This window comes from Bacillus sp. FSL K6-2841 (assembly GCF_037976435.1).
Taxonomy (GTDB): Bacteria; Bacillota; Bacilli; order Bacillales; family Bacillaceae; genus Bacillus; species Bacillus pumilus.
Window position 1 is genome coordinate 574,187 of sequence record NZ_CP150266.1, and the last position, 56,190, is coordinate 630,376.

A 56,190-nucleotide genomic window follows, 5' to 3' on the forward strand; every position below is an offset into this window, starting at 1 on the left:
TGTCCCCTTTTCTCATCGAACATACCGTATACATTGTCAGTGAATGTTTGACGAATATTGCCAAGCATGCCAAAGCAAGTAAAGTCGAATTGGTGATGGAGCAAAAAGGTGATCACATCTTCTTGCATATCAAAGACAATGGAGTGGGTTTTGATGAGAAAAAACAAGAATCCACTTCCGGGCATTACGGTCTAATTGGTATGTCAGAACGTGCCCGACTGCTTGATGCACAGCTGCGCTTAAAAAGTGAAAAAAATGAAGGTACACAAGTGACGGTAACGATACCTTTGAAAAAGGAGTAAAAACAATGTCTTATCAAATTGTGATTGTCGATGATCATTTTGTTGTTAGAGAAGGGTTAAAATTAATTCTTGAGACAGATCAACGATTTGATGTTGTTGGTGAAGCAGAGGATGGGGCAAAGGGATTAGATGTCTTGAAAGAGAAGGCTCCAGACCTTGTATTACTTGACCTCAACATGCCTAACATGAGTGGGCTTGAGATGCTAAAAGAGATGCAGTCTCTTCAGTTAAAAGTACCGGTCCTCATTCTCACTACCTATAACGAAGAGAAATTAATGATTGAAGGGCTGCAACTTGGAGCAAAGGGCTATCTTTTAAAGGATGCCAGCAGGGAAAATTTATTTTATACAATTGAAGCAGCTATCAGAGGAGATATTCTTCTTCAAGCAAACGTCGCAGCTAAGGTATTTGAATCAACAGAGCATCAAGTGACTCCAAACCATTTGAAAAAAGAATTAAACATGCTGACTGAAAAAGAGATGCTTGTCTTGCAAGCAGTGGCTAGAGGATTTCGAAGTAAGGAAATTGCATTTGATATGGGGATTTCCGAGAGAACTGTCAAAGCTCATTTAACAAATATTTATCAAAAGCTGGAGGTCACTTCAAGAGCGGAAGCAATTAAAGCAGCAGTAGAATTAGGGATGATCCATTTTTAGAGAGAGCGAATGATCATATGAGATGATGACAAGAAACATTGCTCTGTTAAGTTTCAGCGTCAAGTGATTTATTATCTCTTCCAATGCGGTTTCAATATGTGTAGGGAAATGAACTCTGCCTACATAAGTAATGGTACGATCTTTGACACGGGCGCTTGGCAGCATAAAAATATACATGTCCCATTTTTATTCGCAGGTAGGCTTACCTCTGATTTGGAAGGGGAAGGCGACAGAAGAGATAGCAGCAGAATAATGAATGAAGAAGTAAGAGACCTTTTAAACGAGGTCTCTTTTTTTAAGACTGCGGCTTCAGGTGATTTAATGCCTGTGCGATGTGGATGGTTGATGACGTTTACTTATGTCACAATCTTTTCTTGATTCTAAATAAAACAAAGCCTCATTCATAAACCTCCTTTCACAATGAGCATAGCAATAGAAGAAAGCGAATGATAAAGAATTTTATTTGTTGCAATGAGTCACTGCATGTCCTGAGCTTTATATATAATGGAAGGAAAGAACATGAGCGCAGCTGGCATGTCAGCATATGATCAGGAGTTGCCTTGAAAATAAGAGGACACCGCATTGGGATTGCGATGTCCAACACCTAACTTCAATCAAATTAGCAGAAAAGCTAGGTTTCCAGCGGACAAAAACCTATCGATTGTTTTACAGCTCATGATGCGAATGTTTTAAGATACCAAGCATCCATTGCAGAATGCTCAGAGCCTTCAATCGGCTCTGTGAGAAGAGAAAAGCCATATCGCTGATAAAGGCCTGTAGCCGCAGTTAATTCTCGGCGGGTTTCTAAATAACATGCTTCATAGTATGTAGAGGCATATTGCAGCGCTGTATCCATCAGTTTTTTGCCCGCACCTTTTCCTTGTGCCTTTGGACTCAAATAAAGCTTTTGTAATTCACATATGCCGTTTGTAAATGGAGCAATGCCTACGCCGCCCACAATATCGCCATTCTCTTCAGCAATCCAATAGGCTGCATGAGTCAATGATTGATAGTATTCGAACAGCTGGTCAAGATGAGGATCAGTGTAGGCTGTTCCTTCTATCGCCAGATTCGCCGATTCTAGTGACTGACGGATAATTGCTGCGATATACGGGTTGTCTTTTTGCTCAATGGGTCTAATGTTCATTGGAAGTACCTCCATCGTCATAAAATAAAAAAGAGAAAGTGAGTTGAAACAATATGTTTTGGCTGCAAACCGCTATTTTTACAATTGTTGTATTGTGTCTCTCATGGTGGGCAGGGAAAAGAGGTAGAAGCCGTCATGCGGGGCTGATCCTCCCTATATGCTTCATTCTATTTGGATTGGTTTTATTAATATCCAGTTTCTTCATTGGCAGATGGGAAGGCATGGCGCTTAGTATATCCAGCCTCTCTATCATTCTCTCTTCCATGATTTGTTTGATCATCGCCACAGTGATTCAATTTTTTAAAAAAGATGTCCCTTCTTAAGCAGGGGCATCTCCACTGTTCATCTGATTGTATTCTTCACGAAGGATGCCCATGATGATGACATCTGAGTAGGTACCGTTGAAATAGAGTGCTTGGCGCCTTTTTCCTTCATATTGAAATCCTGCTTTCTCATAGCTTCTAAAGGCTCTCGGATTGTGGGAAAAGACCTCGAGCTCAAGACGGTTGAGTTCTAACGTATCAAAGGCGAATGCTTGAACCATTTGGACAGCTTCAGTGCCATAGCCTTTTTGGAAATGTTCTGGCCCATGAAGCGCAATGCGGAAGCTTGCCGTATGATTGATTGGATCAATATCCACAATCGCCGCATCCCCAATCATTTCTTGCGTGTCTAACAGACAAATGGCGAAATCTCGCCTGCTATCATCTTGTAAAAATCGGGTGTAGGCTGAACGAATTTCTTCTAGTGTGAACATTTTTCGTGTGCCAGTCATGTAAAGTGTTTCTGCATGCTGGCATCCTTTTTGAATCCCCGGATAATCCTGTTCTTCAATCGGTCTCAAAAATAAGCGGGTCATGACGGATCACCCTCCTCTATATATCGAGATATTTCAATTAAATTCAGATCAGGATCACGGATATAAACAGATTCAACCGGACCTAATGTGCCTGTGCGCCTGACTGGTCCCTCTTCAATAGGAATCACTAGCTTGCGAAGATGCAGCAGCAAACGGTCCATATCTAAATCGGTGATAAAGCACAAATCACTAGAGCCTGGAAGTGGATGAGCCGCTGCCCGCTCCTCTTCATGACCAGCTTCATGAAGATTGATCATCTGTAAACCAAAACGAAGCGCTTTACGGCCTTCTCCAAAGGTTTCTTCCTTCATTCCTAATACGTTTGTATAAAAGCGAATGGTGTCCTCTATATGTTGTACAGTCAACACGATATGATCAAGTCGTCGTATCATCAGTCTCTCCTCCAAGTATGATCATTGATTGAACTGATTTTATTATATCATTCCCTGAAGAGGATACCTTATTGAATCACGGTTTTATAACTCCAGCTTTGTAAGGACATTTCTTTTCCGCGCAATACCCTTTCATCAAACTCCACCCATCCATTTTTTCGGTAGAAATGACGGTTCGCTTCATTGTGTGTAATCAGCGTGAACAGGCCGCCGCCTTGTCGGGCGATAAAGGGAAAAAGACATTGCTTTAACATACGGCTTCCAAGTTTTTTTCCTTGCTGGTTTTTTGCGACGACAAGTGCTTCTAAATACCAAAAAGGCTTCTTTAAGGAAGAACACGCTTTTTTGGCCTCCTTTAACATACGAAACACATGCTGAATTGCCGGTATACCGCCAGTGAAGAGGAGCTTTAACCCGCCTGACAACACATAATCCATGAGACCTGGTTCAGGAAGACGTGGATGCTTTAACAGAGCGGCAGACACAATATGACCGTTCTTCACTCCGACTAAACAGATTTGATGCTGGAAATAAACCTTTGTGTTAACCAAATGCAGCTCGCGAGCGAAAGCGGAGCGCTTTGATACCTTTTCACATAATAAATCAAAAAATGAATAATCCCGAAATGAATCTTCTAACAGATCTGCCACTTTCGGCAGTTCGTCCTCTCTAGCAAGTCTGAAATGAACCATGTGCTGGTCCTCCTTTTTTGAACAGATATAGATTATTGAACATGTGTTGATTATAATAAGAAGTAAACAATACGAACATCGGCAATGAATGATGACCTGTTCATAAATAGACATCGTGTGCCTGATTGTTCAAAAATGGAGGATATCTCATGCAGGATAGACGAACAATCAAAACAAAAAGAGCCATTCGGGAAAGCTTTCTTGAGCTATTAAAAGAAAAAGAAGTGCAGCAAATAACGGTATCAGAGCTCTCAAGGAAAGCAGATTTAGGCAGGGGAACCTTTTACTTGCACTATCAAGATGTGTTTGATTTATACGAACAGCTGGAGAAAGAACTATTCGATCAGCTTGGCGGGTTATATGATGAAACCTTTCCGAGTCAAGACCCTCTTGATATGCTTTCCTTTTTAAACAAAACGACAGAGTACTTGAAAGAGAATCAATATATGTTGACGTTATTTGTAAAACCCAATGGTCCAACGACCAACCAATTCAAAGCGTTTTTTAAAGAAAAAATCATGAAAGAGTGGCAGCTTGTAGAGCGGCCCATTACAGAGAAAGAACAAATTGAAGCTTCTTTTGTCGTGTCTGGTGTTGTTGGCGTACTTGAAGAATGGATTCATGAAGACATGTTAATTGATGCCGGAAAGCTAGCGCACAAATTATATGAGCTGCTCGTCAAAGTGGAGCATGAATCGTAAAAGGGAGAAAGCCATATAGCATTTGTCTTTCCTATCTGATAAAATCAATATAGAACATATGTACTTATTCAGGTGAGGAGTGATGAGATTGAGTCAGAAAAGGAAGCTGCTTTTTTATGGGGCAATGAGTATCGATGGCTATTTAGCGAGAGAGGATCATCGGCTCGATTGGTTAATAGGGACGGAAGGCGAAGAAGATACGAACTATGATGACTTTTATGCGTCAGTCGATACGCTGATCATGGGGCGCAATACATATGAACAGGTTCTTCAGCTGTCACCAGATGAGTTTCCTTATGAAGGAAAGACTTGTTATATCATGTCACGTACTTTACAAGACAGTCTGAAAGGAACTCACATCATTCGCGAAGATATCCTATCATTTGTGAAAAAATTAAAAAATGAAACAGGTCAGCATATCTGGATTGTAGGCGGCGGGGAGCTGCTTCAGTCTTTCATAAGAGAAGGATTGGTTGATGAGCTTTACCTTCAAATCGTACCTGTCATGATTGGGAGAGGCATTCCTCTGTTTTCCCCATCGGATATGGAATCCAAGTTTTCATTAAAAGAAGTACGACAATATAAGCAGATAGCTGAAATGCATTTTGTCTTAAAAGAAGAGGATCACTGACATGAGGTGGTCTTTTTTTTATGAAACAAACTCGTTGACAATAAAATATCCTAGTGTTAGGATAAATTTATCCTAGTTTTAGGATTTCTTGAAAAAGGAGTAGTTGCCATGGTGCAGCATGAACATGAATTAGACTTAAGGCTATTCCGCGTATGGATGAAAGCCTATCAAGCTCTTTTTACAAATATTCAAAGAGACATTGAACGTTATGATATCGGATTTGAAAACTTTCAGATCCTTGAATTGCTCTATAGTAAGGGGCCGCATCCCGTCCAAAAAATCAGCGACATCCTGTCAATCCCAAGTGGAAGCATGACTTATGTCGTGAACAAACTAGAAAAACAAGGGCTTGTGAAAAGGCAATGTGCCCCCTCTGATAAACGTGTATTTCATGTATTGCTGACGGAAAAAGGGAAGCAATTGTTTGACGACATTTTTCCTAAGCACACAGATGTCATTTCACAAAACCTATCCTTTATTGAAAAAGAAGAAAAAGAACAGCTCATTGAATTACTAAAAAAAGTCGGTTTAGGTGCAAAACAACTTCACGAAAAGGGGAAACAAGATGACACTCAGCTTTGATACATTGGTACGTGAAAGACGATCTGCATCAAATTTTTTGCCAAATATCTCGATTTCGAGAGAAGAACTTAACAGTATATTTGAAGAAGTCAAAATGGCACCATCTGCTTTTAACTTACAGCACACACAATATGTCGTCGTCCAAACAGAAGGTCTTAAAGAACAAGTAAGAGAAGCCGCGTTTGGACAATATAAAGTGCATTCCGCCTCAGCAGCGATTATTGTACTGGGAGACCCGAAGGCTTATCAGCAGGCGGGGAACATCTATGAAGGTCTGAAAATGCTTGGCATTCTAAACAAGCAGCAATACGAAGAAATGGTCAGAGAGACGATGAGCTTTTATGAAAAGAGAGGGGCGGATTTTCAGAAAGAAGAGGCAATCCGCAATGCTTCATTATCTGCGATGCTATTTATGCTTGCCGCCAAAAACAAGGGCTGGGATACGTGCCCAATGATCGGTTTTGACCCTGATGTCATGAAAAAGGTGTTAAACATCGAATCGGATTTGGTTCCTGTATTAATGATCACACTCGGAAAAGAAAAAGTAGAGAGCAGACAAGTGAGGGGCTACAGAAAGCCAGTCTCTGAATTCGTAACATACTTATAAGATAGGGGGTTCCACTCATGGAACTAGGGATTAGTACATTTGTAGAAACAACACCTGATTTTCAAACAGGAAAAACAGTCAGTCACGCACAGCGTATTCGAGAAGTAGTGGAAGAAATTATTTTAGCAGATCAAGTCGGTCTTGATGTATTTGGAGTAGGTGAGCATCATCGACAAGATTTCGCTGCATCGAATCCCGCTGTCGTCTTAGCGGCTGCGGCAACACAGACAAAGAATATCCGCCTGACAAGTGCAGTGACAGTTCTTTCCTCAGCAGATCCTGTTCGTGTCTTTCAGGATTTTGCCACATTAGATGGACTATCAAACGGACGTGCAGAGATCATGGCAGGTCGTGGCTCATTTATTGAATCATTCCCACTGTTTGGCTATGATCTGAATGATTATGAAGAATTATTTGAAGAAAAGCTTGATTTGCTGCTCAAATTACAGCAGTCCGAGCGTGTCACATGGAGCGGAAAGCATCGCCCGGCTATTCAAGATGTCGGCGTATATCCAAGACCTGTTCAAGATCCGCTTCCAATTTGGATCGGCAGTGGGGGAAACCGTGAATCTGTCGTACGTGCTGGATTATTGGGACTGCCTTTAGTACTTGCCATCATTGGCGGAAGTCCTAGACAGTTCGCACCACTTGTTCAGCTGTACAAGCAAGCGGCAGTACACGCTGGACACGACCCAGAGAAATTAACCGTAGCATCCCATTCGCATGGATTTGTTGCACAAGAAACAGATCTTGCAGCAGACCAATTCTTCCCTTCCACACAGCATGTGATGAACACGTTAGCAAGAGAGAGAGGCTGGGGTCCATATACTCGTTCTACATTTGATGCAGCGAGAACGTTAGAAGGCGCGCTGTATGTAGGAGATCCAGATGCAGTGGCAGAGAAAGTGATTCACCTTAGAAAAAATGTAGGAATCACGCGTTTTATGCTTCATGTACCGGTTGGTTCAATGCCGCATGATCAAGTATTAAAAGCCATTGAGTTATTTGGAAAAGAAGTCGCTCCTAAAGTAAGAGAAGAGGTTGCCCGCTGGGAAGCAGAGCAAGCATAACGAAAAAGGTCGATCAAGTGAATAGGCTTGATCGACCTTTTTGATGCTTAAGGATCAATGACACAAGGTTTCACTGTAGGACATGAAGCAGCAGAAGCAAGTGGTGTGGTCGTCAAGGTGAAGAGGAAAACAAGTTGAAAACAGATGAGCCATTTTTTCATGAAATCACCTCCGTTCACAATTGTTTGACGGAATGAGATGAGGATAAAAGCATAGAAGTATAGAACACTCTCTATCCAACATAAGACAATCATATCATAATTTTCAAAAAAGTGAAAAAATAACTTATAAAAGAACTAAATTATGGTATGGTTAATATGTTCAACAAAAAAAGGGAGGGATTTTTTATGAAAAAGGTCATGTCTTCTGTTTTGGTTGGAGCAATTGTCTTAACGGGTGCTGGGGTCACAACTGCTCCGGTGGAAGCAAAGGAACAAACAAAAAGTGAAATAACGGTTCAGGCAAGTCGAACTGTCTCAGAAACAAGAACGTATACGACATCGAACATCCCATCAAGTATTACATATGCAAAGGATGGCTGGGTCGGTATTTTAAAACAATCGTCTATTGAAGAATTAGGATTAGGCAAATACAGAGTCACATATACTGGAACGGTTGTACGTGATCCGGGATTTAATTAAATAAACGAAAAGCTGACAGGTGGACAAGCCTGTCAGCTTTTTTATTGAGGATAATAAAGAATCATTTGCAGCCGGACCATTTGCTCTCCGATTTGTTTATATGTATGCGTACGGTCTGCTTTAAAACGAATGGAGTCGCCAGCTTTTAAGCTGTACTGTTCATCTCCAATGGATATATCAAGCGCTCCCTCAAAAACGGTAATCAATTCCTCTGTCCCGCCAATGTGTTCATTTGCATGCAGCGACCCGCCAGGATCAATTTCTACTCGGTACACTTCAAATTTCCCCCGGTCATCAAAAGGAAAAGTCGTATACACACGATATCGCCCATCATCTTCCGTTAAAATCTGTGCATCCTCATTGCGTACTACTTTGATTTCAGGCTGTGGTGCGTGAATGAGCTCACTAAAAGATACCTTTAATCCGTTGGCGATTTTCCACAAAGTCGTAATGGTGGGGGTTGATTCTCCTCTTTCAATTTGTCCAATCATGGTTTTGCTGACACCAGTTAATTCTGCCATCTTTTCAAGGCTTAATTTCTTTTGGTCTCTAAGAAGCCTCACATTTTTAGAAATAATCGATTGTACATCTTCCATGAAAAAAACTCCTTTCTCTATTTACTTTATAAAGACCGAACGTTACAATAAAACGTAACATACGCAATAAAGTAATTAAAGTCTTAATAACGTATAAGGGAGGCGGCAACTATGATTCTTTCTATGTTGATCTATGCTTTTGTGAGCAGCTTTACCCCAGGGCCAAACAACATCATGGCCATGGTCTTTACGAATAAATATGGGGTCAAGCAAACATTTCGATTTTGTTTAGGTGTGGGTATTGGATTTCTCGTTATTTTGTGTTTGAGTTGCTTCTTTAATATCATACTTTATCAAGTGATGCCGAAAATAGGCTGGGTCATGGCGTTCATCGGGGCTGCATACATGATTTATTTAGCGGTCAAAATCATGAAAAGTAAAGGCGGGGATGACGAAACACTTGATCGTTACAATCATTTTGTCCCTGGTATGATGCTGCAATTTATCAATCCAAAAGCGATCTTGTATGGATTGACTGTGATTTCAACATTTGTTTTGCCATATGGACAATCTAATATGCAGTATGTCATATGGACGCTGATTCTCGCACTTATTGGATTTCTCGGTACATTCAGCTGGAGCTTATTTGGCTCTTTGTATAAGCGCTTTTTGACTGCTTACGAAAGACCGTTCCAGTATGTCATGGGGTTGCTTCTGATATACAGTGCGGTTTCAATGGTATGGGGCTATGTGATGTAAGGTGTCAGAAGCTTGGCCGCTGCCTGCCCATCACAACAGTATTGTAATAAAGTCCATCTGCCAGACGTTTATCATTTTTTAATATCCCTTCAATCAGAAAGCCATGGTGCTCATATAAGCGAATGGCTTTTTGGTTCGTTTCCAGCACTTGAAGTGACATCTTCTGGATGCCTTGCTGATCAGCCCAGTCAATAGAAGCGGCTAATAGCTCTTTGCCAATGTGATAGCCCCAAGCATCCTTTTGAATGGCGACGCCAAAAGTCACTTTGTGAGCAGAGCGTTTGAGTGAATGTCCTTCACATCTGGAGAAACCAACAATTTCTCCTTCAATATCAGCGACCAAAAATAAATGCCTGCTTTGTTTGGTATCCTCTTGAATCAACACCTCAAAATCTTTTTCATGAAGAAAGGCTTCGCCTGGTTCACGGTCTAAATATTCTGTTTCACCATCAATTTTCAGTCTGAGCGCTGATAACTGCTTGGCATCGCCGATTGCAGCAGACCGAATACAGTAGGTCAAGTCACGAACGGTGAATAAGTTTTCAGCGATAATCATAGAACACCAACCTTTCTTTTCGTTATGTCTATCATACCTGAAACGTGTACATATCAGGTGGAAGTTTTAAAGCCTGTCTTATAGATCATAATTTTTTAATCCAGCTGGCTTTGGCTGGATTCTCATGATTTAGACTGAGAACTTAAATAAGCTTCTCTCACAACTGTTAAAAAGTGCTCAGCGACGGTTGACGTTTCATCTTGTCTCCATGAAACATATAAATTTACTTTTGGCGTAGTTTCTTGGATTTTTCTATAAACAACCCCTGAGCGTTTTACGCTTTCTACTGAGGATGGGACGACAGAGATTCCCATTCCTGCAGCAACTAAATTCACAATCGTATGCATTTGAATAGCTTCCTGAACTACGTTTAAACTTATGCTATTTTCCCAAAAGTAGCTGATAATTAAATCATAAAATGCTGCACCTAGATGACGTGGAAACATGATAAATGGTTCATTGGCTAATAAATGAATTGGAACTTTGGAAAATGAAGCTAAAGGATGATTTTCTGGCAAAACCAAGCTTAATGATTCCTCACAACAAATTTCTGAGGTAAGTATCTTATTATTTTGGTTAGAACGAATAAATCCAATTTGAATTTCTTTCTTATATAGTGCCTTTAACTGCTGTTCTGTAGCCATTTCACATAAGACAAGATGGATATTAGGGAAACTTTCTCGAAACCTTTTAATAATATCAATCACAATATCAGTAGAATCAACGAAACCGATCGTTAAATGACCTATTCTTCCGTCATCTGCAAGTTGTGTTGCGCTAATCGTTCTATCTACTTGAAGGAGCGTACGGCGGGCTTCTTCTAAAAATACTCTCCCCGCATCTGAAAGTTCAACCTGTCTTCTCGTTCTATGAAAAAGCGTAACACCTAACTCTTCTTCTAATTTTCGGATTTCTTGACTTAATGGAGGCTGTGCCATTTTAAGACGTTCAGCTGCCCGGCTAAAATTTAGTTCTTCAGCAACCATTATAAAATAACGTATTTGTCTCAGATCCATTTTTAAGCCCCCCTATTTCATACTTGCTTATTGTGTAAAATGATTTCAAAGGATTGTTATCAAACAATTTTGCGCTTTTTTAATGGAAATATTTTAATTATATAAAATATATATATAATTATCTGAATATATATATTATACATATTAATACCCTCTTTTTATAATGAAAGTATTCTTTCAAAGGAGGACATTGTTATGGAGTATAGTAAACTTGGAAATAGTGGATTAACAATTAGTAAACTCGCATACGGAAATTGGATTAATCATGGTGGTAAGATAAATGAGGAAACTGCCCATGATTGTGTGAAAGCTGCTCTTGATGTGGGTATTACGACGTTTGATACTGCCGATGTTTATTCAGACACCAAGGCTGAAGAGATACTAGGCAGGTCTTTAAAAGGGATTCGGCGGGAGAGCATTGAACTATGTACAAAAGTATGTCATCCAACCGGTACTGGGAAAAACGATAGAGGATTATCACGCAAGCATATTTTGGAAAACTGTCATGCCTCTTTGCGGCGTTTACAAACGGATTATATTGATATTTACTATGCACACAGGTTTGATCCAACTACACCTCTGGAAGAAACGATGTTAGCTTTCGCAGATCTAGTAAGACAGGGTAAAGTGAACTATATTGGTGTAAGTGAGTGGACAGCAGAACAAATTACTCGAGGGGCAGCGCTTGCACGAGAGCTAAATGTCCCCCTAATCGCCAGCCAACCTCAATACTCCATGTTATGGAGAATCATTGAAAGTGATGTAATACCGACCTGCCAGCGTGAAGGACTTGGCCAGGTAGTATGGTCGCCTTTGGCCCAGGGAATCCTCACTGGAAAGTATCTCCCAGGAAAATCACTTCCGACTAATTCGCGTGCTAACTCAACTGCTGGAAAACCTTTTTTTAAAAACCTTGCTCAACGCTGGATGAATAATAACACCTTAGAGGCGATCCAAAAGCTTAAGCCCGTCGCACAAGAGGTTGATCTTACTCTCGCTCAGCTTGCGATAGCATGGGTACTGCAAAATCAGAACGTTTCTGCAGCAATTATCGGTGCTTCTAGTCCAGAACAGGTGAGGGAGAATGCTTTAGCATCTGAGGTGAAAATTGAAACTGAGATGATGAATCAAATTGACGAAATTCTAGGTGATCTGGTCGAGTACGATCAGAGTAAAACAGGTTAAAGCTTTTAAGTCTATCTTATAGATCATTATTTTTTAATCCAGCCGACCTTGGCTGGATTTTTATGTTGCTGTAGTTTCTTGGATCGCACATTCAGATGTTTTGTATCTGTGAAAAAGGCTAAATGAATAGTATCAAACGTGGAGGTGGAACAAATGAGTGAAGAAAAAGGACATATGGATAAAGCGAAAGGAAAAACAAATCAAGCCAAAGGTCAATTGAAAGAGAAGCTTGGCGAAGCAACAGATCATCAAAACCTGAAAGCAGAAGGGAAGAAGGATCAAGCCAAAGGAAAGCTTCAAGATAAAAAAGGGGATTTGAAAAATCACCTGAACGAGTAAATTCGAAAACATGACACTGCTTCATGTCTCCATCATGACATGTCTTTCATCAATAAAATGAATAGATGTGTGAAAAGAATTGATTATACGCGCTCGCTATCATCATGTAGACTGAAAACAGAAGACATGATCAAGGGAGATGGATGAGATGAAGCAAGTGTGGGAGAAAGTTGACGAGTATATCACAGACAAGTTGATTCCTAAAGATGATGTTTTGGAGCAAGCTCTTACTCATAATAAGCAAGCAGGCCTGCCAGAAATTGATGTGTCACCAGCTCAAGGGAAAATGCTATATTTATTAGCAAAAACCAAGAATGCAAAGCGCATTTTAGAGATCGGGACACTCGGTGGATACAGTACCATTTGGTTGGCGCGTGCTCTTGAAGAGGATGGAGAACTCATCACATTAGAGGCTGTCAGCCACCATGTACAGATTGCGCAGCAAAACATCAGCAGAGCGGGCTTATCGGAACGAGTGAGCATTTTGCAAGGAAAGGCATTGGATACGCTATCTCAGTTAAAAGAGAGGGCTGTGCTTCCATTCGATTTGATTTTCATTGATGCAGATAAACCGAACAACCCGAATTATCTAAAGTGGGCGTTACACTTCTCGAAAAAGGGAACAGTCATTATTGCAGACAATGTCGTCAGAAATGGAGCAGTCCTTCATGACTCTGATGGGGATGAGCGAGTGCAAGGAACTCGTGAATTTTTCAATTTACTCAAACAAGAGTCAAGAATAGAGGCTACAGCCATTCAAACTGTTGGTGAAAAGGGTTACGATGGATTTGTATACGGAATCGTAGAATGAAACAAAGCTTAACCACATGCGGTTAAGCTTTTTCTTTTAGAAAAACCATCTGGCAGTCCCCATCAGCATGACGCCTACAAGAACAGTAAGTGACAAGCTCTTTGTCCAAACAGCGATTACGACGGTCGGAACCAAGACAGCAAGGTACATCCAGTGAATGGTAACGCCCGTTGTAGTATGAATGAACAAATGCTCTGCAATCAAAGCCGTAAAGATACAAATCGGAATAAACGATAACCATTTAAGCATCACTTCAGGCAGCTCGATACTTCGTACAAATATAAAGGGAACGACCCTTGGAATAACGGTGACAATCATACAGCCGAGAATGAGCCACATCATAAAACTGCTGATCATTTATCTGTCACCACCCCAATGGTTGCGACAATCATGGTGGCTAACAGAACAGCCACGTGTGAGGGAACAAAATGAAGCAGGAGAAACATTGCAACGACCATATACAAAACAAGTGACAGGCGATGGGTTAACTTACTTTTAGGCACAGTTTGCAAAGAAAGAACCAGCAGTGCAGCAAACATAGCGGAAAGAGCAAAATCAAGACCAAGTGCTTCAGGATTTGAAATCCAGTGTCCAAAAATGCCGCCAAGTACACAGGCAGCAATCCAGCATAAATAAGCCGTTATGTTCAGCCCGTGCATCCACCGGTTATTCAGCTTTCCATGCTGAGCTAATTTATTCATGGCTACGCCAAAGGATTCATCAGTCAGCAATAGACCGAATCCAATATTTTGTTTTAAAGAGTAGCGTGTAAAATGAGGAGCCAGCGTCAGGCTTAGCAATAAATGACGCAGATTCACAATAAATGTAGTGAGAATAATAGCGGAAAGGGGACTCCCCGTAACAAGCAGTGCGCAGATAATAAACTGTGAAGCACCTGCGTAAATAAGGATTGATAGAAGCGCAATGTCCCATAAGCTCAACTGTGCGCTAATTCCAACAATTCCAAAGGCAAACCCTATACTCATATAACCAAGCAGGGTTGGCACACAATCTTTTATTCCCTCGAGAAATGGTTCATGTTCCGTGGTGGGAATCTGTTTTCTAGCTTCAATATCCAACGACCTCTACTCCTTTTCTGCGTGGCCACCTATAGTTTTACTTACTATATGAAAACGAATTTAGCATGTCAATAGCCGCTTATCTTCTATTATATGAAGAAAAAAGGTGCAAAAAGGATTGAAGTCAACCAGAATTTGTTATAAAGTATCAGAAAATAAAAATAATTGGAGTGACGACAAATGCTGTGGAAACCTTTGTTTGAACATGATGTTCCAAATGCCCTCCGTCCATAACGGAGAGTGATCTCCGTTTGTGGATATGGTACTCAAAATATCCAATAACGGAGGGAAAATGATGAATGAAAAATATATAGGCGCCCTTTACCTAGCAATCGCAGCAAGTATTTGGGGCGGCATGTACGTGGTTGTCAAAGTAACAGTAGCGGTTGTCCCGCCACTTGAGCTCGTCTGGATGAGATATGCTGTAGCAGGAGTCGTTTTGGTGTTCACCATTTGGCGCTTGGGCTATTCCTTTCGATTAGATAAAAAAGATATCCCGCTTATGGTGTTGATTGGGCTGATCGGAAATTTCCTTTCAATCGTGACCCAAGAAATAGGGACGATGTATACCTCTGCACAAATGGGGGCTGTTATTACATCTGCAACTCCTGCGTTTATGGTGCTGTTTGCTTTCTTTCTATTAAAAGAAGCCATGACTGTTCGAAAGTGCGCATCCATCCTGCTTGCTACAGCAGGTGTATGGCTCATGATTGGACCAGTTGCAGTACAGACAGATGAATTTGTTGGTGGTCTTTCATTGATCTTCGCTGCTTTAACATGGGCGCTGATGTCTGTTTTGCTCAAACGTGTTCCAGGAAAGTACCCTCAGGTGGTGACAACCACATATGCGATCATCATTGCATTCATTGTTTTAACACCGCCTGTATTATTTCGTTTACCTCACCTAGATGTGGAACAGGTAGCAAGGCCTGAGATTTGGGGCGGTATTCTATATCTAGGCATCATCTCAACAGCTCTAGCATTCTTTTTATGGAATAGAGGGCTTCAATTAATGGATGCCTCAAGCGGCGGTTTGTTCTTTTTCTTTCAACCGATCGTAGGTGCCGTTCTGGGCTGGATGCTTTTGGGAGAAGAAATGGGATTACGCTCATTCATTGGCATTCTATGTATCTTTGCAGGTGTCTATACTGTACTGCGTCAAAAGGAATAAAAGAAGATGTCCCTTGTAATAGGGGCATCTTCTTTATAAATGAGAGATTGAGAGAGGATGGAGGGAACTAGGATGATACAATTTCCACAATTACAAAAAGGACAAACGATTGGTGTCACAGCACCTTCCTCAGATGTACAGCCATCATTGCATGACATGTTTCAGCTCTCATGCGAACGAATGAAAAAAAGAGGCTATGATGTCATATGTGGAGAGACGGTCTGGAAGCAGGAAAAGGCGAAATCTGCCCCTGCCGTAGAACGAGCAAAGGAGCTTCAGTACATGATGACATGTGATGAGATTGATCATATCATCCCGCCATGGGGAGGGCAGCTTTTAATGGAAGTGCTAGAGCACCTTGATTTCTCATCGATGCAAAAAAAGTGGATTCTTGGTTATTCAGATACTAGTGCTCTCCTGCTCGCGTTGACATTCAAAACAGGTATTGCTACTGCGCATGGGCCGAATCTAGTAGATCTTCAGGGAGAAGAGCTTGATCAAACGACTGTCATGTGGGAAGAAGTACTTTCAACAAAAGGGGAAATGGACATCAGCCAATATTCTTCATCAATGTATCAAAAGGAATGGCAGTTTGACAATCCGATTGAACATGTTTTTCATTTAACAGAACCGACCGCATGGCATACGGTTGATCGACAAGAAAAGATGTTAAAGGGGAGACTGATGGGCGGCTGTATTGATGTCATTCGCCACTTAGCGGGGACGCCTTTTGGAGACGTCAAAGCTTTTCAAAAAACATTCTTAAAGGATGAACCAATTCTCTGGTACTTTGAAAACTGCGAATTAAATGCTGCAAGCGTGAAGAGATCGCTCGTTCAATTAAAACTAGCAGGATGGTTTGATCACTGTTCAGGTATTATGTTTGGGCGAAGTGCAGTAGATGTGCCTGTGGAAGGGTATCAGTATCAGGATGTATATGAAGAATTACAAAAGGAATTACAAATCCCTATTTTTTACGATATAGATTGTGGACATGTACGGCCGCAAATGACGCTGATTAATGGCGCATATGCAGAAGTGCAGCTGCAACCTCAAGGCAAAGCGGTCCTAAAGCAAGCATTTTTATCATAAGAAAAGGAAAGGGGAAGCCCTTTCCTTCATATAACACTACATTCCTGTGGTTTCTTCACCTGCTTTTGGAACTTCCCAAGCAGACTCACGGAATACTTTCTCCCATTTCGATACGACAATACATGCAACGGCATGACCTGGAACGTTCACACCAGTTCGTGCCATATCCATAATTCGATCAACTCCGGCGATAATGGCGACGCCTTCTGCTGGAAGACCTACTGCATGAGCGGTTGCCAAAAGAACGACGAGTGAACCGGATGGCACCGCTGCAATCCCTTTACTCGTTAACACAAGAACAAGCATCATCAAAAGCTGCTGTGACAAACTCATGTCGACACCAAACGCTTGTGCAAGGAACACACAGGAAACCGATAAATATAAACTGGAGCCATCACAATTGAGAGAAAGACCAGATGGAATGACAAAGGAGACAATTCTTTTCGGACAGCCGTATTTTTCCATTCTTGACATAAGCTGAGGAAGGACAGTTTCTGTACTTGTAGTAGAGAAGGCAACCAAGAACAAATCCCAAATCATTTTTAAAACTTCGAAGTAGTTAAAACGGAAGATCAGTGCGACTAGAGGGAACAAAGCAAAGAGAATAATGAATAATCCTAAAAATACAGTCCCAACAAGCTTCATCATCGGGATTAATAACACAATGCCATATTGACCAACAGAAGCAGCCATTAATGCAAGCACTCCAATAGGTGCTGTCACCATGACCATCTGCGTTAGCTTAAACATAATTTGTGCCACTGATTCAAAGAAGTTGAGAACAGGAGCGGATGCCTTACCGATACCGCTTGCGGCTACACCAAATAATATGGCGAAGAAAATGACAGCAAGTAAATCATTTTGAGCCATGACATCGACGATATTCGTTGGAATGATATCGAGTACCATTTGTTTAAAGTCGACGACTTTTTGCGTATAACCGTCTAATTCACCAATATCTTTCTTAGCTAATTTAGAGAAATCAAGGCCAACGCCTGGTTTAAGAACATTAGCCAGCAATAGACCAATTCCTAGAACGATGGTTGTGATAACCTCAAACCAAATGATCGTCTTTAATCCTAGGCTGCCCATTTTCTTCATACCACCACTGCCAGCTGCACCAATAACAATGGTAGAGAAAACGATAGGAACAACGATCATTTTAATCAATCTGATGAATCCATCCCCAATTGGCCTGAGGGCCATCCCGAAGTCAGGAAAGAAATGGCCGATAAGAGCTCCTATCACCAAAGCGATCATGATTTGAAAAGCGACGAACTTTTTCATCATCTCCTACCCCCTTTAATTGCTTGGAAAATTTTAAGAATTTTCCAATAAATAAAAATTCTATGTGACCATGTTTTGTCCTCCTTTGGATTTAGAAAGATTTTATTTAAGAATCATTAGAATTATGAAGAAAGAGAAGAAAATAGGGCTATCGCATCTCTAGTTATCTAAGAAAAAACCACTTCTTAAAAAACATGAAACTTTTTTAGAAAAATGTATTGACCCTTTTATATGATCCATGGTATATTTTTATTCGTCGCTGATGACGTATTTGAAACAAAGACATTCAAACACATGCGGCAAACAAATTTTAAAAAGATGTTGACTTGATAAAAACGATATGTTAAGATAATTAAGTCGCCTGATTAAGCGCCCGTAGCTCAATTGGATAGAGCGTTTGACTACGGATCAAAAGGTTAGGGGTTCGACTCCTCTCGGGCGCGCCAATACAAATCACGCGGGTGTAGTTTAGTGGTAAAACCTCAGCCTTCCAAGCTGATGTCGTGAGTTCGATTCTCATCACCCGCTCCATTTTTTAAATATGATCTTTGAAAACTAAACAAGACAAAACGTACCTGTTAATTCGAGTTTTTATAAAAAATCCTATGTAATATCATAGGTAGTCAGTCAAACGCTGACGAAAAACAAAACTTCGGTTTTGTACTTTTTCGGAGAGTTTGATCCTGGCTCAGGACGAACGCTGGCGGCGTGCCTAATACATGCAAGTCGAGCGAACAGAAGGGAGCTTGCTCCCGGATGTTAGCGGCGGACGGGTGAGTAACACGTGGGTAACCTGCCTGTAAGACTGGGATAACTCCGGGAAACCGGAGCTAATACCGGATAGTTCCTTGAACCGCATGGTTCAAGGATGAAAGACGGTTTCGGCTGTCACTTACAGATGGACCCGCGGCGCATTAGCTAGTTGGTGGGGTAATGGCTCACCAAGGCGACGATGCGTAGCCGACCTGAGAGGGTGATCGGCCACACTGGGACTGAGACACGGCCCAGACTCCTACGGGAGGCAGCAGTAGGGAATCTTCCGCAATGGACGAAAGTCTGACGGAGCAACGCCGCGTGAGTGATGAAGGTTTTCGGATCGTAAAGCTCTGTTGTTAGGGAAGAACAAGTGCGAGAGTAACTGCTCGCACCTTGACGGTACCTAACCAGAAAGCCACGGCTAACTACGTGCCAGCAGCCGCGGTAATACGTAGGTGGCAAGCGTTGTCCGGAATTATTGGGCGTAAAGGGCTCGCAGGCGGTTTCTTAAGTCTGATGTGAAAGCCCCCGGCTCAACCGGGGAGGGTCATTGGAAACTGGGAAACTTGAGTGCAGAAGAGGAGAGTGGAATTCCACGTGTAGCGGTGAAATGCGTAGAGATGTGGAGGAACACCAGTGGCGAAGGCGACTCTCTGGTCTGTAACTGACGCTGAGGAGCGAAAGCGTGGGGAGCGAACAGGATTAGATACCCTGGTAGTCCACGCCGTAAACGATGAGTGCTAAGTGTTAGGGGGTTTCCGCCCCTTAGTGCTGCAGCTAACGCATTAAGCACTCCGCCTGGGGAGTACGGTCGCAAGACTGAAACTCAAAGGAATTGACGGGGGCCCGCACAAGCGGTGGAGCATGTGGTTTAATTCGAAGCAACGCGAAGAACCTTACCAGGTCTTGACATCCTCTGACAACCCTAGAGATAGGGCTTTCCCTTCGGGGACAGAGTGACAGGTGGTGCATGGTTGTCGTCAGCTCGTGTCGTGAGATGTTGGGTTAAGTCCCGCAACGAGCGCAACCCTTGATCTTAGTTGCCAGCATTTAGTTGGGCACTCTAAGGTGACTGCCGGTGACAAACCGGAGGAAGGTGGGGATGACGTCAAATCATCATGCCCCTTATGACCTGGGCTACACACGTGCTACAATGGACAGAACAAAGGGCTGCGAGACCGCAAGGTTTAGCCAATCCCATAAATCTGTTCTCAGTTCGGATCGCAGTCTGCAACTCGACTGCGTGAAGCTGGAATCGCTAGTAATCGCGGATCAGCATGCCGCGGTGAATACGTTCCCGGGCCTTGTACACACCGCCCGTCACACCACGAGAGTTTGCAACACCCGAAGTCGGTGAGGTAACCTTTATGGAGCCAGCCGCCGAAGGTGGGGCAGATGATTGGGGTGAAGTCGTAACAAGGTAGCCGTATCGGAAGGTGCGGCTGGATCACCTCCTTTCTAAGGATATATGGAGCAGCGTGCGTTTTCGTCTTGTTTAGTTTTGAAGGATCATTCCTTCAAGACATGTCTCTAGCGAGACAGGATTGTTCTTTGAAAACTAGATAACAATAAGTAATACATTCACATTGAATGCAATGCAAAGTTCATCACACATAGTGATTCTTTCTAAAGTAAGAAATGGTTAAGTTAGAAAGGGCGCACGGTGGATGCCTTGGCACTAGGAGCCGATGAAGGACGGGACGAACACCGATATGCTTCGGGGAGCTGTAAGCAAGCTTTGATCCGGAGATTTCCGAATGGGGAAACCCACTGCTCGTAATGGAGTAGTATCCATACTTGAATACATAGAGTATGAGAAGGCATACCCGGGGAACTGAAACATCTAAGTACCCGGAGGAAGAGAAAGCAAATGCGATTCCCTGAGTAGCGGCGAGCGAAACGGGAACAGCCCAAACCAAGAGGCTTGCCTCTTGGGGTTGTAGGACACTCTATACGGAGTTACAAAGGAACGATATAAGCGAAGAGGTCTGGAAAGGCCCGCCAAAGAAGGTAACAGCCCTGTAACTGAAATGTTGTTCTCTCCAGAGTGGATCCTGAGTACGGCGGAACACGTGAAATTCCGTCGGAATCCGGGAGGACCATCTCCCAAGGCTAAATACTCCCTAGTGACCGATAGTGAACCAGTACCGTGAGGGAAAGGTGAAAAGCACCCCGGAAGGGGAGTGAAATAGATCCTGAAACCGTGTGCCTACAAGTAGTCAGAGCCCGTTAAAGGGTGATGGCGTGCCTTTTGTAGAATGAACCGGCGAGTTACGATCCCGTGCAAGGTTAAGCAGAAGATGCGGAGCCGCAGCGAAAGCGAGTCTGAATAGGGCGCATGAGTACGTGGTCGTAGACCCGAAACCAGGTGATCTACCCATGTCCAGGGTGAAGTTCAGGTAACACTGAATGGAGGCCCGAACCCACGCACGTTGAAAAGTGCGGGGATGAGGTGTGGGTAGGGGTGAAATGCCAATCGAACCTGGAGATAGCTGGTTCTCTCCGAAATAGCTTTAGGGCTAGCCTCAAGGTAAGAGTCTCGGAGGTAGAGCACTGATTGGACTAGGGGCCCCTACCGGGTTACCGAATTCAGTCAAACTCCGAATGCCGATGACTTATCCTTGGGAGTCAGACTGCGAGTGATAAGATCCGTAGTCGAAAGGGAAACAGCCCAGACCGCCAGCTAAGGTCCCAAAGTATACGTTAAGTGGAAAAGGATGTGGAGTTGCTTAGACAACCAGGATGTTGGCTTAGAAGCAGCCACCATTTAAAGAGTGCGTAATAGCTCACTGGTCGAGTGACTCTGCGCCGAAAATGTACCGGGGCTAAACGTATCACCGAAGCTGCGGACTGTTCTTACGAACAGTGGTAGGAGAGCGTTCTAAGTGCTGTGAAGTCAGACCGGAAGGACTGGTGGAGCGCTTAGAAGTGAGAATGCCGGTATGAGTAGCGAAAGACGGGTGAGAATCCCGTCCACCGAATGCCTAAGGTTTCCTGAGGAAGGCTCGTCCGCTCAGGGTTAGTCGGGACCTAAGCCGAGGCCGAAAGGCGTAGGCGATGGACAACAGGTTGATATTCCTGTACCACCTCCTCACCATTTGAGCAATGGGGGGACGCAGGAGGATAGGGTAAGCGCGGTATTGGATATCCGCGTCCAAGCAGTTAGGCTGGGAAATAGGCAAATCCGTTTCCCGTGAAGGCTGAGCTGTGATGGCGAGCGAAATTTAGTAGCGAAGTTCCTGATTCCACACTGCCAAGAAAAGCCTCTAGCGAGGTGAGAGGTGCCCGTACCGCAAACCGACACAGGTAGGCGAGGAGAGAATCCTAAGGTGATCGAGAGAACTCTCGTTAAGGAACTCGGCAAAATGACCCCGTAACTTCGGGAGAAGGGGTGCTTCTTAGGGTGTTAAAGCCCCGAGAAGCCGCAGTGAATAGGCCCAGGCGACTGTTTAGCAAAAACACAGGTCTCTGCGAAGCCGTAAGGCGAAGTATAGGGGCTGACGCCTGCCCGGTGCTGGAAGGTTAAGAGGAGCGCTTAGCGTAAGCGAAGGTGCGAATTGAAGCCCCAGTAAACGGCGGCCGTAACTATAACGGTCCTAAGGTAGCGAAATTCCTTGTCGGGTAAGTTCCGACCCGCACGAAAGGCGCAACGATCTGGGCACTGTCTCAACGAGAGACTCGGTGAAATTATAGTACCTGTGAAGATGCAGGTTACCCGCGACAGGACGGAAAGACCCCGTGGAGCTTTACTGCAGCCTGATATTGAATGTTGGTACAGCTTGTACAGGATAGGTAGGAGCCTTGGAAACCGGAGCGCTAGCTTCGGTGGAGGCATCGGTGGGATACTACCCTGGCTGTATTGACCTTCTAACCCGCTGCCCTTATCGGGCAGGGAGACAGTGTCAGGTGGGCAGTTTGACTGGGGCGGTCGCCTCCTAAAATGTAACGGAGGCGCCCAAAGGTTCCCTCAGAATGGTTGGAAATCATTCGCAGAGTGTAAAGGCACAAGGGAGCTTGACTGCGAGACCTACAAGTCGAGCAGGGACGAAAGTCGGGCTTAGTGATCCGGTGGTTCCGCATGGAAGGGCCATCGCTCAACGGATAAAAGCTACCCCGGGGATAACAGGCTTATCTCCCCCAAGAGTCCACATCGACGGGGAGGTTTGGCACCTCGATGTCGGCTCATCGCATCCTGGGGCTGTAGTCGGTCCCAAGGGTTGGGCTGTTCGCCCATTAAAGCGGTACGCGAGCTGGGTTCAGAACGTCGTGAGACAGTTCGGTCCCTATCCGTCGCGGGCGCAGGAAATTTGAGAGGAGCTGTCCTTAGTACGAGAGGACCGGGATGGACGCACCGCTGGTGTACCAGTTGTTCTGCCAAGGGCATCGCTGGGTAGCTATGTGCGGACGGGATAAGTGCTGAAAGCATCTAAGCATGAAGCCCCCCTCAAGATGAGATTTCCCATTCCGCAAGGAAGTAAGATCCCTGAAAGATGATCAGGTTGATAGGTCTGAGGTGGAAGCGTGGTGACACGTGGAGCTGACAGATACTAATAGATCGAGGACTTAACCTTTATTCTAATGTGAAGTTTGAACATTGTTATCTAGTTTTGAGAGAACATTCTCTCCATCAGGTTTGGTGGCGATAGCGAAGAGGTCACACCCGTTCCCATACCGAACACGGAAGTTAAGCTCTTCAGCGCCGATGGTAGTTGGGGGTCTCCCCCTGTGAGAGTAGGACGCCGCCAAGCTTGTTAAATTTATATCGTCGCGGGGTGGAGCAGTTCGGTAGCTCGTCGGGCTCATAACCCGAAGGTCGCAGGTTCAAATCCTGCCCCCGCAACCAAATTATTTTATATACCAATGGGAGTGCTCATTGAGTGCAACCAAAATGGTCCGGTAGTTCAGTTGGTTAGAATGCCTGCCTGTCACGCAGGAGGTCGCGGGTTCGAGTCCCGTCCGGACCGCCATTTTTATGACTTGTAAACGAAAACGTATAGTTTCGTTTTTTTTTATGTCTTTTTCTTTTCATACGTATCCAAGATACATTGAATGGGTTTGTGTTTGGCTACACGTTATGTAAAAAAAGATAGATCACTTCAACCCAGCCTGGTTTTTTCATACCAGGCTTTCTTTATATCATTTTTAATTGAAACTGAAACTCATATTGGCTTACACTAATACTAATTATGTCTGACATCGTGTCTATTCAATCAATTGATTGCATGAAGGGGCTGTCTTTTTATGGATGAATTTGATCTTATTCGCCGAATTACACCAAAAGAAACACATCAGCGTTCTTTAATTATGGGCATCGGAGATGATGCAAGTGTTTATCAACCTCATTCACATTGTGAAGAGGTCGTTTGTGTTGATACAATGGTGGAGCATGTCCATTTTCGCTTTGATTTTTCCGCACCTTTTGAGATTGGCTTTAAAGCACTAGCGGTCAATGTCAGTGATATCGCCGCAATGGGAGGAACCCCAAAGTATTATCTTGTATCAATTGCGATTCCGCCTCATGGTGATGAGACGGTCGTTTCAGCTCTTTACGAGGGAATGAAAGCACTCGCTGATACTTATCAAATGGATTTGATTGGTGGAGATACGGTGGCCACTCGCAGTGACTTTGTCATTACAGTAACGGTCATTGGCGAAGTACCAAAGGGAAAAGCTTGTTATCGTCACAGTGCTCAGACAGGAGACGTCGTCTTTGTCACAGGTGAGCTGGGTTCATCAGCTGCTGGCTTATCACTTTTAATGAACGAAGTAGCCCCTCCCAAGGCAGTCGACACAGCTTTTTTTCTTGAGCGTCATAAAAAGCCTCAGCCACACATTACTGCTGGTCTCATTTGCTCAAGCTTCCCGCGGGTCGCCTTGAATGATGTGAGTGATGGATTAGCGAGTGAGCTGAATGAGATAGCCGAAGCGAGTCATGTGACGATAGAGATAGAAACAAACAAGCTCCCCATACATCCAGATTTACCAGTGCTGCGTAAAGACTGGCTGGAATGGGTGTTATTTGGCGGGGAAGACTTTGTATTAACTGGTACGATTCCAGAGGCTGATTGGGAAAGCTTTGAAATGCAATGCAGAAAAGAACACATTTACATCACCCGTATTGGACAAGTCAAAGATGGCCAAACAGCAAGCGTTCTATTAAAAGATAATGAACAGCAAACAATGTTAACGAAAAAAGGATATAATCATTTTAAGAAATGAGGTGACATCCACAGTGAAATTAATGTGGACGACAAAAGGTGCGGATGAGACGAAACGAATTGCCGCTGCATTGGCCAAACTTGTGATGCCAGGCGATGTTTTGACATTAGAAGGGGATTTAGGCGCAGGCAAAACGACTTTTTCAAAAGGTTTTGCAGAAGGCTTAGGGATTACCCGTATCGTCAACAGCCCTACCTTTACGATTATTAAAGAATATACTGATGGCAGACTGCCACTTTATCATATGGATGTGTACCGCATGGAAGATGCGGAAGAAGATATCGGGCTCGAAGAATATTTTGAGGGCGAAGGTGTATGCTTGGTTGAGTGGGCACATCTCATTGGACCTCAATTGCCTTCCTCCTATTTGAAAATAGAAATGCTAAGAACAGAACGTGAAGAAGAACGTCATCTCACGTTTAGTGCAAAAGGGGACCGCTATGAGGCCCTTTGTAAGGAGATGAAAGAATTTGACCATACTGGCAATTGATACGTCAAACCATACACTAGGAATTGCCCTTGTCAAAAATTCCACAGTGATTGGTGAGAGCATTACGTATTTAAAAAAGAACCATTCCGTCCGAGCAATGCCGACTGTTGAGGCATTGATGAAAGAATGTGGTGTAGCCCCAAGTGAGCTAAGTAAAATTGTTGTAGCGAAAGGACCTGGTTCCTACACTGGTGTTCGAATCGGTGTGACCATTGCAAAAACACTCGCATGGACGCTGTCTATCCCGATATCGGCTGTTTCGAGTTTAGAAACACTTGCGGCAAATGGTCAATACTTTGATGGATGGATCTCACCACTATTTGATGCGAGAAGAGGACAAGTTTATACTGGACTATATACGTTTGAAGAAGGAAAGATCCAAGAGATCAAACAAGACCAAAATATCTTGCTCACGGATTGGCTTCATGAGCTGAAGCAGACAGGAAAGCCTGTCCTATTCCTTGGACAGGATGTGCATCTTCATGAAGAGAGCATTCGCTCCATTTTAGGAGAAACGGCTGTGATAGCAGAGGGAGCTTTTCATAACCCAAGACCTTCAATGCTTGCGTTTTTAGGGGCAGATCGTCCTGCTGAAGATGTCCATCAGCTTGTTCCTAACTATATTCGTATGGCAGAAGCGGAAGTGAAATGGCTTGAAGGACAAAAATAATCTCAACATAACCGAGATTCGAAAAATGACGGTAGCGGACATTCCAGAGGTGTATACGATTGAAGTGCATTCGTTTACTGCCCCTTGGAAAAAAGAATCATTTGTCTATGAGATTCTTCATAACCAGTACAGCCATTATTTCCTCATTGAAGAAGATGAGCAGCCTGTTGGGTATTGCGGGGTCTGGATCGTCATGGACGATGCACAAATTACGAACATTGCGATTCTCCCTGAGCATAGAGGAAAGGGTTACGGGGAAGCATTGCTGCGATATGTCATGGAGTTTTGTAAAGAAAAAAAGACAGATCATCTTTCTTTAGAGGTGCGGGTTTCAAATACACCTGCACAATCCCTTTATGAAAAGCTTGGTTTCAGACCAGCTTCTATTCGAAAGAATTATTATACGGATAATGGAGAAGATGCATTGGTTATGTGGGTGAATATAAATGAATGAACAAACAGATCGATTCATATTAGGTATAGAGACAAGCTGTGATGAAACAGCTGCATCTATTGTGAAAAATGGAAAAGAAATAGTAGCGAATGTGGTCGCGTCGCAAATAGAAAGCCATAAACGGTTTGGCGGAGTTGTGCCAGAAATTGCTTCAAGGCATCACGTGGAGCAAGTCACCATCGTGTTAGAAGAAGTAATGGCACAGGCCAATATGAGCTTTCAGGATTTAGATGCCATTGCTGTTACAGAAGGACCAGGCTTAGTCGGTGCCCTTCTGATCGGTGTCAATGCAGCCAAGGCACTGAGCTTTGCCCATCAAATTCCTCTTGTTGGTGTCCATCATATTGCGGGGCATATTTATGCAAACCAACTTGTAGATGAATTGCAGTTTCCATGCTTGGCTCTTGTTGTCTCTGGTGGACATACTGAGCTTGTACTAATGAAAGAGCACGGCTGTTTTGAGGTGATCGGAGAAACATTAGATGATGCGGCTGGAGAAGCTTACGATAAAGTGGCCCGGACGATGGGTCTTCCGTATCCAGGCGGACCTCATATTGATCGGTTAGCACATGAAGGAGAGCCAACGATTAAGCTTCCTCGTGCATGGCTTGAAGAAGGTTCCTACCACTTTAGCTTTAGTGGATTAAAATCAGCTGTTATTAACACACTACACAACGCATCTCAAAAAGGAGAAACAATTGCTCCAGAGAATTTGGCAGCAAGCTTTCAAGCAAGTGTCATTGAGGTGCTTGTTGGGAAAACATTAAAAGCGGCTGAGGCCTATGGTGTCAAGCAGGTTGTCCTAGCTGGTGGAGTCGCTGCCAATAAAGGACTGAGAGAAGCCTTAACGACAGCATTCACAAAGATTCCTGACGTGAAGGTCATCATTCCACCGTTATCTCTTTGCACAGACAATGCAGCCATGATCGCTGCTGCTGGAACCATTGCGTTTGAAAAAGGTATAAGAGGCGATATGGCAATGAATGGCCAGCCGGGCTTACCGCTTGTCTCATATGAATGAAAACTCCTGTGGATACACAGGTTTTTTTCATTTTTAATGAAAGCGATTTATTCACATGTAAACGTGATATATCCACAATTATTAGAAAATTTCGTTTTAAAATGAAGTGGATGTGCACAAACACGGTCTTTCATGTGGATATGTGATTAAATCTCTGTGGATAAAGTGGATAAGTCCAATTTTTAAAAGAATAATAAAGAAGTTATTGTGGATACTAATGTGGATAATAAATTTTCACTAAAAGAAAAAAGAGCACCCATTAGGGCACTCTTTAAGATTCGGATAGCTCTTCCCACTCTGAGAAAAGGGATTCCAGCTCTTGATGAAGCGTATCATTTTCTGTTTGAATGTTTTGGACCTTCTCGTGATCTTGAAAAATGGCAGGATCACATAGAAGCTCTTCATTTTCACCAAGCTTCGCTTCAATGTTAGCAATCCGCTCTTCAATTTCCTCGATTCTGCGCTGCTTTTGTCTTTCTTTCTTTTTCAGTTCTTTTTCTTCCGCATAAGAAAGCTTTGCCGTTTCAACGGGCTTTGCTGCTTGTTTTTTAAGCGCCTCATTTTCTTGAATCGCCTTAAGCTCTAATTGTTCATTTTTCTTTTCAAGGTAGTAGTCATAATCACCGAGATACTCTTTTGTTTCTGTTGGCGACAGCTCGAATACTTTCGTTGCCAGACGGTTGATAAAATAACGGTCATGCGAGACAAATAAGATGGTTCCTGGATAATCAATCAGTGCATTTTCTAGAATTTCCTTACTATCTAAGTCCAAATGGTTCGTAGGCTCATCAAGTATCAGGAAATTGGCTTTTTGGAGCATCAGCTTTGCCAGGGCAAGGCGCGCTTTTTCTCCACCGCTTAATGCATGAACGGGCTTTAAGACGTCGTCACCGGAAAAGAGGAAGTTCCCTAAACATGTCCGAATTTCTTTTTCATTCATATGAGGATAGTCATCCCAAAGCTCATTGAGCACTTTTTTGGAGGATGTCAGTTTGGCTTGTTCTTGGTCATAGTAGCCGATTGTGACATGAGATCCAAAGGTGATGTCGCCTTTTACAGGCTTTAATGTGTTCGTTAACGTTTTTAAAAGGGTTGATTTCCCGATTCCATTAGGACCAATGAGTGCTACGCTATCCTCGCGTTTGATCTGAAAAGAAAGAGAGGATAGAAGCGGTGTTTTTTCATCATAACGAATGTCGAGATCATGTACCTTCAGCACATCATTGCCGCTTTGTCTCGCAATATCAAAATGAAAGTTTGCCGATTTTTCATCACCTAATGGCTTATCTATACGATCCATCCGTTCCAGCTGCTTGCGTCTGCTCTGAGCGCGCTTTGTGGTTGAGGCTCTTGCTAGGTTGCGATCTACGAAATCTTGAAGTTTTGAGATTTCTTCTTGCTGCTTTTCGTAAAGTTTCATATCGCGCTCTAGCTGCTCAGCTTTCAGATCAAGATACTTACTATAGTTGCCTGCAAACTTTTTCATGGCAGTTCTTGAGACTTCATATACATGGTTCACCACTTTGTCTAAGAAGTAGCGGTCATGGGACACGATCAGAATGGCGCCTGTATAATTTTGCAAATACTGCTCCAGCCATGATAAGGTATCAATATCTAAATGGTTTGTCGGCTCGTCCAGAATTAAGAGCTCCGGTTTCATTAATAAGAGCTTTCCAAGTGCTAGACGGGTTTTCTGGCCGCCGCTTAAGGATTGAACGGTTGTCTCATCTTCAAAGTGACTAAAGCCGAGTCCATGAAGAATGGAGCGGACGTCTGCTTCGTATTGATAGCCGCCTTGATCTTTAAATTCCTGCTGTAGCCTGTCATAGGTTTTCATGAGGGAATCCAGCTCCGAACTTGTGGAGGAAGCCATTTTCTCCTCGATGGTTCTCATCTCTTGTTCCATCTTTTTCAAATGATCAAAAACCGATAATAATTCGTCTTTTAACGTACGTGTAGACGTCACATCGGTATGCTGTGCTAAATAGCCAATCGATAGGTCCTTCGGTTTGATGATCTCACCTTGCTCGTAAGACAATTGACCGGCGATGATTTTCAAAAGGGTGGATTTGCCTGCGCCGTTACGACCTACAATGGCAATCCGATCCCTTGCTTTCACTTCCAATTTTATATTCGTTAAAACGGTATCAGCACCAAACGATTTGGACAGCTGATTCACTTGTAGAATCATCATGTAACTTCACCTCTGCTATAATATGTTAAGTGTAGCTTATCAGCAGTAAACCGGCAAATGATACATACAATCGCCATATTCAAATGAAAGACAGATAGGAAAAAATAGTGTATCATTTGAGTGAGGGAGCGTTGAAAAGATGAGTCAATTTAGCCACTTTAACGAACAAGGAAGAGCAAAGATGGTCGACATTAGTGACAAATCGTCTACCGTGAGAACCGCTGTTGCTGTTTCAAGTGTTCGTATGATAAAAGAAGTGTTTCATAAAATAGAGCAACGTGAAATTGGAAAAGGGGATGTGCTGTCTGTTGCACAGGTTGCTGGCATCATGGCAGCAAAGCAAACATCTACCATCATTCCAATGTGTCATCCGCTTGCACTAAAAGGTGTGGATATCTCCTTTGATTGGGAGGAAGACGGAAATGCGCACATTCTGAACATACAAGTACAAGTGAAAACAAAAGGAAGTACGGGTGTGGAGATGGAAGCGCTCACTTCTGCTTCAGTATGTGCACTGACTGTTTACGACATGTGCAAAGCGATTGATAAAGGCATGATCATCGGTCCTACCTATTTAATTGAAAAGACAGGCGGGAAAAACGGTGATTTTCACAGAGCATCTGATATTTAAGTTGGAGGACCTTATATGAATATAGATCAGTCAAAAATTCCACAAGCGACAGCCAAACGTTTGCCGCTATATTACCGTTTTTTAAAAAATCTGCATGCATCAGGAAAACAAAGGGTGTCATCAGCAGAGCTTAGTGATGCAGTCAAAGTGGATTCTGCTACCATTCGCCGAGATTTTTCGTACTTTGGTGCACTTGGGAAGAAAGGGTATGGCTATAATGTCGATTACCTTTTGACCTTCTTTAGAAAAACACTTGACCAAGATGAAATGACCAATGTCATGCTCATCGGTGTCGGGAATTTAGGGACTGCATTTTTACACTATAATTTCATCAAAAACAATAATACAAAAATTTCAATGGCTTTTGACGTCAATGAGAGTAAAATAGGAAGTGAGATAGGCGGCGTGCCTGTCTATGATTTGGATAAGCTTGAAGAGCATGTTCAAGAGGTAGGAGATATTCCTGTTGCCATTTTGACAGTACCTGCCGTAGCAGCTCAACCCATTACAGATCGTTTGATTGCCCTTGGCATCAAAGGGATCCTTAATTTTACGCCGGCCCGATTGAATGTGCCGGAACACATTCGAATTCATCATATAGATTTGGCGGTTGAACTTCAGTCTCTTGTGTATTTCTTAAAGCATTACTCTATTACACAGGAGGATTGACGAAAAGGGGTAAAGGGGGTGGAGCAAATGGGTCCGATTGGTCCTGGAAGTTTGGTTCTGATTGCGATTGTTGCGCTCATTATTTTTGGGCCGAAAAAGCTTCCTCAATTAGGAAGAGCAGCAGGAGATACATTACGTGAATTCAAAAATGCCACAAAGGGTTTAGCTGATGATCAGGAAGAAAGTAAGAAAAAAGAAGATCAGTAGAATAGGATGAGCTTCATGAATGTCAAAGATATGCCGCTTATGGAGCATATTGTGGAACTGCGAAAACGTTTAGTGATCATTGCGATGTTTTTTGTCGCTTTTATGGTGGCTGGTTTTTTTCTTGCTAAGCCGGTCATTGTGTATTTACAAAATACCGATGAAGCGGCCACACTGACACTAAATGCATTTAAGCTCACAGATCCGCTGTACGTGTTTATGCAGTTCGCATTTGTCATTGCTTTGATTTTGACGTGTCCTGTGATTTTGTATCAGCTGTGGGCGTTTGTGAGTCCTGGCTTATATGAAAAAGAAAGAAAGGTGACACTTGCTTATATTCCGATTGCACTGCTTTTATTTTTGAGCGGTGTGGCTTTCTCTTATTTTATTTTGTTTCCGTTTGTCGTCGATTTTCTGATGCGGATGTCGAATGATTTAAATGTAGAGCAAGTGATTGGGATTCATGAGTATTTTACATTTCTGATGCAGTTAACACTTCCATTTGGCTTTTTGTTTCAGATGCCCGTCGTGTTGATGTTTCTCACAAGACTTGGCATCATCACACCGATGTTTTTATCAAAAATACGGAAGTATGCCTATTTTGTCCTCCTTGTCATTGCCGCACTCATTACACCGCCAGAGATCGTTTCTCACCTCATGGTTACCTTGCCGATGCTCGTTTTATACGAAGTGAGTATCGGCATTTCGAGAGTGACCTATCGCAAAATGCAGCAAACAGAGACAGAGGAGAAAGAAAGTTATGATGTCTCATAAAAAAGCATCGTGATCCAAATAAGGGTCACGATGCTTTTTCTATTATGAAAGGAATTGATTGATCGCTTGAAATAAATGCTGATAATAGGAAGGCTTATGCGGTACAAAATCTTGTATACAGACTACTCTGCTTTCCTCACATCGTTCTCCGGTTTCATCAATTTCAAAGCCCTCCAGCTGCATGTTTTCACATTTTCTTGTGAAAAGCTGCTGTGCATCCATTAGCTTTGCTCTGTAAAGTCCAGCGACTTCTTCTTTTTGTAATTGAATGTTCATCTGCTCTTCTTGATGGACGTAAAGATAGACATGGCAAAATTCACGATCAGTCAAATCGGGTAGATGGATTTCATCCTGTATAACTCCTGCAAAGGTCAAATCCTCAAAAGGTATAGTAAGACCAATCTCTTCTTCTACCTCTCTCATACCGTCAGAAGGCTGTTCATTTGCAAGAAGGTGACCTGCTGCGGTGATATCAAAAAGAGAAGGGAAATCCTTTTTGGCGGGACTTCTTAGCTGAAAATAGAGATACATGGTGTCATGTTCCTTTTTGAGAAGCCAGAAATGAAAGGTTTCATGCCAAAGGCCTTGGGTGTGGACATCTGAACGGGTTGTAACTCCAATCGTTTCATGCTGCTCATTTAAGATGTTCAGTTTTTCTTGTTCCATGAAAACTTGTCCCCCCATAAAAAAACCATTCTCCACGTGCGGAAAATGGTTTTTGATTTATTTTTGCTGCTGTTTTTTAAGTTTAACAGAGAAGGCAAACATTTTGAGCGAGATATTAATATTATAGGCCGCAAACACCATCAGCAAAATGCTGTAAAATGACCACATGTCACCTGGATTTTGAATGGCCATATAGGTGAAAGCCACACCTACGGCAAAATAAATGATGCCCCATACGACAGGGTTTCTCATGAGAAAAAGCCTCCAATAATCATTTGCATCGTTTGAGATTGTTCTTCAATCATTTTTCTTACTGGCTCAATCTGCACAAGAATGACGAGCGAGTTCATCAGCATATGAGCACCGATTGGAACAATGATTCGTTTTGTTTTCGCATATAAAAAGGCAAAGGTAAAGCCCATTGCGGTATAGAGCAAGATGTGGGGGAAATCATTGTGTACAGCAGCGAAAACCACTGAACTGACAAGTGCTCCAATGAAAAAATTCGTTTTTTCATAAACCACACCAAAGATGATTTTTCGAAAAATAATTTCCTCTAATATCGGTCCAATCAGGGCGATGACGATCACAAGCCATGGAACTGCATCCATAATGGCTAAAATGTTTTGAGTATTTTCGGATTCTCGGCCAATGCCAAATGCATATTGTTCAATCGCCCCCGCAATTGATTGTGCTAAGAGGGAAAGAAAGAAACCGACAATGATCCAAACGATTGCCGCGCCGACTGAAACCGGTGCTTCATTTCGAAGTGAAGCTCTTGGTACAGTCCGAAGGATGAGCAGAATAATGATTAATCCGACACAGAAGCTGATGATTGTCCATGTACCTGACAATTTAGAGAGCTCTGCTTGTGTCATCGGTGTCTGAATGTAACCTAACCACTTCATAATGAACACATACGGAAACGCAGAAACCTGCACCAATATATACGTTAAGATGATGTACCAATATTGTTTTTTCAAGTAACGAAAACCCCTTTACTAAAAGAACTAGATTTATTGTAACACAAGTCTTCTTTTTCGATGAAAAGGAAAGAATCTGAGTTGAAAAAAGATCATGAAAGCGTAAAAATTTTTAAAGGTTTTTACTTGAAATTACAGAAGACATTCTTTATTATAATAAATGTGTTAGCACTCACTGGTGATGAGTGCTAAAAAAAGACTACATATAAAAATTGAGGAGGTTGTTTCTTATGTTAAAGCCATTAGGCGATCGCGTAATCATTGAACTCGTTGAATCTGAGGAAAAAACCGCTAGCGGTATTGTGTTACCGGATTCTGCAAAAGAAAAACCGCAAGAAGGTAAAATTGTTGCAGCAGGTTCAGGCCGTGTACTTGAAAGTGGTGAGCGCGTTGCGTTAGAAGTAAACACAGGCGACCGCATTATCTTCTCAAAATATGCAGGCACTGAAGTGAAATATGAAGGCAAAGAATATTTAATCCTTCGTGAGAGCGACATTTTAGCTGTTATTGGTTAATCACATAAAAAACATTGAGATACATTTTTAAAAAGACTGAGGAGGTTTCGTTATTATGGCAAAAGATATTAAGTTCAGTGAAGAAGCACGTCGCGCGATGTTACGTGGTGTAGATGCACTTGCAGATGCTGTAAAAGTAACTTTAGGACCTAAAGGACGTAACGTGGTTCTTGAGAAAAAATTCGGTTCTCCACTTATCACAAATGATGGTGTAACGATTGCAAAAGAAATCGAATTAGAAGATGCATTTGAAAACATGGGTGCAAAACTTGTGGCTGAAGTTGCAAGCAAAACAAACGACGTAGCTGGTGACGGTACAACGACTGCAACAGTTCTAGCTCAAGCGATGATCCGTGAAGGTCTTAAAAACGTAACAGCTGGTGCAAACCCTGTTGGCGTTCGTAAAGGGATCGAAGAAGCAGTGAAAGTAGCACTTGAAGGCTTGCACGAGATTTCTAAACCAATCGAAGGCAAAGAATCAATTGCTCAAGTTGCGTCTATTTCTGCAGCAGATGAAGAAGTGGGAAGCCTAATCGCTGAAGCAATGGAGCGTGTAGGTAACGACGGCGTGATCACAATCGAAGAATCTAAAGGGTTCACAACTGAGCTTGAAGTGGTTGAAGGAATGCAGTTTGACCGCGGATATGCTTCACCATACATGGTGACAGATTCTGATAAGATGGAAGCAGTTCTTGAAAATCCTTACATCTTAATCACGGATAAAAAGATCACAAACATTCAAGAAATCCTTCCTGTACTTGAGCAAGTTGTACAACAAGGAAAACCATTGTTGATCATTGCTGAAGATGTAGAAGGCGAAGCACTTGCAACACTTGTTGTGAACAAACTTCGTGGAACATTCAACGCAGTGGCAGTAAAAGCACCTGGATTCGGTGATCGTCGTAAAGCAATGCTTGAAGACATCTCTGTTCTAACTGGCGGAGAGTTAATCACAGAAGACCTAGGACTTGACCTAAAATCAACTGAAATCGGTCAGCTTGGCCGTGCGTCTAAAGTCGTTGTGACTAAAGAAAACACAACGATCGTAGAAGGCTCAGGAGATTCTGCTCAAATCGCAGCACGCGTCAACCAAATCCGTGCGCAAGTTGAAGAAACAACTTCTGAATTCGATAAAGAAAAATTACAAGAACGTCTTGCAAAACTAGCTGGTGGCGTCGCTGTCATCAAAGTTGGTGCTGCAACTGAAACAGAACTAAAAGAGCGTAAACTACGTATCGAGGATGCCTTGAACTCAACTCGTGCAGCAGTTGAAGAAGGTATCGTATCCGGTGGTGGTACAGCACTTGTGAATGTATACAAAAAAGTCGCTTCAATCGAAGCAGATGGTGACGTTCAAACAGGTGTAAACATCGTTCTACGTTCTCTTGAAGAGCCAATCCGTCAAATCGCTCACAACGCAGGTCTTGAAGGATCAGTCATCGTTGAGCGCTTGAAAAACGAAGAAATTGGCGTAGGCTTCAACGCAGCAACAAACGAATGGGTAAACATGATCGAAAAAGGAATCGTTGACCCAACAAAAGTAACTCGCTCTGCACTTCAAAACGCAGCTTCTGTTGCAGCAATGCTTCTAACAACTGAAGCAGTCGTTGCTGACAAACCAGAAGAAGGCGGCTCAGGCGGCGGAATGCCGGATATGGGCGGCATGGGCGGTATGGGTGGAATGATGTAAACACCCTCGAAAACCCCTTGAAATATAGGGGTTTTTGTTATGTCTTCATTTGGTCAAGAATGTTGATGAATTGAAACCTTCACCGCTTCTCATTCGTTAACATAAGAGATAGTGATTTTGGGAACTTTTTCTTAAGTGAAGAGTTTGAATGATTTTAAAAAGAAAAGCGGTGATCACATGGGCTTTACTACTTGGGTAGCGATTATTGTTGTACTGGCCGTCGTGTTTGGGTTGTTTGGATCGAAAAAGCGTGATAAATAAGAGGTTGCAACCCACTTCTACAGAGGAAGTAGGTTTTTTATTGCAAATACAACATTAATGAACTATACTAATTTTAATAATTTATTGTAAATGCAACAAAAGGGAGTCGTGATAAATGAAAGAGATTTTACGGGAAATCGGCGTTATTGCTCGGGCGCTTGATTCTATTAGTAATATTGAATTTAAAGAGTACGATTTAACGAAGGGGCAGTATTTGTATCTTGTGCGTATTTGTGAGGAGCCGGGCATCATTCAGGAAAAGCTAGCGGAAATGATCAAGGTGGATCGAACAACGGCTGCTCGTGCTATCAAAAAACTAGAGCTTCATGGTTTTATTGAGAAGAAAGATGACCCGGTGAATAAAAAAATCAAAAAGCTGTTTCCAACCGATAAAGGGAAAATCATATATCCACTGATCAAACGAGAACATGATTACTCGAATCAAGTAGCGCTGGATGGATTTTCTGAAGAGGAAGTGGAACAGATAAATGAGTATCTCCACAGGATAAGACAAAATATCGAAAAAGATTGGGATTATGTGAAAAAAGGAAATAAGAGACGCTACTAAATGATAAGGAGTGATAACTTCAATGACCGTTACTTTTATTCCATGTAATGATCAGCATGTAAAAGAGCTGCAAAAAGTCGGCAGCGACACGTTTAAAGAAACCTTTCAGGATCCAAACGAAGCTGAAAATATCGATGCTTACGTAAAGACAGCCTTTCATCCGAACCAGCTGTTAAAAGAATTACATCATCCATTTTCACAGTTCTATTTTGTTCAAGTGAATGGCGAAGTTGCTGGTTATTTGAAGGTCAATATGGAGGATGCGCAGTCAGAAGAGATGGGAAGTGAAGCGTTAGAGATTGAAAGAATTTATATCAAGCAGTCCTTTCAAAAACAAGGATTAGGCCGATATTTAATCAATCAAGCTTTTGAGATCGCGAAGGAATATCATAAACGTGATGTTTGGCTTGGCGTGTGGGAGCACAACAAAGCGGCCATCGCATTTTATCAAAAGCTTGGGTTTGTTCAAACAGGGGTGCACGCCTTCCTTTTGGGAGACGAAGAACAATTGGACCTCATTATGACCAAAACACTTAGCTGATCAAAAAGGGGGAAGGGAACATGCATATTCCATCATTTTTTCAAGTGAAAGATATGGAGGAAGTAAAAGCATTTATTCAATCACATTCATTTGCAACAGTTGTGACCACGACGGATGGAAAGCCCATTGCGACACATATTCCAGTGAGTTTTCTTCAAATTGAAGATTCGTTTGTGATCTCAGGGCATATGGCCATTGGAAATCCTCAGTGGAAAACGTTTGAAGAGAATGAGCAGGTGCTCGTGATTTTTCAAGGGCCGCATGCCTACATATCCTCTTCATGGTATGAAAAAGAAGCAGTACCGACATGGAATTACCAAGCTGTTCATGTTTATGGAAAGGCTAAACTGCTTGAAAAATCGGAACTGGTCAAAGAATTAACAACGATGCTGGAGACATACGAAAGCCATAGAGAACAACCAGTGTTATGGCATACGTTGTCTGATGAATTGTTAGAGAAACAAATGAAAGGCATTGTAGGCTTTAAAATCATCATTGATGAAGTTCAGGCTGCTTTTAAAATAAGCCAAAATCGCAATGAAAGGGATTATGCTCACATCATTGAAAAGTTGGAAGCAGAGGGTGACGTGGAAATGGCTGAGGCAATGAAAAAGGGAGTAAAAGATGTATGAGAAAAGCACTCTTATGATCAAGAGTGCTTTTTTATTTGAGAGATATAAGATACCTTGGCTTATAATGTCACATTTTCTTTAAAATTACATAAAAAAATCCACTATTTCCATAAAAAATCAGATCGATTCCTTATAATAAAAGTATCTGAGAAATGGGGAGTGAGTCAAGATGGACCAAAACTTGCTGCAAATGAATCAAGTGAGATCAGAGGATGAATTAGCGGTTGTGAATATATCTTCTACAGAAATTGGGGCGCTGTCAAAGGAAGCGGCTGAGCGGATTTTACAAATGAAGGATACGGATAATATTCATCAACTGATGTATGTTCCGATTGAAAAGAAAGCAGATTTGCATTGGCTGATTCAACGTGTTGGACAGGCGTTAGAAGTTGAGGATAACGATATCGTTGCGCTTGAATTGGCTGATTTGCTCTATTTCTTTGTCATTCCATTTTATAAGGAGTATATTTTGAGGGAACATCATTTGTATGAGTGTATAGATGATTTGTTGGTACGATTAGCATCATGGACTCACTCAGATATTCACACACTGGTCGATGCGATGAGAGACGATTTGTTTGTATAAACTTGAAAAAAGCTTGTAGAGCGATCCTCTACAAGCTTTTCTAAATTATTGGGCTCTTTCCCAAGTGATCTTTGTTTCATTTGTTTTTTTCGTTCCCTTTGCCAGCACCTTACCGTTTTCTTGTTTCACGGTGATGTTTAGGTCGTAAAAGGAATAGAGGGCGCCAAGACTGTCATTTTCAGGTTTGTGCAGGTTGTTTTCTTTTTCAGTTGATGCCCCAATGGCCAGCGTTTTGGCAAAGTTTAAACCGATGACTTCAGCGTAATCACTATTGGTATCAGAAGAAGCTGTTACATGTAAAGAAATGACTTTTTTCTGTTGATCAACAGTGATATCCGTGTCTTTTATAAGTTTAGACTGCTCCATCACTTCTTTCGTTTCTTTTTGAATACGTTCATTAATCGTTGGAAGTGCCTTCGTTTCTGTTTTTTGTTCGTTTGCCGTATTTGAGCAAGCTGCTAGCATGAAGAGACTTGCAACTAGGCTCATGAAAACAAGTAGATTTTTTTTCACGTTCGTTCTCCTTTTTTCTTCGAAGTATGTATGTTTATGTTACCACGAATCCTTGATTTGATTAAAAGAGAAGTGTTGATATGCTGTGAACAATAAAAAACACCCAAAAAGGGCGCTTCAGCGTGTAGACAAACCTTCGCATTCGTTGTCAGGTCTGCGCTCCGGTGCTCACGAATGTCAAATTCGCTCCGCTTCGATGCTCGTCCTTCCTAGACTTCAAAGGTTTTCTATCACGCTGAAAAGAAAACAAAGGGCTAAAATAAAGTTCATTTTAGCCCTTTGTCAACAATCTGAAGCACCCAAAAAGGGCGTTTTTTTTTCTTATTGTGCTGAAAGGCTTGTACTTAATGGAACAGAAGAAATGACGGTGAATTTAGGAGCCGCAGCACCAGACTCTAAATTTTTACGTAAAAGCGATGATTTGATGGATCCATCCCATTTTTTATAGACGCTTCCTGAAGTATTTGCACGAAGCTGTACATTTGAGAAGCTTGCTTGTGAGTAGCTGTTTGTACCATTATCTTGTACACCGTGTACCATCTTGACGACATCGAGGTTTTTCAGACGACTAGGGTTGTAAACAGGCTGTTTATAGCGCAATGTCCCATTGACGTATAGTGACACTGTGCCATCACCATTATTGATGAGCTTTAAGTTGACGCGTGCGCCATCCTTAATGCTCTTATCGTATTCGCTGTTCCAGTATTTGCTGCCGCCTTGTGAGCCGCTGCCTAGAAAGACCTTGTAGCCAGAAGACGTTTTTGAAATACCGCTCTCAACAACGGCAGAACCGAGGCCGAGATACCAGTCCGCATAGCCATTTTTAATGGTAGCTGTTTTCGGCAGCACAATATCAGCCGAGATACCTGACCATTTGGCATCATCCGTTTGTGTCACAATCGCGCCGTGACGAGGACCAGCTGCAGAGGCGGGAATACTTGATAGCATCAAAACGAAGGCCAAACCTACACTCAAAACGATAAACCACTTTTTCATGAAAATTCCTCCCTAAAATGGATTCACTTTCATTATATAAAATGAAAGGAGGGATCTACTTACAATTTTATGGATGGTTTTGGTATTAATTATGAAAAAAACCGGTCGAAAAGTGGTCAACTTGTATTCGAATTGTAACGTGTCTGTAAAATAAAAGGGTGCATCTTCATGTATAATGAGTTCAGAAACCAAATACGGAGGATTTTTTAATGAATAAAAAGCTTATCGCGACAATCGTAACAGTAGCTAGTTTATTTTTGGCGTTTAGTTTCTCACATGGAGCAAGTGCAAAAAAAGTAAGCGGCAATATTACTTGGTATAATGGTGTCGGTAAAAAAGGCGCAGATGGAAAAAAACTCGGTCATTGGGATGCAGCAACTAAAATGGGATTTGACGTACCGAAAAAAGGTACAAAATTAAGAGTGACAACAAAAGCGAAACCACATAAAGTGATTACAGTATATAAATATGATGTAGGTAGAATGCCAAACGCTGTATTAGACGTTAGTCCAAAAGCATTCAAAGCACTTGGGTATAAAACAAGTAAAGGTGTCGTAAAAGGACATTACACTTATTAATACATAGGCATGCAAAGAAGCGGGAAAAGTTCATTTTCTGGCTTCTTTTCTTGTAGAGAGGGTCTGAAAGGCAATGAAAAAATCAACATGGTGGATCATCACGGTCATCGGAGTCGCAGTGATTGCGGCCGTCATTTTCTTTATGATGAAGCCGGATCAAGAGACGAAGCATGCGGGAAAAGTGAAAACAAATCAGAATGCAAAAGACGAATTACTCGTTTCATTTACAGATCAACAGTTAAACAATACGTATTATCTGCATGACCGGGCGCTTCATACGGAGAAACTGACAGCATATCCTTCGATTGCTTATGATTCTACGAAACAGCTTTTATATTACACGTATACGGATGAAGACACGCAAAAAGTGAGTATTCGAGAACTGAATGTAAAAACGGATGAAGAAAAAACGTTATTTACGAGTGATGATTCCATCGACAGTATGAGGCTGTCTGGAGACGGGAAACAGTTATATCTTAGGTATAATAAGGATTCTGGGGAACAATTTTATGTCGCTATGTTTGATGTCAACACACACAAAGTGGATGTATTGTATCCAGAAAAAAGCAAGGATGACACGGTAAGTTCTTTTGCATATGATCCGGCGTCAAACCTTCTGGCAATCCAGCATTATTCCTTAAAAGAAGATTACAAGAAAACCGACGAAGCGAATGAAAAGGGAAGAGACCCTGAACCAACGACCATGAAGATCACCCTTCAAACAGGCACTAAGGGGAAGCGAATTGCACGCATCTCGCAAACGATTAATGATATTTCATTTTCACCAGATCATAAGACATTGATTTATACAGAAGTGAAGATGCGAAATGAAAAAGAAGTATCCTCTATTAAAATGCTAGATGTAGAAACAGGAAAACAGGCAACACTTGTTAAGAACAGTAAGAATGTGCATATTTTAAGTGCCGCACAGCCGCAATTTTCTACGGATGGGTCTTCTGTTTATTTCTTAGGTGTTGCTAAAAACGCAAAGGAATTAAAGGATGATACCGGACGAAAAGCAAAGGTAAGAACGATTTTTGAATACGATATCAAGAAAAAAACAGTGGAAGCCGCATGGGAGAAGGAAGGCGGGATTGTTAACAATTTCACTGTCAATCGATAAAAGGTACGTTCAGTTATTTTTATATAACTGGACGTTTTTTTATTTTGTCGTTTGACATGTTGCAGAAATTGAGGAATTTATGTAAGGAAAATCAGTTTTTAAGGTGGGAAATGTGTGGTATTTTCATATTTTGCTTATGTGACAGAGGAAAAGAAAGAGAGTAATATGAATGGACATAAAAAACGAGAGGACAGATGGCTTCTCGTTTTCACTGATTTATTTGGTGTTATTGTCTAATAAGTTTTGAAAGATAAACAGGGCATTAATGGAGTGAGGGAATCCAGCAACTTTTGTACAGTGCTTAATAATCTCCATGATCTCTATGACAGAAAGTCCGATATGTAATGCTTGTTCAAAATGAGTCTTTAATTCTTCATCACAATCGCCTTTTGTAATGAGGGCAGATAATGTGCTGATGGCCTTTTGTTTTTCATCTAATATGAAGTGGTTGAATTCTTTTTGTTCACCGAGTTCAATTGTTAGCTGTTCAATATTTGACCGAATGCTCTCGTTTTTCTGAATTGAAAGCTTCTCTATGTTACCTGCCGCTGTTTCTTGTGTGATCTGGCAAGTCTCTTTTTCTTCATTCAAATTGAACTCCTCCGTTTTTTATCGCAATTTTCCATTTGTTCGTTCATTGTGGCAAATGTGCCTTTTGATACATGCAATGGGTATATAGTAGTATTATCGGTTTGCTGCGTCAACTTTTTAAGTGTTGAATGTACAAATAAATGCCATTTTAAGTCTTGCTTTGTTTTATTTTAGAATGATTCAATGAAAAGGAAGGAAAGGGCTAATATATCGCTGTCTGTTAGCCCTTCGTAATGATTTACTCAATACATGTTTTTACGTATGTGACGGGGGATCGGTTTCATGTTACTAAATAATATCCATCGGCCGCATCATGTCATAATCTTCGTGCTCTAATATATGACAATGCCACACATACCTGCCGCTGTATGGAACAAAGCGAGCGATGATTCGAATGACTTCACCGGCATGCGCTTGAATGGTGTCCTTGTAGCCTTGTTCATGTAAAGGAGGGGCTTCGTTCGGTCCTGTATACACAATGTCTCCTGTCGATTGATAGACCTCTGTATCAAATGGTCTTCTGTCTATCACCCTAAATTGAACAAGATGTAAATGAATGGGATGTGTACCCCTTGTTGGATTGACGATGGACCAAACCTCTACACTGCCCAGCCGAGGATTTTCCGTGACGGGGTCATTCCAAAAATGGTTATCCAGCAATAAAATGGGGCGGCCGTATTTATCCTGTGTACCCGTAAGAGTGAGCGTGCGCTCTTTATCAGCTCGACTAGGACGAAGCGGTGGAAGCGGTTTGAAAATAGGCCGTAATGTTTTAGGCGCTCTTCCTTTTAGCGGACGTGTGACTTTAAATTGCATGATGTTGGCATCTGTTTCAGGATTTACTTCCTGTCCGCAGCCGGCTTTATTTTTAAGGATGATCGTTTTGTTTTCGTAAGCCGAAAAATCGATGATGACATCAAATCGCTCAGCAGGAGCAATGCTAAAGGATTGATGGTGAACAGGTCTTGGCAAAAAGCCGCCATCAGATCCAATTTGCAAAATCGTCGCATCGTTGTCTAGATGCAGCTCGTAAGTTCTTGTATTGGATGCATTTAAAATACGAAAACGGTATTTTCGTGGTTCTACTTCTAAATACGGCCATACTTTTCCATTGACCAAAATGGTTTCTCCGCAAAAGAAGGGCACGATGGACGGATCTGGTAGGTCACTGTCTTCTGGCGTGTTGTTTGGTCTGCTTGGATAAAACAGAGAGCCATCCTCCTGAAACGTACGGTCCATAATCATTAAAGGAATGTCATAGTCATCTTTCGGCAGTTCTAAGGACTTTTCAAATGCATCTGAGATCAAATAAAACCCAGCTAAACCGGCGTACACATTTAGTCGTGTCAATGCCATCGCATGATCGTGATACCACAATGTGCAGGCTTGCTGATGATTTGGGTATTCGTACACTTCTCGTTCAAAGAAGGGGCCGGTTGCTTCAAAGTCTCGTGAAAACCAAGCCTCTGGATAGCCGTCACTGCTTGCTGGTGTGACACCTCCATGTAAATGAACGACGGTTTTGACTTCTGGTTCATCATGATGGCCTTCGTGAATGGTGTGATCGACCGGTAGAAAATGTTTAAGTGGCAATTTGTTCATCCATTTCACTTTGACTTTTTCATTTCGATTCGCATGAATGGTTGGACCAGGCAAACTGCCATTATAGGTCCATAGCTTGGTTGGGGGCAGGTCTCTATGAACTTTTAGAAATACCTCCTCCATAGCGATTTCATAATACGTTTGTCTTGGGTTCTTTTTGATGGGCTCCGCAACTTCTGGAATTGGCAGCTCATCAACAAATTTTTCTAGGTTCATGTTGTCTAATCCTCACTTAAAATCCAATTTGATACAGTATAAGTGCGGACATCAAAATAGGTGAATAAAATAAAAAACCCGCTTATCAGCGGGAACATTACGGATGTTTATTTTCAAGCGCTGCATTTGCAGGCACCTTTTTATTCGGTTTAAAGATGAAATAAGCAGCAAGCACACCGAAGGTAATGATACTTGTCAAAATGAGCTGTGGTCTCATTGATTCGATAAACAGCATTGATGCCAAGATGGCGCAAATGACCAAAATGGTAAAGTACGTGAGATATGGGTACAGCCACATTTTGATTTTGAGTTGTTCTGGATTTTCTTTTTCGATTTTACGGCGCATTCTTAATTGTGAAACAGCAATGACTAAGTAGACAAGAAGGGCAATCGCACCGGATGCATTGACTAAGAACAAAAAGATGGTTTCAGGATAAAAGTAGTTCATCATGACGGCAATGTAGGAAAAGAAGGTGCCAGCAACTGTAGCCGCTACAGGAACACCACGTTTGCTGATTTTCATAAAGCGTTTCGGTGCTTCGCCTCTTTCTGCCAATGAATAAAGCATTCTGGACGTTGTGTACAATCCGGAGTTTAAGCAAGATAGAACGGCTGTTAAAACAATGACGTTCATGACTTGAGCGGCTGATGGAACCCCGATGTATTCTAATACCGCAACGAACGGGCTTGTTAAAATACTTGCTGAATTCCATGGAAGCAGGGTGACAACGACAGCGATTGATCCGACGTAGAATATGATAATACGCCATACAACAGAGCGGGTAGCTGTTGTCACAGACTTGACCGGGTCTGCTGATTCTCCGGCCGCTATTGCCACAATCTCGGTTCCCATGAAGGAAAAGATGACAACGACAATTCCGAGTAAAACAGAGCTGAATCCATTTGGAAGGAAACCGCCGTTCCCCGTTAAATTAGCAAGACCTACAGTATGATGACCACCAAAACCAAAGATAAATGCAAAACCGATGAGTAGAAAGAGAATAATGCTGACGACTTTTATTAATGAGAACCAATATTCAAATTCGCCAAAAGATTTAACAGAAAAGATATTTGTTAATGTTAAGAGGATCGTGAGGATAAGACTTGTGAGCCAAACGGGTGCATCTCCATACCAATACTGAATAATGGCAGCACCAGCAATGGCTTCGATGGCGATGACAATCACCCAGAAGAACCAATAAAGCCAGCCAATTGTAAAACCGGCCCATGGACCGATGGCGTCGCTCGCATATTGTGAGAAGGAACCGCTTGTCGGATAGGCGCATGCCATTTCTCCAAGCATTCTCATAATAAAGATCACGAGAAGTCCGGCAAAAGAATAGGAAAGAATGGATCCAGGCCCTGCAGAATGAATGACAGCGCCGCTACCAACAAATAGCCCTGCGCCAATAACCCCAGCAATGGAGATCATTGAAATATGTCTTGTTTTAAGATTTTTTTGAAGACCGTTTGTCATGTTGGACATGTCTTTACCTCCAAACATTTCTCCTGATAGAGAATTTGTTTTTAGAATATTTTAAATTTTATCACACTGAATTGTCATTCAGCATTGGACAGGTTATCAAACTGACATTTCAAACCTCTTAACATGATGTTAAAAAGTATAAAGGATTTGAGAGATTATGTTCCCTCTTTTTCCTCTGTTCATTCTTAAAAATAGCATAAAATCGGATGAAGAGAAGTTGTGTCTTAAAATAAAATTATTCTGACAATTAATTAGTAAGAGTGATATTGCCCATATGATCCTCGCAGAGTGAATTGGAAAAAGGTTGATGGGAGTAGGTCTTGAGGTCAATTGACCTTATAAAAATAAGTTTACTTAGGTCAACACATTTCTATGTATCCTATTTTGCTGACACAAGCGAATCATGTTGCTGTAGACCCACACGGGCTTTGCTTTGTAAGATAAATAATAGAAAAGTGATGTGTGAGGAGGCGCGGTTCGACATGGAGCGCTATAACGAATTAAGACAAGGTGAAACAGGTGCTTGGGTCAGCATCATTGCCTACGTGATCTTATCTGCGGTGAAACTTCTGATTGGGTATACGTTTCATTCAGAAGCCCTTTCGGCAGATGGATTGAATAATACGACGGATATTATTGCATCCCTTGCAGTATTGATTGGACTTCGTATTTCTCAAAAACCGCCTGATGAAGATCATCCATACGGTCATTTTAGAGCAGAGAATATTGCGTCTCTTGTGGCGTCCTTTATTATGATGCTTGTTGGACTTCAGGTTCTGCTGAGTGCAGGCCAGTCGCTCTTCTCGTCTGAGCATCAAACACCCGATATGATCGCAGCTTGGACGGCAGCAGGAAGTGCTGTGGTGATGTATGGTGTGTATATTTACAACCGCAATCTGTCCAAACGGATCAATAGCCAGGCTCTTCATGCAGCAGCAGCTGATAATAAATCAGATGCGTATGTGAGTATCGGAACATTTGTAGGGATTATCGCCTCTCAATTTCAACTGGCATGGATTGATACGCTTGCAGCGTTTGTGATTGGCCTCATTATTTGTAAAACGGCGTGGGAGATTTTCAGAGATGCTTCTCATTCGTTAACGGACGGTTTTCATATAAAAGATATGTCCAAATATAAAGAGACCATTGAAGCAACACCTGGGGTGGGCGATTTGAAAGATATTAAGGCACGGTATCTCGGAAGCACGGTCCATGTGGATGTAGTAGTGGAGGTCGAGCCGCACTTGAACATTGCAGAAAGCCATGATATTGCAGATGAGATCGAACGTAGAATGAAGAAGGAACATGATATTCTTCACTCTCATGTTCATATGGAGCCAGCAGGTGAGCCAAAAGAAGAGAAGAAGTCTTTTCCATCGTGAGAAGGCTTCTTTTTTTCTACGTGTTGATGTTTTATGCAATTGCGCGTTGTATGGTAAAGTTAGACTATATGAAATTTAACGGAAACGTGATAGGAGGATCAGGATGGCATTTGATGAACCAATGCATTCAGATTTAAAAAAAATCGTAGATAACATCAATAAAGTCATGGTTGGGAAGAAAGACATTGCGATATTAAGCCTTGTTGCGATTTTGGCGAAGGGGCATGTGCTGCTAGAGGATGTGCCTGGTGTTGGGAAGACGATGATGGTTCGTGCTTTGGCAAAATCGATTGGCTGTGAGTTTAAGCGAATCCAATTCACTCCTGATCTTTTGCCATCTGATGTAACAGGTGTGTCGATTTATAATAAAAAGACAAATGAATTTGAATTTAGGCAAGGTCCCATTATGGGACAGATCATTTTGGCTGATGAGATCAACCGGACCTCTCCAAAAACACAGTCTGCATTGCTCGAAGCGATGGAGGAAGGCAGTGTCACAGTGGACGGAGAAACAATGCTGCTTGCTGATCCTTTTTTCGTCATGGCTACGCAGAATCCAGTGGAATATGAAGGGACTTATCCACTGCCAGAAGCGCAAATGGACCGTTTTTTATTCAAGCTACAAATGGGGTATCCGACCATGCTGGAAGAGCTGGAGGTACTCAACTTGCAGGAGAAGCAGTCCCCGATTGATACGCTCCAGGCAGTGATGACAAAGGATCATATCCATGCGCTGCAGCAAGCGGTTCAGACCATTCATGTGGATGCATCCATTAAAGAATATATTGTGGAAATTGCACAGGCGACACGTCAGCATCCATCTGTTTATCTAGGTGTGAGTCCAAGGGGATCGATCGCCCTTATGAAAGCGGCTCAGGCGTATGCGCTGTTGAACAGGCGAGATTATGTGATTCCTGATGATGTACAGTATTTGGCGTCTTATACATTACCGCATCGAATGATTTTGACATCAGAAGCGACGTATGAAGGGAAGAAGGCGGAGACACTGCTGCGACAAATGCTTGAGCAAATTGGCGTGCCAGTTCAAAAGTCGATGAGTCAATGAAATTAGGTCATCGTTTCGCTTTTTCATTATGGTTACGGGTGATGATGCTCATCATTCTCACTGCCGCAGTCTTTTGTTATGCCATGTTTCAAGGAGGGTTTGTGAGTTGGTTCCTTTTTTATGCATTTTTACCATATGCATTGTATGCTTTGCTGTTTGCGCTTGTTCCGCTGAGAGTGACTGCGAAAAGGACATTACAACAAACTCACTTGAAGGCGGGAGACGTGCTGCCTGTTGACCTTGAAATCAAGCGGACAAATCTATTTCCATACGTTTACGTCTTGATTGAGGAGGATCCGCCAGACACCTTTCATTTACAGGAACAAATTGAAATGAAGCAAATACTGTTTCCTTGGTTTCGGAAAACGTGGCGTTTTTCCTATCAATTGAATGATGTCATGCGCGGGGAACATCATTTGTCAGCAGTTCGAATCAAAACGGGTGATATGTTTGGTTTTGTGGAGAAAGAAGTCATCATCCCGTTAGAAAAAAAGCTGCTTGTTTATCCGAAAATGCTCGATCTTCAGGTGGAGTCTGCTGAGTCATTGAATGAAAATGGAGGCAAAGCGGTTCACTCGTGGTTAAATGAACCGACCCATGTGACAACAGGTGTAAGGGAATATCAGCAAGGCGACCGTTTTGCCTGGGTGGACTGGAAGACGACAGCTAGAAGAGGCCAGTTGATGACGAAGGAGTTTGAACAGAATCAAACAAAGGATCTTGTCGTGTTTGCTGATTTTACCGATGAAGCGGTTTTTGAGACCGTCGTGTCTATTGCAGCGTCTGTCCTCCAATCGGCAGTGAAAAAAGGGGTTCCGGCAGGCCTTGTCCCACTTGGTGATCAGCGTGTCTTTCGAGTGGATCAAGGGGAATCTCATTTGCAGGACATGCTTTACTTTTTAACAAGGGTGCAGCATCATCCTTCTCGCTTACTCGAATATAAAGCGTTCGCAGCGAGTGAGTACCAATACTCTGGAAAATATGTCATTACGGGTCATCTGCATGAAGAGCTTGCTGCGAGCCTCTTTGGAAATCGAAACAGAAAGAACATCACTGTTCTTTTAGTGAAGAGAGCCGTGGATCGATTCACGACAAAAGAAAAACAACTTGTAGACCGGCTCAAGGCATCTGGAATACGCACGACCGTTTTATTTGAAGACCGGCTGCACGAAAGAACTGTGAGGTGACAAACATTTATGCTGCATACGCATCAGCGGCAAAGCCGTTTTGAGTTGTTCATCTATTATGCTGTAGCATTCCTGCTGCTTTGGGAATGGCTTCGACCGCTTCAAGATTTTACAGAGACGAGTCATACGTCTTATTTCATCATTTTTATAGGGCTTACATGTTTGTTTACATTCTTTCGTTTGAAGTGGTATGTGACGTTTCCTATTTGTACTGGCTTGATTTTGCTCGCCTTATATTTGATCTTTTATCAAGCAGAGCCAAGCTATCCGGCTCCATTATTTGCTGATATCAAAGATAATATCACCTTGATGAGCACAGGTATGTGGAGTGACATGTATCCCTCCTTCCGCACATTATTGTTTTATATTTTGCTATGGCTGCTTGTCTACTTGCTTCATTATTGGGTGGTCTATCAGCAGCGTATCTTTTTCTTTTTACTTATGACGATTGTGTATGTCACGATTCTGGATACGTTTACGCCATATGATGCAACCTTTGCGATCGTTCGTATTATGGTGTTTGGTTTTTGTTTGCTTGGGTTGCTGTATTTCGATCGACTGCGTTCGACTGAAGGCATTCGGGTATCACAGAAGGCGCGTCTAAAGTGGTTTTTGCCCATGCTGGCGCTTGTTCTTCTGTCAGCGACACTCGGCGCTTCTTTACCAAAGTCTGATCCGAAATGGCCTGATCCTGTCCCATTTTTTAAGGCGGTGACGAATCAAGATGGCTCTGCCGGACAGAATAAGGTGGGATATAGTACAGATGATTCATCGCTTGGCGGACCATTTAGTGAGGACCGCACACCGGTCTTTAAATGGAGCGGGAAGGAACCCTCCTACTTTCGTGTCGAAACAAAGAGCATCTACACCGGAAAGGGCTGGGAGGATGCCTCAAATGATACGAAACCTACGCGGCTAAAAGAGGACAGTGTGCCGAATCGCTGGTTTACCGAGCGTGTAAAAACAGACGAGCACGAAACGAGAGTTGACATGGAATCGAATTATCGATTTAATCATGCCGTCTATCCGATTGGGACGATCATGCTGATGCCAATGGAAAACATTCCGCTGCAAATGATGGGGAAAACGGAGAAAATCGTCCCATCCATTCAAAATCCGCCGAAAAATTTAGGGAACTACCAAGTCACCTTTTTGTCTCCTACATTTATCCTTGAGGATTTGCAGAGAATCAAAGTACCGACAAAGAAGCAGGTCAATCAGGAGGTTGGCCGTGAATACTTACAGCTTCCTTCCTCATTGCCAGAGCGAGTGAAAACATTGGCAAACAGCTTAACGGAAACGAAGGATAATATGTATGATAAGGCTAAAGCGATTGAGGATTACTTAGGGTCTGCGAAGTTTTCATATGAAACGCAAAATGTCGCTGTGCCTAGTCGTCAAGAAGATTATGTGGATCAATTTTTGTTTGATACGATGATCGGCTACTGTGATAACTTTTCAACCTCTATGATTGTACTGCTTCGTTCGATTGGGATTCCGGCGAGATGGGTGAAAGGGTACACGTCAGGTCAATTATATGAAACACAGATGGATGGAAACAATGTGTATGAAGTGACCAATAACAATGCGCATTCATGGGTAGAGGTATATTTTCCAAATAGAGGCTGGGTGACCTTCGAACCGACAAAAGGTTTTACGAACCCAGAGACCTTTACAAATGAATCGGCTTCAAGTGATCAAGCAGATGATGATCAAAAGGAAGAAGATCAGTCTAGCTCCGATGCAAGCGAAGATCAGCAGGCCGAACAGCCGCAGCAGCAGGAGACAGCGCAGACGGCTGAACCAAAGAAACAAACAGCGCAAGCGAAGCCTAATATGGTACATGTTGGTTCAATCCTGGGTTTTGCGGCAGGAGCTATGATCCTTCTAGGCTTGATCAGCTGGATGCTTTATCGATTCAGAGCAAAATGGCTGCCATTCTTTATTGTGAGAAAGGTGAAACGTCTGCCAGAGGAGGAAGCATTCTTCTATGCGTATGCTGCGCTATTAAAGCAGCTGAAGCGCAGGGGAATTGAGAAAAAACCTGGCATGACGCTAAGAGAATTCGCTTCTTTGATCGATGACAAGGATGGAGATCATCGGATGTCAGAGCTGACGCAGCTCTATGAGCGGGCACTCTATCGACGAGAGGATGCGTCGGTGCTTTGGGGGCAATCCGCAAAGTTATGGGAAAATTTAATAAACAGGAGATAGTCTTGACCCCGTACCTTCCTGTTGTTAGAATAGGTGAATATTAAAACCTTCTAAAATACATGAAATTGAAGCGTTCGGATGTGAGTCTGGGCGCTTCAAAAGCGTGATTCACACTGAGAGCAGGTTTTCTCCTCTCATTTTTTCTGTGCGTTTATAAAAAAATATATTGGACATAGAGGTGACACCATGACAAATTTAGTAAATGAAATGATTTTGGTTCTAGATTTCGGCAGTCAGTACAATCAGCTGATCACACGCCGTATTCGTGAATTTGGTGTGTACAGTGAGCTTCATCCGCACACTTTAACTGCTGAAGAAATTAAAGAAATGGCGCCTAAAGGAATCATCCTTTCTGGCGGACCAAACAGTGTTTATGATGAAGGATCTTTCCGCTGTGATGAAAAGATTTTTGATCTAGACATTCCGGTTCTAGGCATTTGCTACGGCATGCAGCTTATGACTCACTATTTAGGCGGGAAAGTAGAAGCGGCAAGCCAGCGTGAATACGGAAAAGCAGATATCCACATTAATGGAACGCCTGCTTTATTCAAAGACCTTCCGACTGATCAAGTCGTTTGGATGAGCCATGGTGACCTCGTTGTTGAAGTACCAGAAGGCTTTACAGTTGATGCAACAAGTGCACATTGTCCAAACTCAGCGATGAGTTTAGCTGAGAAGAATTTCTATGGCGTTCAGTTCCACCCAGAGGTTCGTCACTCTGAATACGGAAATGACCTATTGAAAAACTTTGTCTTCGGCGTGTGTGACTGCGATGGCAAATGGTCAATGGAGAACTTCATTGAAATCGAAATGCAGAAAATCCGTGAAACAGTAGGCGACAAACAAGTATTGTGCGCACTAAGCGGTGGTGTAGATTCATCTGTTGTGGCGGTATTGATTCACAAAGCCATCGGTGATCAGCTGACATGTATTTTCGTTGACCACGGTCTTCTTCGCAAAGGCGAAGCAGAAGGGGTTATGAAAACATTTAGTGAAGGTTTCAACATGAACGTGATTAAAGTAGATGCGAAAGATCGCTTCTTAAACAAGCTAAAAGGTGTGTCTGATCCTGAGCAAAAACGTAAAATCATCGGTAACGAATTCATCTATGTATTCGATGATGAATCGGACAAGCTAAAAGGAATCGACTATTTAGCACAAGGAACACTTTACACAGATATCATTGAGAGCGGAACAGCAACGGCACAAACAATCAAATCTCACCACAACGTAGGTGGTCTTCCAGAAGACATGCAGTTCGAATTGATTGAGCCTTTGAACACGCTATTCAAGGATGAAGTCCGTGCCTTAGGTTCAGAGCTGGGCATTCCTGACGACATCGTCTGGAGACAGCCATTCCCAGGTCCAGGACTAGGTATCCGTGTACTAGGTGAAATTTCTGAAGAAAAACTAGAAATCGTCCGTGAATCGGATGCAATTCTACGCGAAGAAATTGCCAACTTCGGCCTTGAGCGCGACATCTGGCAATACTTCACGGTTCTCCCAGACATCCGCAGCGTAGGTGTCATGGGTGACGCAAGAACATATGACTACACAATCGGCATCCGTGCTGTTACTTCGATTGATGGGATGACGAGTGACTGGGCAAGAATCCCTTGGGATGTACTTGAAAAGATCTCTACTCGTATCGTGAATGAAGTGAAGCATGTGAACCGCGTGGTGTATGATATTACGAGTAAGCCGCCTGCTACGATTGAGTGGGAATAGTAATAATAGAGCTAGAAACCTTTGTGTATCAAGGGTTTCTAGCTCTTTTTTATTTTTAATCGCACTTTTTCCTTCCGTTTTAATGTGTTAATGAATCATTCCAGCCCTTACACACATCAATCCATTGTGAATAACCGGAGTATTTTTCTAATTGTTTTATTGTTAGTTCAATCGCACTGTTGCTGCTCCCGCAGGCTGGATAGACTGTTTCAAAACGTTTTAGTGAAATATCTAAATAAACAGAAACGCCATTCTTTATAGCAAAAGGACATACTCCGCCAATTTCATGACCGACCAAGTCAACGACCTCATGAGGAGAAAGCATTTTAGCTTTTGTTTTAAAATATTCCTTGAATTTTTTGTTATCAACTTTTGCATCACCAGAGGTCACAACTAAAATAGCTTGTCCATTTACTAGAAAGGAGAGTGTTTTTGCGATTCTTTCAGGTTCGCAGCCCAATGCAGAAGCAGCTAAGTCTACGGTTGCACTAGATACTGAAAATTCCTGAATCCGAGTATCCATATCATATTGTTTAAAATAATCTTTTACTTTCTTGATCGACATGATGATTTCTCCTTTTTATTAGTATTGATTTGAAGTTTGCTCGACTTTATTATTTAAACGATATTGATGTGGTGTTATGTGAAACTTTTTCTTAAATAAACGAATGAAATGCTCTACATTTTGATAACCAACAGCTGTCGCAATATCATCTATTTTTAAATCACTACCAGTGAGCATTTGGCAGGCTTTCTCCAATCTTATTTCTTGTCGGATCTCACTAAATGATTTGCCAAGTTTACGAGCTATATATTTTGACAGATACGATTGTGAAAGGTTAAATTCCTCTGCCATCTTCTGGATTGTGATATGCTCACAACATTGCTGAATATATTGGAGCATTTGAATCATACGTATATCACTATATTGTTTGACCTGATTTACGTTCATATGACTTGGTTTGAATCTTAATAAGAGACATAATAATATCTCAAACAAATTATTCATAATCAACTGGTAACCAGGAAACCGATTGTGATTTTCTGTAAATAGTTGAAGAGAGCAGTCTAGCAAATTTTTATCCAAGCGACTATGGAAAATAAGAATATTTTTATTTTCTTTTATATACAATGCATTCAAAAAGAACTCTGAAATGACATGATTGCCTTTTAACATTTTAAAAAACACTTTTTGAAAAGTACTTTTACGGATCATGATTTGGATTGCGATTGTATTCTCCATTACAATTGGCTTGTGTATTGTGTCAGGTGGTATAAAGGCAATATCTCCTGATTTTAAAGCCAATTTTTTATCTTCCACTTCTACATACATCTCATTTTCTAGAACATAGATCATCTCAAAGAAATCATGGATAGCCGACAATTGAGGCATAAAACGGCTATACTTTCTCACTTCGATATCATTCTCCTGACCTAACCACATGGTATCCTCTTTTTCAAATTCGTTCTGCCCTTTTAGCAAAAATTCTTCTATATATATTTGCTTATGCATGAAATTATTTTGATCATAATCCTTCAAAAATATTTGCAATGATTGATTGTCATGCTTTTTCTGTTGGTATTGTTGATAAAAGATTTCTTGCTCGTTATATTCTCTTAAAAATTGCATTGCTTCATGTTTTTCAAGTTTATCTTTTTCCATCTACATCCAAACCTCTAGTCTATTTACTGCAACCACCAGGGCCTTCACTGTTGCTTCTATAATATCTTTATCAATTCCAGCACCCCAATGCATTTTTCCTTGATATGAAATTCCAATCTGTGCACAGGCTTTTGCTTGAGAATCCTTGCCCAAAGAATTCTGTTCATAGACTTCCAAAACATACTCGAGATTAAAGTGTGCTTTTAACGCATTACTGATTGCATCTAAACTTCCAGTGCCAGTTCCTTGTATTTCAATTTGTTGATCATCTCTCAGCAAAGTTAAGGTGACTTCTTGCTTCTCTCCTTTATGAAATTGATAATCAAGCAGCTGGAAATGAGGGTGAAAATCAACATACTGCTCTTTAAAAACATGATATATTTCTTCGACAGACAATTCCCTATTTGTCTGATCAGATACTTTCTTCGCTGCATATCCCATGGCTTCATTCATTTGATAAGGAAGTTGAATGCCATAATTTGTTTCTAGGATATAACCTATGCCACCTTTTCCAGACTGGCTATTGATTCGAATCACATCCGTTTGATAATTCCTCCCCAAGTCAACTGGATCTACTGGGATATACGGAACGTCCCATTTATCAACATGATGTTCCTTTCTATATTTCATACCTTTAGATATCGCATCTTGATGTGACCCAGAGAATGCGGTGAATACCATCTCGCCAGAATATGGCTGTCTCTCATGAACAGTAATTTTGGTTAGTTTTTCATATTTTTTACGAATCGCTTCTAGGTTATTGAAATTCAATTTTGGGTCATAGCCTTGTGAATACATATTCATCGCCAAGGTAATCAAGTCTACGTTCCCTGTACGCTCACCGATACCAAATAATGTCCCTTCGACTCTTTCTGCGCCAGCTAGCACACCAAATTCTGCATCACTCACTCCAGAGCCACGGTCATTATGAGGGTGAACAGACAATGTCACACTGTCTCGGTAAGACAGGTTTTTGTGTATATACTCAATCTGACTTGCAAAGATATGAGGCATTGAATATTCAACTGTTGTCGGAATATTGATGATCGCTTTGTGATGTGGTGTCGGTTTCCAAATATCTAAAACACTATTACAAATATCTAATGCATAATCCACTTCTGTTCCTGGAAAGCTTTCAGGACTATATTGAAAATAAATATCACTTTCTGTTTTTTCGGCCAGTTCTTTTACTAAAATAGCGCCATCAATG

62 protein-coding genes, 4 tRNA genes and 3 rRNA genes (2 of these 69 only partly in view) are annotated in these 56,190 nt (G+C 42.1%); 47 read left to right on the plus strand and 22 right to left on the minus strand.

All coding sequences use genetic code 11. The annotated features are described in order from the left end of the window. The 3 genes from MHH68_RS02825 to MHH68_RS02835 all read left to right on the plus strand — a co-directional run. Positions 1-302 carry the end of a sensor histidine kinase gene (locus tag MHH68_RS02825; protein WP_339165038.1) on the plus strand. Its footprint begins 883 nt before the window's first position, so the window shows 302 of its 1,185 coding nt (coding positions 884-1,185); its start codon lies beyond the left edge, outside the window; it ends in the stop codon at positions 300-302. A gap of 5 nt (positions 303-307) precedes the next feature. Then, a complete protein-coding gene (locus MHH68_RS02830) occupies positions 308-958 on the plus strand; it encodes a response regulator transcription factor (RefSeq protein ID WP_058015427.1) in 651 nt (216 codons plus the stop codon). Between the two features lie 529 nt (positions 959-1,487). Further along, on the plus strand, positions 1,488-1,637 hold the full coding sequence (locus MHH68_RS02835) for a GNAT family N-acetyltransferase (protein WP_268760713.1): 150 nt from the start codon (positions 1,488-1,490) through the stop codon (positions 1,635-1,637). On the opposite strand, the gene MHH68_RS02840 is transcribed toward MHH68_RS02835, so the two are convergent. After that, positions 1,632-2,105: a GNAT family N-acetyltransferase gene (locus tag MHH68_RS02840; protein ID WP_339165040.1), complete on the minus strand. Its 474-nt coding sequence runs from the start codon at positions 2,103-2,105 to the stop codon at positions 1,632-1,634. The genes MHH68_RS02835 and MHH68_RS02840 overlap by 6 nt on opposite strands. 53 nt (positions 2,106-2,158) lie before the next feature. Here MHH68_RS02840 and MHH68_RS02845 point away from each other — a divergent pair, with 53 nt between their 5' ends. Then, on the plus strand, positions 2,159-2,428 hold the full coding sequence (locus MHH68_RS02845; RefSeq protein ID WP_339165042.1) for a YesK-like family protein: 270 nt from the start codon (positions 2,159-2,161) through the stop codon (positions 2,426-2,428). Here MHH68_RS02845 and MHH68_RS02850 read toward each other — a convergent pair. The 3 genes from MHH68_RS02850 to MHH68_RS02860 all read right to left on the minus strand — a co-directional run bounded on the left by MHH68_RS02850 (position 2,425) and on the right by MHH68_RS02860 (position 4,048). Further along, positions 2,425-2,964 (minus strand): GNAT family protein, encoded by a 540-nt coding sequence (locus MHH68_RS02850; RefSeq protein WP_268497104.1) that lies wholly within the window; start codon positions 2,962-2,964, stop codon positions 2,425-2,427. The two genes, MHH68_RS02845 and MHH68_RS02850, sit on opposite strands and share 4 nt — an antisense overlap. Further along, positions 2,961-3,356 (minus strand): VOC family protein, encoded by a 396-nt coding sequence (locus MHH68_RS02855; protein WP_061406932.1) that lies wholly within the window; start codon positions 3,354-3,356, stop codon positions 2,961-2,963. Before MHH68_RS02855 ends, MHH68_RS02850 begins: the two co-directional genes overlap by 4 nt. A 68-nt stretch (positions 3,357-3,424) precedes the next feature. After that, entirely contained in the window at positions 3,425-4,048 is a 624-nt protein-coding gene (locus MHH68_RS02860) for a GNAT family N-acetyltransferase (RefSeq protein WP_169057550.1), read from the minus strand. 149 nt (positions 4,049-4,197) lie between these two features. On the opposite strand from MHH68_RS02860, the gene MHH68_RS02865 reads away from it, so the two are divergent. The 6 genes from MHH68_RS02865 (at position 4,198) to MHH68_RS02890 (ending at position 8,280) form a co-directional block, all read left to right on the plus strand. Further along, positions 4,198-4,749, plus strand: coding sequence for a TetR/AcrR family transcriptional regulator (locus tag MHH68_RS02865; RefSeq protein ID WP_058015432.1), 552 nt, complete (start codon positions 4,198-4,200; stop codon positions 4,747-4,749). An 82-nt stretch (positions 4,750-4,831) separates the two neighbouring features. Further along, on the plus strand, positions 4,832-5,380 hold the full coding sequence (locus MHH68_RS02870; protein ID WP_339165045.1) for a dihydrofolate reductase family protein: 549 nt from the start codon (positions 4,832-4,834) through the stop codon (positions 5,378-5,380). A 108-nt stretch (positions 5,381-5,488) separates the two neighbouring features. Then, positions 5,489-5,962, plus strand: coding sequence for a MarR family transcriptional regulator (locus tag MHH68_RS02875; protein WP_058015434.1), 474 nt, complete (start codon positions 5,489-5,491; stop codon positions 5,960-5,962). After that, positions 5,946-6,569 carry a nitroreductase family protein gene (locus MHH68_RS02880; protein WP_058015435.1) on the plus strand — a complete coding sequence of 208 codons (624 nt, stop codon included), beginning with the start codon at positions 5,946-5,948 and terminating at the stop codon, positions 6,567-6,569. Before MHH68_RS02875 ends, MHH68_RS02880 begins: the two co-directional genes overlap by 17 nt. Positions 6,570-6,586: 17 nt before the next feature. Next, positions 6,587-7,639: an LLM class flavin-dependent oxidoreductase gene (locus tag MHH68_RS02885; RefSeq protein ID WP_144463349.1), complete on the plus strand. Its 1,053-nt coding sequence runs from the start codon at positions 6,587-6,589 to the stop codon at positions 7,637-7,639. Between the two features lie 347 nt (positions 7,640-7,986). After that, positions 7,987-8,280, plus strand: coding sequence for a hypothetical protein (locus MHH68_RS02890; RefSeq protein ID WP_058015437.1), 294 nt, complete (start codon positions 7,987-7,989; stop codon positions 8,278-8,280). 41 nt (positions 8,281-8,321) lie between these two features. On the opposite strand, the gene MHH68_RS02895 is transcribed toward MHH68_RS02890, so the two are convergent. Next, a complete protein-coding gene (locus tag MHH68_RS02895) occupies positions 8,322-8,876 on the minus strand; it encodes an XRE family transcriptional regulator (RefSeq protein ID WP_058015438.1) in 555 nt (184 codons plus the stop codon). A gap of 111 nt (positions 8,877-8,987) precedes the next feature. On the opposite strand from MHH68_RS02895, the gene MHH68_RS02900 reads away from it, so the two are divergent. Then, positions 8,988-9,575, plus strand: a complete 588-nt coding sequence (locus MHH68_RS02900) for a LysE family transporter (RefSeq protein WP_012009044.1) — start codon at positions 8,988-8,990, stop codon at positions 9,573-9,575. Between the two features lie 4 nt (positions 9,576-9,579). Here MHH68_RS02900 and MHH68_RS02905 read toward each other — a convergent pair whose 3' ends face one another. Next, entirely contained in the window at positions 9,580-10,131 is a 552-nt protein-coding gene (locus tag MHH68_RS02905; protein WP_058015440.1) for a GNAT family N-acetyltransferase, read from the minus strand. Positions 10,132-10,253: 122 nt separating this feature from the next. Further along, positions 10,254-11,147, minus strand: a complete 894-nt coding sequence (locus MHH68_RS02910; protein ID WP_058015441.1) for a LysR substrate-binding domain-containing protein — start codon at positions 11,145-11,147, stop codon at positions 10,254-10,256. Between the two features lie 195 nt (positions 11,148-11,342). Here MHH68_RS02910 and MHH68_RS02915 point away from each other — a divergent pair, with 195 nt between their 5' ends. The 3 genes from MHH68_RS02915 to MHH68_RS02925 all read left to right on the plus strand — a co-directional run bounded on the left by MHH68_RS02915 (position 11,343) and on the right by MHH68_RS02925 (position 13,482). Then, the gene (locus MHH68_RS02915; protein WP_169057544.1) at positions 11,343-12,332 is read left to right on the plus strand and encodes an aldo/keto reductase family protein; all 990 of its coding nucleotides are present in this window, start codon (positions 11,343-11,345) and stop codon (positions 12,330-12,332) included. Between the two features lie 153 nt (positions 12,333-12,485). Further along, complete coding sequence (locus tag MHH68_RS02920; protein ID WP_061406945.1) at positions 12,486-12,671, plus strand: CsbD family protein; 186 nt, start codon at positions 12,486-12,488, stop codon at positions 12,669-12,671. Between the two features lie 148 nt (positions 12,672-12,819). After that, the gene (locus MHH68_RS02925; RefSeq protein ID WP_061406946.1) at positions 12,820-13,482 is read left to right on the plus strand and encodes an O-methyltransferase; all 663 of its coding nucleotides are present in this window, start codon (positions 12,820-12,822) and stop codon (positions 13,480-13,482) included. Positions 13,483-13,518: 36 nt separating this feature from the next. Here MHH68_RS02925 and MHH68_RS02930 read toward each other — a convergent pair whose 3' ends face one another. Both MHH68_RS02930 and MHH68_RS02935 read right to left on the minus strand, forming a co-directional pair. Further along, complete coding sequence (locus MHH68_RS02930; RefSeq protein WP_058015445.1) at positions 13,519-13,839, minus strand: AzlD domain-containing protein; 321 nt, start codon at positions 13,837-13,839, stop codon at positions 13,519-13,521. Beyond that, positions 13,836-14,561 (minus strand): AzlC family ABC transporter permease, encoded by a 726-nt coding sequence (locus MHH68_RS02935; RefSeq protein ID WP_339165047.1) that lies wholly within the window; start codon positions 14,559-14,561, stop codon positions 13,836-13,838. Before MHH68_RS02935 ends, MHH68_RS02930 begins: the two co-directional genes overlap by 4 nt. A gap of 295 nt (positions 14,562-14,856) precedes the next feature. On the opposite strand from MHH68_RS02935, the gene MHH68_RS02940 reads away from it, so the two are divergent. Continuing rightward, on the plus strand, positions 14,857-15,732 hold the full coding sequence (locus tag MHH68_RS02940) for a DMT family transporter (protein ID WP_339165048.1): 876 nt from the start codon (positions 14,857-14,859) through the stop codon (positions 15,730-15,732). 72 nt (positions 15,733-15,804) lie between these two features. Next, positions 15,805-16,824, plus strand: a complete 1,020-nt coding sequence (locus MHH68_RS02945) for a S66 peptidase family protein (protein WP_339165049.1) — start codon at positions 15,805-15,807, stop codon at positions 16,822-16,824. A 36-nt stretch (positions 16,825-16,860) separates the two neighbouring features. Here the strand turns inward: MHH68_RS02945 and gltP are convergent, their stop codons facing one another. Then, complete coding sequence (gltP, locus tag MHH68_RS02950) at positions 16,861-18,111, minus strand: glutamate-aspartate/proton symporter GltP (RefSeq protein WP_058015452.1); 1,251 nt, start codon at positions 18,109-18,111, stop codon at positions 16,861-16,863. 369 nt (positions 18,112-18,480) lie between these two features. Here gltP and MHH68_RS02955 point away from each other — a divergent pair. The 12 genes from MHH68_RS02955 (at position 18,481) to tsaD (ending at position 27,721) form a co-directional block, all read left to right on the plus strand. Continuing rightward, positions 18,481-18,557 (plus strand) — tRNA-Arg (locus MHH68_RS02955). An 11-nt stretch (positions 18,558-18,568) separates the two neighbouring features. Continuing rightward, positions 18,569-18,642 (plus strand) — tRNA-Gly (locus MHH68_RS02960). A gap of 134 nt (positions 18,643-18,776) precedes the next feature. Then, a 16S ribosomal RNA gene (locus tag MHH68_RS02965) occupies positions 18,777-20,325 on the plus strand. Between the two features lie 182 nt (positions 20,326-20,507). After that, positions 20,508-23,438 (plus strand): 23S ribosomal RNA (locus MHH68_RS02970). Positions 23,439-23,499: 61 nt separating this feature from the next. Beyond that, positions 23,500-23,615, plus strand: a 5S ribosomal RNA gene (rrf, locus tag MHH68_RS02975). Together the 16S, 23S and 5S rRNA genes with 4 tRNA genes alongside form the textbook arrangement of a ribosomal RNA operon. Positions 23,616-23,633: 18 nt before the next feature. Then, positions 23,634-23,710 (plus strand) — tRNA-Met (locus MHH68_RS02980). Between the two features lie 47 nt (positions 23,711-23,757). Then, positions 23,758-23,834: transfer RNA gene (locus tag MHH68_RS02985), tRNA-Asp, on the plus strand. Between the two features lie 274 nt (positions 23,835-24,108). After that, on the plus strand, positions 24,109-25,086 hold the full coding sequence (gene thiL / locus MHH68_RS02990; RefSeq protein WP_339165051.1) for a thiamine-phosphate kinase: 978 nt from the start codon (positions 24,109-24,111) through the stop codon (positions 25,084-25,086). Between the two features lie 22 nt (positions 25,087-25,108). Continuing rightward, on the plus strand, positions 25,109-25,576 hold the full coding sequence (gene tsaE / locus MHH68_RS02995; RefSeq protein ID WP_058015579.1) for a tRNA (adenosine(37)-N6)-threonylcarbamoyltransferase complex ATPase subunit type 1 TsaE: 468 nt from the start codon (positions 25,109-25,111) through the stop codon (positions 25,574-25,576). Further along, on the plus strand, positions 25,557-26,246 hold the full coding sequence (tsaB, locus tag MHH68_RS03000) for a tRNA (adenosine(37)-N6)-threonylcarbamoyltransferase complex dimerization subunit type 1 TsaB (RefSeq protein ID WP_339165053.1): 690 nt from the start codon (positions 25,557-25,559) through the stop codon (positions 26,244-26,246). Before tsaE ends, tsaB begins: the two co-directional genes overlap by 20 nt. Before the next feature lie 25 nt (positions 26,247-26,271). After that, on the plus strand, positions 26,272-26,700 hold the full coding sequence (gene rimI / locus MHH68_RS03005; protein WP_003214231.1) for a ribosomal protein S18-alanine N-acetyltransferase: 429 nt from the start codon (positions 26,272-26,274) through the stop codon (positions 26,698-26,700). After that, positions 26,693-27,721, plus strand: coding sequence for a tRNA (adenosine(37)-N6)-threonylcarbamoyltransferase complex transferase subunit TsaD (tsaD, locus tag MHH68_RS03010; protein ID WP_144463091.1), 1,029 nt, complete (start codon positions 26,693-26,695; stop codon positions 27,719-27,721). Before rimI ends, tsaD begins: the two co-directional genes overlap by 8 nt. A gap of 271 nt (positions 27,722-27,992) precedes the next feature. Here tsaD and MHH68_RS03015 read toward each other — a convergent pair whose 3' ends face one another. Further along, positions 27,993-29,915, minus strand: a complete 1,923-nt coding sequence (locus MHH68_RS03015; protein ID WP_339165055.1) for an ABC-F family ATP-binding cassette domain-containing protein — start codon at positions 29,913-29,915, stop codon at positions 27,993-27,995. 139 nt (positions 29,916-30,054) lie between these two features. Between MHH68_RS03015 and moaC the strand changes: the two genes are divergently transcribed. Genes moaC through tatC form a run of 4 tightly spaced genes read left to right on the plus strand, consistent with a single transcriptional unit; the run spans position 30,055 to position 32,193 of the window. Continuing rightward, positions 30,055-30,546: a cyclic pyranopterin monophosphate synthase MoaC gene (gene moaC / locus MHH68_RS03020; protein ID WP_025092758.1), complete on the plus strand. Its 492-nt coding sequence runs from the start codon at positions 30,055-30,057 to the stop codon at positions 30,544-30,546. Between the two features lie 15 nt (positions 30,547-30,561). After that, complete coding sequence (locus MHH68_RS03025; RefSeq protein ID WP_012009076.1) at positions 30,562-31,215, plus strand: redox-sensing transcriptional repressor Rex; 654 nt, start codon at positions 30,562-30,564, stop codon at positions 31,213-31,215. A gap of 27 nt (positions 31,216-31,242) precedes the next feature. After that, positions 31,243-31,422 carry a twin-arginine translocase TatA/TatE family subunit gene (locus MHH68_RS03030; protein WP_058015564.1) on the plus strand — a complete coding sequence of 60 codons (180 nt, stop codon included), beginning with the start codon at positions 31,243-31,245 and terminating at the stop codon, positions 31,420-31,422. Between the two features lie 6 nt (positions 31,423-31,428). Further along, entirely contained in the window at positions 31,429-32,193 is a 765-nt protein-coding gene (tatC, locus tag MHH68_RS03035) for a twin-arginine translocase subunit TatC (protein ID WP_339165057.1), read from the plus strand. Positions 32,194-32,235: 42 nt separating this feature from the next. Here tatC and MHH68_RS03040 read toward each other — a convergent pair whose 3' ends face one another. From MHH68_RS03040 to MHH68_RS03050, 3 genes are read right to left on the minus strand one after another with little or no spacing between them, the layout of a single operon-like run. Then, positions 32,236-32,859 carry an NUDIX domain-containing protein gene (locus MHH68_RS03040; RefSeq protein WP_339165058.1) on the minus strand — a complete coding sequence of 208 codons (624 nt, stop codon included), beginning with the start codon at positions 32,857-32,859 and terminating at the stop codon, positions 32,236-32,238. Positions 32,860-32,916: 57 nt separating this feature from the next. Further along, positions 32,917-33,111, minus strand: coding sequence for a YdiK family protein (locus MHH68_RS03045; RefSeq protein WP_058015561.1), 195 nt, complete (start codon positions 33,109-33,111; stop codon positions 32,917-32,919). Continuing rightward, positions 33,108-33,842 carry a CPBP family intramembrane glutamic endopeptidase gene (locus MHH68_RS03050; protein ID WP_058015560.1) on the minus strand — a complete coding sequence of 245 codons (735 nt, stop codon included), beginning with the start codon at positions 33,840-33,842 and terminating at the stop codon, positions 33,108-33,110. The genes MHH68_RS03045 and MHH68_RS03050 overlap by 4 nt, the downstream gene beginning before the upstream one ends. 230 nt (positions 33,843-34,072) lie before the next feature. Between MHH68_RS03050 and groES the strand changes: the two genes are divergently transcribed. The 7 genes from groES (at position 34,073) to MHH68_RS03085 (ending at position 38,635) form a co-directional block, all read left to right on the plus strand. Continuing rightward, positions 34,073-34,357 (plus strand): co-chaperone GroES, encoded by a 285-nt coding sequence (groES, locus tag MHH68_RS03055; RefSeq protein ID WP_003214120.1) that lies wholly within the window; start codon positions 34,073-34,075, stop codon positions 34,355-34,357. Positions 34,358-34,412: 55 nt separating this feature from the next. After that, complete coding sequence (gene groL / locus MHH68_RS03060; RefSeq protein ID WP_034320371.1) at positions 34,413-36,047, plus strand: chaperonin GroEL; 1,635 nt, start codon at positions 34,413-34,415, stop codon at positions 36,045-36,047. Positions 36,048-36,182: 135 nt separating this feature from the next. After that, positions 36,183-36,308: a hypothetical protein gene (locus tag MHH68_RS03065; RefSeq protein ID WP_268467507.1), complete on the plus strand. Its 126-nt coding sequence runs from the start codon at positions 36,183-36,185 to the stop codon at positions 36,306-36,308. A gap of 115 nt (positions 36,309-36,423) precedes the next feature. Further along, entirely contained in the window at positions 36,424-36,876 is a 453-nt protein-coding gene (locus MHH68_RS03070; protein WP_058015559.1) for a MarR family transcriptional regulator, read from the plus strand. Between the two features lie 22 nt (positions 36,877-36,898). Continuing rightward, on the plus strand, positions 36,899-37,417 hold the full coding sequence (locus MHH68_RS03075; RefSeq protein WP_058015558.1) for a GNAT family N-acetyltransferase: 519 nt from the start codon (positions 36,899-36,901) through the stop codon (positions 37,415-37,417). Between the two features lie 20 nt (positions 37,418-37,437). After that, entirely contained in the window at positions 37,438-38,049 is a 612-nt protein-coding gene (locus tag MHH68_RS03080; RefSeq protein ID WP_058015557.1) for an FMN-binding negative transcriptional regulator, read from the plus strand. Positions 38,050-38,218: 169 nt separating this feature from the next. Beyond that, complete coding sequence (locus MHH68_RS03085; RefSeq protein WP_058015556.1) at positions 38,219-38,635, plus strand: hypothetical protein; 417 nt, start codon at positions 38,219-38,221, stop codon at positions 38,633-38,635. 45 nt (positions 38,636-38,680) lie between these two features. On the opposite strand, the gene MHH68_RS03090 is transcribed toward MHH68_RS03085, so the two are convergent. Both MHH68_RS03090 and MHH68_RS03095 read right to left on the minus strand, forming a co-directional pair. Continuing rightward, on the minus strand, positions 38,681-39,148 hold the full coding sequence (locus MHH68_RS03090; protein WP_058015555.1) for a hypothetical protein: 468 nt from the start codon (positions 39,146-39,148) through the stop codon (positions 38,681-38,683). A 321-nt stretch (positions 39,149-39,469) separates the two neighbouring features. Continuing rightward, positions 39,470-40,144 (minus strand): hypothetical protein, encoded by a 675-nt coding sequence (locus MHH68_RS03095; RefSeq protein ID WP_339165062.1) that lies wholly within the window; start codon positions 40,142-40,144, stop codon positions 39,470-39,472. Positions 40,145-40,353: 209 nt separating this feature from the next. On the opposite strand from MHH68_RS03095, the gene MHH68_RS03100 reads away from it, so the two are divergent. The 3 genes from MHH68_RS03100 to MHH68_RS03110 all read left to right on the plus strand — a co-directional run bounded on the left by MHH68_RS03100 (position 40,354) and on the right by MHH68_RS03110 (position 42,082). After that, positions 40,354-40,722, plus strand: coding sequence for an RlpA-like double-psi beta-barrel domain-containing protein (locus MHH68_RS03100; RefSeq protein ID WP_003213878.1), 369 nt, complete (start codon positions 40,354-40,356; stop codon positions 40,720-40,722). A gap of 73 nt (positions 40,723-40,795) precedes the next feature. After that, positions 40,796-41,845 (plus strand): hypothetical protein, encoded by a 1,050-nt coding sequence (locus MHH68_RS03105; RefSeq protein ID WP_339165064.1) that lies wholly within the window; start codon positions 40,796-40,798, stop codon positions 41,843-41,845. A 114-nt stretch (positions 41,846-41,959) separates the two neighbouring features. Beyond that, entirely contained in the window at positions 41,960-42,082 is a 123-nt protein-coding gene (locus MHH68_RS03110; protein WP_257474570.1) for a hypothetical protein, read from the plus strand. On the opposite strand, the gene MHH68_RS03115 is transcribed toward MHH68_RS03110, so the two are convergent. The 3 genes from MHH68_RS03115 to gabP all read right to left on the minus strand — a co-directional run bounded on the left by MHH68_RS03115 (position 42,062) and on the right by gabP (position 45,740). After that, positions 42,062-42,436 (minus strand): carboxymuconolactone decarboxylase family protein, encoded by a 375-nt coding sequence (locus MHH68_RS03115; protein WP_058015553.1) that lies wholly within the window; start codon positions 42,434-42,436, stop codon positions 42,062-42,064. The two genes, MHH68_RS03110 and MHH68_RS03115, sit on opposite strands and share 21 nt — an antisense overlap. A gap of 288 nt (positions 42,437-42,724) precedes the next feature. Beyond that, positions 42,725-44,254, minus strand: a complete 1,530-nt coding sequence (locus tag MHH68_RS03120) for a multicopper oxidase domain-containing protein (RefSeq protein WP_061406972.1) — start codon at positions 44,252-44,254, stop codon at positions 42,725-42,727. Positions 44,255-44,351: 97 nt separating this feature from the next. Then, positions 44,352-45,740 carry a GABA permease gene (gabP, locus tag MHH68_RS03125; protein ID WP_058015551.1) on the minus strand — a complete coding sequence of 463 codons (1,389 nt, stop codon included), beginning with the start codon at positions 45,738-45,740 and terminating at the stop codon, positions 44,352-44,354. Between the two features lie 482 nt (positions 45,741-46,222). On the opposite strand from gabP, the gene MHH68_RS03130 reads away from it, so the two are divergent. The 5 genes from MHH68_RS03130 to guaA all read left to right on the plus strand — a co-directional run bounded on the left by MHH68_RS03130 (position 46,223) and on the right by guaA (position 53,317). After that, positions 46,223-47,122, plus strand: a complete 900-nt coding sequence (locus tag MHH68_RS03130) for a cation diffusion facilitator family transporter (protein WP_044141457.1) — start codon at positions 46,223-46,225, stop codon at positions 47,120-47,122. A gap of 103 nt (positions 47,123-47,225) precedes the next feature. Then, positions 47,226-48,188 (plus strand): MoxR family ATPase, encoded by a 963-nt coding sequence (locus tag MHH68_RS03135; protein ID WP_058015550.1) that lies wholly within the window; start codon positions 47,226-47,228, stop codon positions 48,186-48,188. Between the two features lie 101 nt (positions 48,189-48,289). Next, positions 48,290-49,375, plus strand: a complete 1,086-nt coding sequence (locus tag MHH68_RS03140) for a DUF58 domain-containing protein (RefSeq protein WP_339165068.1) — start codon at positions 48,290-48,292, stop codon at positions 49,373-49,375. Between the two features lie 9 nt (positions 49,376-49,384). Next, a complete protein-coding gene (locus MHH68_RS03145) occupies positions 49,385-51,589 on the plus strand; it encodes a transglutaminaseTgpA domain-containing protein (protein ID WP_339165070.1) in 2,205 nt (734 codons plus the stop codon). Between the two features lie 186 nt (positions 51,590-51,775). After that, positions 51,776-53,317: a glutamine-hydrolyzing GMP synthase gene (guaA, locus tag MHH68_RS03150; RefSeq protein WP_012009093.1), complete on the plus strand. Its 1,542-nt coding sequence runs from the start codon at positions 51,776-51,778 to the stop codon at positions 53,315-53,317. A 79-nt stretch (positions 53,318-53,396) separates the two neighbouring features. Here guaA and MHH68_RS03155 read toward each other — a convergent pair whose 3' ends face one another. The 3 genes in view from MHH68_RS03155 to MHH68_RS03165 are tightly spaced (at most 18 nt apart) and all read right to left on the minus strand, a layout consistent with a single transcriptional unit that may run on beyond the window. Then, entirely contained in the window at positions 53,397-53,882 is a 486-nt protein-coding gene (locus MHH68_RS03155; RefSeq protein ID WP_050945686.1) for a YbaK/EbsC family protein, read from the minus strand. Between the two features lie 18 nt (positions 53,883-53,900). After that, positions 53,901-54,980, minus strand: a complete 1,080-nt coding sequence (locus MHH68_RS03160) for an AraC family transcriptional regulator (RefSeq protein WP_339165073.1) — start codon at positions 54,978-54,980, stop codon at positions 53,901-53,903. Beyond that, on the minus strand, positions 54,981-56,190 hold the 3' portion of the coding sequence (locus MHH68_RS03165) for a 2-isopropylmalate synthase (RefSeq protein ID WP_339165075.1). 452 nt of this gene lie beyond the right edge of the window; only the last 1,210 of its 1,662 coding nucleotides appear in the window; the start codon falls outside the window, past its right edge — the gene reads right to left on this strand; the stop codon is at positions 54,981-54,983.

Excerpts from the sequence above, each read along its gene's own strand:
- MHH68_RS02830 (WP_058015427.1), top strand. The coding sequence starts at position 308 with ATGTCTTATCAAATTGTGATTGTCGATGATCATTTTGTTGTTAGAGAA.
- MHH68_RS02840 (WP_339165040.1), bottom strand. The coding sequence starts at position 2,105 with ATGAACATTAGACCCATTGAGCAAAAAGACAACCCGTATATCGCAGCA.
- MHH68_RS02845 (WP_339165042.1), top strand. The coding sequence starts at position 2,159 with ATGTTTTGGCTGCAAACCGCTATTTTTACAATTGTTGTATTGTGTCTC.
- MHH68_RS02850 (WP_268497104.1), bottom strand. The coding sequence starts at position 2,964 with ATGACCCGCTTATTTTTGAGACCGATTGAAGAACAGGATTATCCGGGG.
- MHH68_RS02855 (WP_061406932.1), bottom strand. The coding sequence starts at position 3,356 with ATGATACGACGACTTGATCATATCGTGTTGACTGTACAACATATAGAG.
- MHH68_RS02860 (WP_169057550.1), bottom strand. The coding sequence starts at position 4,048 with ATGGTTCATTTCAGACTTGCTAGAGAGGACGAACTGCCGAAAGTGGCA.
- MHH68_RS02865 (WP_058015432.1), top strand. The coding sequence starts at position 4,198 with ATGCAGGATAGACGAACAATCAAAACAAAAAGAGCCATTCGGGAAAGC.
- MHH68_RS02870 (WP_339165045.1), top strand. The coding sequence starts at position 4,832 with ATGAGATTGAGTCAGAAAAGGAAGCTGCTTTTTTATGGGGCAATGAGT.
- MHH68_RS02875 (WP_058015434.1), top strand. The coding sequence starts at position 5,489 with ATGGTGCAGCATGAACATGAATTAGACTTAAGGCTATTCCGCGTATGG.
- MHH68_RS02880 (WP_058015435.1), top strand. The coding sequence starts at position 5,946 with ATGACACTCAGCTTTGATACATTGGTACGTGAAAGACGATCTGCATCA.
- MHH68_RS02885 (WP_144463349.1), top strand. The coding sequence starts at position 6,587 with ATGGAACTAGGGATTAGTACATTTGTAGAAACAACACCTGATTTTCAA.
- MHH68_RS02890 (WP_058015437.1), top strand. The coding sequence starts at position 7,987 with ATGAAAAAGGTCATGTCTTCTGTTTTGGTTGGAGCAATTGTCTTAACG.
- MHH68_RS02895 (WP_058015438.1), bottom strand. The coding sequence starts at position 8,876 with ATGGAAGATGTACAATCGATTATTTCTAAAAATGTGAGGCTTCTTAGA.
- MHH68_RS02900 (WP_012009044.1), top strand. The coding sequence starts at position 8,988 with ATGATTCTTTCTATGTTGATCTATGCTTTTGTGAGCAGCTTTACCCCA.
- MHH68_RS02905 (WP_058015440.1), bottom strand. The coding sequence starts at position 10,131 with ATGATTATCGCTGAAAACTTATTCACCGTTCGTGACTTGACCTACTGT.
- MHH68_RS02910 (WP_058015441.1), bottom strand. The coding sequence starts at position 11,147 with ATGGATCTGAGACAAATACGTTATTTTATAATGGTTGCTGAAGAACTA.
- MHH68_RS02915 (WP_169057544.1), top strand. The coding sequence starts at position 11,343 with ATGGAGTATAGTAAACTTGGAAATAGTGGATTAACAATTAGTAAACTC.
- MHH68_RS02920 (WP_061406945.1), top strand. The coding sequence starts at position 12,486 with ATGAGTGAAGAAAAAGGACATATGGATAAAGCGAAAGGAAAAACAAAT.
- MHH68_RS02925 (WP_061406946.1), top strand. The coding sequence starts at position 12,820 with ATGAAGCAAGTGTGGGAGAAAGTTGACGAGTATATCACAGACAAGTTG.
- MHH68_RS02930 (WP_058015445.1), bottom strand. The coding sequence starts at position 13,839 with ATGATCAGCAGTTTTATGATGTGGCTCATTCTCGGCTGTATGATTGTC.
- MHH68_RS02940 (WP_339165048.1), top strand. The coding sequence starts at position 14,857 with ATGAATGAAAAATATATAGGCGCCCTTTACCTAGCAATCGCAGCAAGT.
- MHH68_RS02945 (WP_339165049.1), top strand. The coding sequence starts at position 15,805 with ATGATACAATTTCCACAATTACAAAAAGGACAAACGATTGGTGTCACA.
- gltP (WP_058015452.1), bottom strand. The coding sequence starts at position 18,111 with ATGAAAAAGTTCGTCGCTTTTCAAATCATGATCGCTTTGGTGATAGGA.
- thiL (WP_339165051.1), top strand. The coding sequence starts at position 24,109 with ATGGATGAATTTGATCTTATTCGCCGAATTACACCAAAAGAAACACAT.
- tsaE (WP_058015579.1), top strand. The coding sequence starts at position 25,109 with ATGTGGACGACAAAAGGTGCGGATGAGACGAAACGAATTGCCGCTGCA.
- rimI (WP_003214231.1), top strand. The coding sequence starts at position 26,272 with ATGACGGTAGCGGACATTCCAGAGGTGTATACGATTGAAGTGCATTCG.
- tsaD (WP_144463091.1), top strand. The coding sequence starts at position 26,693 with ATGAATGAACAAACAGATCGATTCATATTAGGTATAGAGACAAGCTGT.
- MHH68_RS03015 (WP_339165055.1), bottom strand. The coding sequence starts at position 29,915 with ATGATGATTCTACAAGTGAATCAGCTGTCCAAATCGTTTGGTGCTGAT.
- moaC (WP_025092758.1), top strand. The coding sequence starts at position 30,055 with ATGAGTCAATTTAGCCACTTTAACGAACAAGGAAGAGCAAAGATGGTC.
- MHH68_RS03025 (WP_012009076.1), top strand. The coding sequence starts at position 30,562 with ATGAATATAGATCAGTCAAAAATTCCACAAGCGACAGCCAAACGTTTG.
- MHH68_RS03030 (WP_058015564.1), top strand. The coding sequence starts at position 31,243 with ATGGGTCCGATTGGTCCTGGAAGTTTGGTTCTGATTGCGATTGTTGCG.
- tatC (WP_339165057.1), top strand. The coding sequence starts at position 31,429 with ATGAGCTTCATGAATGTCAAAGATATGCCGCTTATGGAGCATATTGTG.
- MHH68_RS03040 (WP_339165058.1), bottom strand. The coding sequence starts at position 32,859 with ATGGAACAAGAAAAACTGAACATCTTAAATGAGCAGCATGAAACGATT.
- MHH68_RS03045 (WP_058015561.1), bottom strand. The coding sequence starts at position 33,111 with ATGAGAAACCCTGTCGTATGGGGCATCATTTATTTTGCCGTAGGTGTG.
- groES (WP_003214120.1), top strand. The coding sequence starts at position 34,073 with ATGTTAAAGCCATTAGGCGATCGCGTAATCATTGAACTCGTTGAATCT.
- groL (WP_034320371.1), top strand. The coding sequence starts at position 34,413 with ATGGCAAAAGATATTAAGTTCAGTGAAGAAGCACGTCGCGCGATGTTA.
- MHH68_RS03070 (WP_058015559.1), top strand. The coding sequence starts at position 36,424 with ATGAAAGAGATTTTACGGGAAATCGGCGTTATTGCTCGGGCGCTTGAT.
- MHH68_RS03075 (WP_058015558.1), top strand. The coding sequence starts at position 36,899 with ATGACCGTTACTTTTATTCCATGTAATGATCAGCATGTAAAAGAGCTG.
- MHH68_RS03080 (WP_058015557.1), top strand. The coding sequence starts at position 37,438 with ATGCATATTCCATCATTTTTTCAAGTGAAAGATATGGAGGAAGTAAAA.
- MHH68_RS03085 (WP_058015556.1), top strand. The coding sequence starts at position 38,219 with ATGGACCAAAACTTGCTGCAAATGAATCAAGTGAGATCAGAGGATGAA.
- MHH68_RS03095 (WP_339165062.1), bottom strand. The coding sequence starts at position 40,144 with ATGAAAAAGTGGTTTATCGTTTTGAGTGTAGGTTTGGCCTTCGTTTTG.
- MHH68_RS03100 (WP_003213878.1), top strand. The coding sequence starts at position 40,354 with ATGAATAAAAAGCTTATCGCGACAATCGTAACAGTAGCTAGTTTATTT.
- MHH68_RS03105 (WP_339165064.1), top strand. The coding sequence starts at position 40,796 with ATGAAAAAATCAACATGGTGGATCATCACGGTCATCGGAGTCGCAGTG.
- MHH68_RS03120 (WP_061406972.1), bottom strand. The coding sequence starts at position 44,254 with ATGAACCTAGAAAAATTTGTTGATGAGCTGCCAATTCCAGAAGTTGCG.
- gabP (WP_058015551.1), bottom strand. The coding sequence starts at position 45,740 with ATGTCCAACATGACAAACGGTCTTCAAAAAAATCTTAAAACAAGACAT.
- MHH68_RS03130 (WP_044141457.1), top strand. The coding sequence starts at position 46,223 with ATGGAGCGCTATAACGAATTAAGACAAGGTGAAACAGGTGCTTGGGTC.
- MHH68_RS03135 (WP_058015550.1), top strand. The coding sequence starts at position 47,226 with ATGGCATTTGATGAACCAATGCATTCAGATTTAAAAAAAATCGTAGAT.
- MHH68_RS03145 (WP_339165070.1), top strand. The coding sequence starts at position 49,385 with ATGCTGCATACGCATCAGCGGCAAAGCCGTTTTGAGTTGTTCATCTAT.
- guaA (WP_012009093.1), top strand. The coding sequence starts at position 51,776 with ATGACAAATTTAGTAAATGAAATGATTTTGGTTCTAGATTTCGGCAGT.
- MHH68_RS03155 (WP_050945686.1), bottom strand. The coding sequence starts at position 53,882 with ATGTCGATCAAGAAAGTAAAAGATTATTTTAAACAATATGATATGGAT.
- MHH68_RS03160 (WP_339165073.1), bottom strand. The coding sequence starts at position 54,980 with ATGGAAAAAGATAAACTTGAAAAACATGAAGCAATGCAATTTTTAAGA.